56 protein-coding genes, 1 tRNA gene and 1 riboswitch (1 of these 58 cut by a window edge) are annotated in these 56,781 nt (G+C 55.4%); of the genes, 27 read left to right on the top strand and 30 right to left on the bottom strand.

The genetic code is table 11. The annotated features are described in order from the left end of the window. The 4 genes in view from AU511_RS04470 to yejF are tightly spaced (at most 9 nt apart) and all read left to right on the top strand, a layout consistent with a single transcriptional unit that may run on beyond the window. Positions 1 to 1,043, top strand: partial view of an extracellular solute-binding protein gene (locus AU511_RS04470; protein ID WP_094108902.1) — the 3' portion only. It extends 766 nt beyond the left edge of the window; only the last 1,043 of its 1,809 coding nucleotides appear in the window; its start codon lies off the left edge, out of view; its stop codon occupies positions 1,041 to 1,043. 9 nt (positions 1,044 to 1,052) lie between these two features. Further along, on the top strand, positions 1,053 to 2,132 hold the full coding sequence (locus AU511_RS04465; RefSeq protein ID WP_094108901.1) for a microcin C ABC transporter permease YejB: 1,080 nt from the start codon (positions 1,053 to 1,055) through the stop codon (positions 2,130 to 2,132). Then, entirely contained in the window at positions 2,129 to 3,154 is a 1,026-nt protein-coding gene (locus AU511_RS04460) for an ABC transporter permease (RefSeq protein WP_094101000.1), read from the top strand. Before AU511_RS04465 ends, AU511_RS04460 begins: the two co-directional genes overlap by 4 nt. Before the next feature lies 1 nt (position 3,155). Further along, the gene (gene yejF / locus AU511_RS04455) at positions 3,156 to 4,748 is read left to right on the top strand and encodes a microcin C ABC transporter ATP-binding protein YejF (RefSeq protein ID WP_094108900.1); all 1,593 of its coding nucleotides are present in this window, start codon (positions 3,156 to 3,158) and stop codon (positions 4,746 to 4,748) included. Positions 4,749 to 4,774: 26 nt separating this feature from the next. On the opposite strand, the gene AU511_RS04450 is transcribed toward yejF, so the two are convergent. The 3 genes from AU511_RS04450 to rsuA all read right to left on the bottom strand — a co-directional run bounded on the left by AU511_RS04450 (position 4,775) and on the right by rsuA (position 7,484). Then, positions 4,775 to 5,119 (bottom strand): YejG family protein, encoded by a 345-nt coding sequence (locus AU511_RS04450; RefSeq protein WP_094102149.1) that lies wholly within the window; start codon positions 5,117 to 5,119, stop codon positions 4,775 to 4,777. Between the two features lie 323 nt (positions 5,120 to 5,442). Further along, complete coding sequence (locus AU511_RS04445) at positions 5,443 to 6,633, bottom strand: Bcr/CflA family multidrug efflux MFS transporter (RefSeq protein WP_094108899.1); 1,191 nt, start codon at positions 6,631 to 6,633, stop codon at positions 5,443 to 5,445. Positions 6,634 to 6,785: 152 nt separating this feature from the next. Further along, the gene (gene rsuA, locus AU511_RS04440) at positions 6,786 to 7,484 is read right to left on the bottom strand and encodes a 16S rRNA pseudouridine(516) synthase RsuA (RefSeq protein ID WP_094108898.1); all 699 of its coding nucleotides are present in this window, start codon (positions 7,482 to 7,484) and stop codon (positions 6,786 to 6,788) included. Positions 7,485 to 7,725: 241 nt separating this feature from the next. Here rsuA and AU511_RS17395 point away from each other — a divergent pair, with 241 nt between their 5' ends. From AU511_RS17395 to rplY, 3 genes are all read left to right on the top strand, one after another. Next, positions 7,726 to 7,902, top strand: coding sequence for a hypothetical protein (locus AU511_RS17395; protein ID WP_167371998.1), 177 nt, complete (start codon positions 7,726 to 7,728; stop codon positions 7,900 to 7,902). 2 nt (positions 7,903 to 7,904) lie between these two features. Beyond that, the gene (radD, locus tag AU511_RS04435) at positions 7,905 to 9,665 is read left to right on the top strand and encodes a DNA repair helicase RadD (protein ID WP_094108915.1); all 1,761 of its coding nucleotides are present in this window, start codon (positions 7,905 to 7,907) and stop codon (positions 9,663 to 9,665) included. 138 nt (positions 9,666 to 9,803) lie between these two features. Then, positions 9,804 to 10,094, top strand: coding sequence for a 50S ribosomal protein L25 (rplY, locus tag AU511_RS04430; RefSeq protein WP_094102152.1), 291 nt, complete (start codon positions 9,804 to 9,806; stop codon positions 10,092 to 10,094). A gap of 272 nt (positions 10,095 to 10,366) precedes the next feature. Here the strand turns inward: rplY and AU511_RS04425 are convergent, their stop codons facing one another. From AU511_RS04425 to yejK, 4 genes are all read right to left on the bottom strand, one after another. Then, positions 10,367 to 11,587, bottom strand: a complete 1,221-nt coding sequence (locus AU511_RS04425) for an L-lactate MFS transporter (RefSeq protein ID WP_094108897.1) — start codon at positions 11,585 to 11,587, stop codon at positions 10,367 to 10,369. 136 nt (positions 11,588 to 11,723) lie between these two features. Then, positions 11,724 to 12,458 (bottom strand): LytR/AlgR family response regulator transcription factor, encoded by a 735-nt coding sequence (locus AU511_RS04420; RefSeq protein WP_094102153.1) that lies wholly within the window; start codon positions 12,456 to 12,458, stop codon positions 11,724 to 11,726. A 23-nt stretch (positions 12,459 to 12,481) separates the two neighbouring features. Further along, on the bottom strand, positions 12,482 to 14,221 hold the full coding sequence (locus AU511_RS04415) for a LytS/YhcK type 5TM receptor domain-containing protein (RefSeq protein WP_167371999.1): 1,740 nt from the start codon (positions 14,219 to 14,221) through the stop codon (positions 12,482 to 12,484). A gap of 75 nt (positions 14,222 to 14,296) precedes the next feature. Continuing rightward, on the bottom strand, positions 14,297 to 15,310 hold the full coding sequence (yejK, locus tag AU511_RS04410; protein WP_094102155.1) for a nucleoid-associated protein YejK: 1,014 nt from the start codon (positions 15,308 to 15,310) through the stop codon (positions 14,297 to 14,299). Between the two features lie 177 nt (positions 15,311 to 15,487). Between yejK and AU511_RS04405 the strand changes: the two genes are divergently transcribed. The 4 genes from AU511_RS04405 (at position 15,488) to AU511_RS04390 (ending at position 18,331) form a co-directional block, all read left to right on the top strand. Beyond that, positions 15,488 to 15,715: a YejL family protein gene (locus AU511_RS04405; protein WP_094102156.1), complete on the top strand. Its 228-nt coding sequence runs from the start codon at positions 15,488 to 15,490 to the stop codon at positions 15,713 to 15,715. 13 nt (positions 15,716 to 15,728) lie between these two features. Next, positions 15,729 to 17,483 carry an LPS biosynthesis-modulating metalloenzyme YejM gene (yejM, locus tag AU511_RS04400; protein ID WP_094108895.1) on the top strand — a complete coding sequence of 585 codons (1,755 nt, stop codon included), beginning with the start codon at positions 15,729 to 15,731 and terminating at the stop codon, positions 17,481 to 17,483. 76 nt (positions 17,484 to 17,559) lie between these two features. Next, positions 17,560 to 17,636: transfer RNA gene (locus AU511_RS04395), tRNA-Pro, on the top strand. Between the two features lie 371 nt (positions 17,637 to 18,007). After that, positions 18,008 to 18,331, top strand: a complete 324-nt coding sequence (locus tag AU511_RS04390; RefSeq protein ID WP_338037480.1) for an ankyrin repeat domain-containing protein — start codon at positions 18,008 to 18,010, stop codon at positions 18,329 to 18,331. A 240-nt stretch (positions 18,332 to 18,571) separates the two neighbouring features. Here the strand turns inward: AU511_RS04390 and AU511_RS04385 are convergent, their stop codons facing one another. Further along, entirely contained in the window at positions 18,572 to 18,922 is a 351-nt protein-coding gene (locus AU511_RS04385) for a hypothetical protein (RefSeq protein WP_094108893.1), read from the bottom strand. A gap of 555 nt (positions 18,923 to 19,477) precedes the next feature. Here AU511_RS04385 and AU511_RS04380 point away from each other — a divergent pair. After that, entirely contained in the window at positions 19,478 to 19,960 is a 483-nt protein-coding gene (locus AU511_RS04380; RefSeq protein WP_094108892.1) for a cold-shock protein, read from the top strand. A 381-nt stretch (positions 19,961 to 20,341) separates the two neighbouring features. Further along, the gene (locus tag AU511_RS04375) at positions 20,342 to 20,881 is read left to right on the top strand and encodes a DUF2058 domain-containing protein (RefSeq protein ID WP_094100197.1); all 540 of its coding nucleotides are present in this window, start codon (positions 20,342 to 20,344) and stop codon (positions 20,879 to 20,881) included. A gap of 260 nt (positions 20,882 to 21,141) precedes the next feature. Here the strand turns inward: AU511_RS04375 and AU511_RS17390 are convergent, their stop codons facing one another. After that, positions 21,142 to 21,315, bottom strand: coding sequence for a hypothetical protein (locus tag AU511_RS17390; protein ID WP_167371995.1), 174 nt, complete (start codon positions 21,313 to 21,315; stop codon positions 21,142 to 21,144). 225 nt (positions 21,316 to 21,540) lie between these two features. On the opposite strand from AU511_RS17390, the gene yniD reads away from it, so the two are divergent. Then, positions 21,541 to 21,645 carry a small membrane protein YniD gene (gene yniD / locus AU511_RS17635; RefSeq protein WP_240503764.1) on the top strand — a complete coding sequence of 35 codons (105 nt, stop codon included), beginning with the start codon at positions 21,541 to 21,543 and terminating at the stop codon, positions 21,643 to 21,645. Between the two features lie 228 nt (positions 21,646 to 21,873). On the opposite strand, the gene cspE is transcribed toward yniD, so the two are convergent. The 4 genes from cspE to ompX all read right to left on the bottom strand — a co-directional run bounded on the left by cspE (position 21,874) and on the right by ompX (position 24,492). Then, positions 21,874 to 22,086 carry a transcription antiterminator/RNA stability regulator CspE gene (gene cspE, locus AU511_RS04370; protein ID WP_026740534.1) on the bottom strand — a complete coding sequence of 71 codons (213 nt, stop codon included), beginning with the start codon at positions 22,084 to 22,086 and terminating at the stop codon, positions 21,874 to 21,876. 599 nt (positions 22,087 to 22,685) lie between these two features. Then, on the bottom strand, positions 22,686 to 23,027 hold the full coding sequence (locus AU511_RS04365; protein WP_094108891.1) for a GlpM family protein: 342 nt from the start codon (positions 23,025 to 23,027) through the stop codon (positions 22,686 to 22,688). Positions 23,028 to 23,151: 124 nt separating this feature from the next. After that, a complete protein-coding gene (locus tag AU511_RS04360) occupies positions 23,152 to 23,682 on the bottom strand; it encodes a rhodanese family protein (protein WP_094108890.1) in 531 nt (176 codons plus the stop codon). Between the two features lie 294 nt (positions 23,683 to 23,976). Further along, the gene (ompX, locus tag AU511_RS04355) at positions 23,977 to 24,492 is read right to left on the bottom strand and encodes an outer membrane protein OmpX (RefSeq protein ID WP_094100194.1); all 516 of its coding nucleotides are present in this window, start codon (positions 24,490 to 24,492) and stop codon (positions 23,977 to 23,979) included. Positions 24,493 to 25,584: 1,092 nt separating this feature from the next. On the opposite strand from ompX, the gene dps reads away from it, so the two are divergent. The 4 genes from dps (at position 25,585) to glnQ (ending at position 28,588) form a co-directional block, all read left to right on the top strand. Next, positions 25,585 to 26,088, top strand: coding sequence for a DNA starvation/stationary phase protection protein Dps (gene dps / locus AU511_RS04350; protein WP_094100193.1), 504 nt, complete (start codon positions 25,585 to 25,587; stop codon positions 26,086 to 26,088). Between the two features lie 351 nt (positions 26,089 to 26,439). Then, complete coding sequence (gene glnH / locus AU511_RS04345; protein ID WP_094108889.1) at positions 26,440 to 27,183, top strand: glutamine ABC transporter substrate-binding protein GlnH; 744 nt, start codon at positions 26,440 to 26,442, stop codon at positions 27,181 to 27,183. A 26-nt stretch (positions 27,184 to 27,209) separates the two neighbouring features. Further along, entirely contained in the window at positions 27,210 to 27,869 is a 660-nt protein-coding gene (glnP, locus tag AU511_RS04340) for a glutamine ABC transporter permease GlnP (protein ID WP_094100191.1), read from the top strand. Beyond that, a complete protein-coding gene (glnQ, locus tag AU511_RS04335; RefSeq protein ID WP_094108888.1) occupies positions 27,866 to 28,588 on the top strand; it encodes a glutamine ABC transporter ATP-binding protein GlnQ in 723 nt (240 codons plus the stop codon). The genes glnP and glnQ overlap by 4 nt, the downstream gene beginning before the upstream one ends. 87 nt (positions 28,589 to 28,675) lie before the next feature. Here the strand turns inward: glnQ and AU511_RS04330 are convergent, their stop codons facing one another. The 4 genes from AU511_RS04330 to dinG form a co-directional block, all read right to left on the bottom strand. Next, complete coding sequence (locus tag AU511_RS04330) at positions 28,676 to 29,950, bottom strand: acid phosphatase (RefSeq protein WP_094108887.1); 1,275 nt, start codon at positions 29,948 to 29,950, stop codon at positions 28,676 to 28,678. 279 nt (positions 29,951 to 30,229) lie between these two features. Further along, the gene (locus tag AU511_RS04325; RefSeq protein WP_094108886.1) at positions 30,230 to 32,095 is read right to left on the bottom strand and encodes a M3 family metallopeptidase; all 1,866 of its coding nucleotides are present in this window, start codon (positions 32,093 to 32,095) and stop codon (positions 30,230 to 30,232) included. A gap of 171 nt (positions 32,096 to 32,266) precedes the next feature. After that, the gene (gene ybiB, locus AU511_RS04320) at positions 32,267 to 33,238 is read right to left on the bottom strand and encodes a DNA-binding protein YbiB (RefSeq protein WP_094108885.1); all 972 of its coding nucleotides are present in this window, start codon (positions 33,236 to 33,238) and stop codon (positions 32,267 to 32,269) included. 127 nt (positions 33,239 to 33,365) lie between these two features. Continuing rightward, positions 33,366 to 35,471: an ATP-dependent DNA helicase DinG gene (dinG, locus tag AU511_RS04315; protein WP_094108884.1), complete on the bottom strand. Its 2,106-nt coding sequence runs from the start codon at positions 35,469 to 35,471 to the stop codon at positions 33,366 to 33,368. A gap of 201 nt (positions 35,472 to 35,672) precedes the next feature. Between dinG and AU511_RS04310 the strand changes: the two genes are divergently transcribed. From AU511_RS04310 to AU511_RS17630, 3 genes are all read left to right on the top strand, one after another. Then, positions 35,673 to 35,972: an AraC family ligand binding domain-containing protein gene (locus AU511_RS04310; RefSeq protein ID WP_094108883.1), complete on the top strand. Its 300-nt coding sequence runs from the start codon at positions 35,673 to 35,675 to the stop codon at positions 35,970 to 35,972. A gap of 122 nt (positions 35,973 to 36,094) precedes the next feature. Further along, the gene (locus AU511_RS17385) at positions 36,095 to 36,238 is read left to right on the top strand and encodes a hypothetical protein (protein WP_167371997.1); all 144 of its coding nucleotides are present in this window, start codon (positions 36,095 to 36,097) and stop codon (positions 36,236 to 36,238) included. Positions 36,239 to 36,358: 120 nt separating this feature from the next. Then, positions 36,359 to 36,466, top strand: a complete 108-nt coding sequence (locus AU511_RS17630) for a hypothetical protein (RefSeq protein WP_240503763.1) — start codon at positions 36,359 to 36,361, stop codon at positions 36,464 to 36,466. Between the two features lie 118 nt (positions 36,467 to 36,584). On the opposite strand, the gene bglX is transcribed toward AU511_RS17630, so the two are convergent. Continuing rightward, positions 36,585 to 38,897 carry a beta-glucosidase BglX gene (gene bglX / locus AU511_RS04305; RefSeq protein WP_094108882.1) on the bottom strand — a complete coding sequence of 771 codons (2,313 nt, stop codon included), beginning with the start codon at positions 38,895 to 38,897 and terminating at the stop codon, positions 36,585 to 36,587. Between the two features lie 323 nt (positions 38,898 to 39,220). Then, positions 39,221 to 40,561: an aspartate aminotransferase family protein gene (locus AU511_RS04300; protein ID WP_094108881.1), complete on the bottom strand. Its 1,341-nt coding sequence runs from the start codon at positions 40,559 to 40,561 to the stop codon at positions 39,221 to 39,223. 554 nt (positions 40,562 to 41,115) lie between these two features. On the opposite strand from AU511_RS04300, the gene AU511_RS04295 reads away from it, so the two are divergent. Further along, entirely contained in the window at positions 41,116 to 41,892 is a 777-nt protein-coding gene (locus AU511_RS04295) for a DeoR/GlpR family DNA-binding transcription regulator (protein WP_094108880.1), read from the top strand. Positions 41,893 to 42,000: 108 nt separating this feature from the next. After that, on the top strand, positions 42,001 to 42,687 hold the full coding sequence (locus AU511_RS04290; protein ID WP_094108879.1) for a glutathione S-transferase family protein: 687 nt from the start codon (positions 42,001 to 42,003) through the stop codon (positions 42,685 to 42,687). A gap of 23 nt (positions 42,688 to 42,710) precedes the next feature. Here the strand turns inward: AU511_RS04290 and pbpG are convergent, their stop codons facing one another. Then, entirely contained in the window at positions 42,711 to 43,670 is a 960-nt protein-coding gene (gene pbpG / locus AU511_RS04285; protein ID WP_094100182.1) for a D-alanyl-D-alanine endopeptidase, read from the bottom strand. Between the two features lie 332 nt (positions 43,671 to 44,002). Between pbpG and AU511_RS04280 the strand changes: the two genes are divergently transcribed. Continuing rightward, a complete protein-coding gene (locus AU511_RS04280) occupies positions 44,003 to 44,680 on the top strand; it encodes an epoxyqueuosine reductase QueH (RefSeq protein ID WP_026740554.1) in 678 nt (225 codons plus the stop codon). 99 nt (positions 44,681 to 44,779) lie between these two features. Here AU511_RS04280 and AU511_RS04275 read toward each other — a convergent pair whose 3' ends face one another. The 3 genes from AU511_RS04275 to AU511_RS04265 all read right to left on the bottom strand — a co-directional run bounded on the left by AU511_RS04275 (position 44,780) and on the right by AU511_RS04265 (position 47,606). Then, a complete protein-coding gene (locus AU511_RS04275) occupies positions 44,780 to 45,319 on the bottom strand; it encodes a class IV adenylate cyclase (RefSeq protein ID WP_094108878.1) in 540 nt (179 codons plus the stop codon). A gap of 385 nt (positions 45,320 to 45,704) precedes the next feature. Further along, on the bottom strand, positions 45,705 to 46,640 hold the full coding sequence (gene dusC, locus AU511_RS04270) for a tRNA dihydrouridine(16) synthase DusC (RefSeq protein WP_094108877.1): 936 nt from the start codon (positions 46,638 to 46,640) through the stop codon (positions 45,705 to 45,707). Between the two features lie 93 nt (positions 46,641 to 46,733). Then, positions 46,734 to 47,606 carry a helix-turn-helix domain-containing protein gene (locus AU511_RS04265; RefSeq protein WP_094100181.1) on the bottom strand — a complete coding sequence of 291 codons (873 nt, stop codon included), beginning with the start codon at positions 47,604 to 47,606 and terminating at the stop codon, positions 46,734 to 46,736. A 111-nt stretch (positions 47,607 to 47,717) separates the two neighbouring features. Between AU511_RS04265 and AU511_RS04260 the strand changes: the two genes are divergently transcribed. After that, a complete protein-coding gene (locus AU511_RS04260; protein ID WP_094108876.1) occupies positions 47,718 to 48,620 on the top strand; it encodes a DMT family transporter in 903 nt (300 codons plus the stop codon). Between the two features lie 48 nt (positions 48,621 to 48,668). Here AU511_RS04260 and rhlE read toward each other — a convergent pair whose 3' ends face one another. Next, positions 48,669 to 50,027 (bottom strand): ATP-dependent RNA helicase RhlE, encoded by a 1,359-nt coding sequence (gene rhlE, locus AU511_RS04255; RefSeq protein WP_094100179.1) that lies wholly within the window; start codon positions 50,025 to 50,027, stop codon positions 48,669 to 48,671. A 486-nt stretch (positions 50,028 to 50,513) separates the two neighbouring features. On the opposite strand from rhlE, the gene clsB reads away from it, so the two are divergent. Together clsB and AU511_RS04245 are read left to right on the top strand one after the other, a co-directional pair. Further along, a complete protein-coding gene (gene clsB / locus AU511_RS04250; protein WP_094108875.1) occupies positions 50,514 to 51,758 on the top strand; it encodes a cardiolipin synthase ClsB in 1,245 nt (414 codons plus the stop codon). Then, positions 51,755 to 52,738 (top strand): lysylphosphatidylglycerol synthase domain-containing protein, encoded by a 984-nt coding sequence (locus AU511_RS04245; protein ID WP_094108874.1) that lies wholly within the window; start codon positions 51,755 to 51,757, stop codon positions 52,736 to 52,738. Before clsB ends, AU511_RS04245 begins: the two co-directional genes overlap by 4 nt. Positions 52,739 to 52,820: 82 nt before the next feature. Here the strand turns inward: AU511_RS04245 and AU511_RS04240 are convergent, their stop codons facing one another. The 6 genes from AU511_RS04240 to moaA form a co-directional block, all read right to left on the bottom strand. Then, a complete protein-coding gene (locus AU511_RS04240; protein ID WP_094100176.1) occupies positions 52,821 to 53,531 on the bottom strand; it encodes a Bax inhibitor-1/YccA family protein in 711 nt (236 codons plus the stop codon). Positions 53,532 to 53,641: 110 nt separating this feature from the next. Beyond that, a complete protein-coding gene (gene moaE, locus AU511_RS04235) occupies positions 53,642 to 54,103 on the bottom strand; it encodes a molybdopterin synthase catalytic subunit MoaE (RefSeq protein WP_094108873.1) in 462 nt (153 codons plus the stop codon). Positions 54,104 to 54,105: 2 nt separating this feature from the next. Further along, positions 54,106 to 54,351: a molybdopterin synthase sulfur carrier subunit gene (gene moaD, locus AU511_RS04230; RefSeq protein ID WP_094108872.1), complete on the bottom strand. Its 246-nt coding sequence runs from the start codon at positions 54,349 to 54,351 to the stop codon at positions 54,106 to 54,108. Next, positions 54,348 to 54,830 carry a cyclic pyranopterin monophosphate synthase MoaC gene (gene moaC / locus AU511_RS04225; protein ID WP_094108871.1) on the bottom strand — a complete coding sequence of 161 codons (483 nt, stop codon included), beginning with the start codon at positions 54,828 to 54,830 and terminating at the stop codon, positions 54,348 to 54,350. Before moaC ends, moaD begins: the two co-directional genes overlap by 4 nt. Continuing rightward, positions 54,827 to 55,351 (bottom strand): molybdenum cofactor biosynthesis protein B, encoded by a 525-nt coding sequence (gene moaB / locus AU511_RS04220; protein WP_094108870.1) that lies wholly within the window; start codon positions 55,349 to 55,351, stop codon positions 54,827 to 54,829. The genes moaC and moaB overlap by 4 nt, the downstream gene beginning before the upstream one ends. Before the next feature lie 32 nt (positions 55,352 to 55,383). After that, on the bottom strand, positions 55,384 to 56,373 hold the full coding sequence (moaA, locus tag AU511_RS04215) for a GTP 3',8-cyclase MoaA (protein ID WP_094108869.1): 990 nt from the start codon (positions 56,371 to 56,373) through the stop codon (positions 55,384 to 55,386). Next, positions 56,361 to 56,506, bottom strand: a riboswitch (molybdenum cofactor riboswitch). (Overlaps the previous gene by 13 nt.) Positions 56,507 to 56,781: the final 275 nt, after the last annotated feature.

The following is a 56,781-nucleotide window of genomic DNA, read 5'->3' as shown; positions in this document are numbered from 1 at the left end:
TGGATGAAAACGTGGCTCTGGAAGCTTTCAAAGCTGGCGCTTTCGATATGCGCATCGAAACCTCGCCCAAACAGTGGACGACATTGTATCAAGGCGGCAACTTTTCCAGAGGTTATATCGTGAAGAAAGACGTGCTGAACACGGCGGCACAGTCGACGCGCTGGCTGGTATTCAATACCACAAGGCCGCTGTTTCAGGATCGGCGGGTGCGTCAGGCGCTCGCGCTGGCGTTTGATTTCAACTGGATGAACAAAGCGCTGTTCTATAACAGCTATCAGCGCGCCAATAGCCTGTTTCAAAACACAGAGTACGCGGCGACGGGAAGCCCGAGCGCCAGCGAGCTGCAGTGGCTGACGCCACTGAAAGACCGCCTTCCCGCGGAAGTCTTCGGCCCCGCTTACCGCCCGCCGGAATCTGACGGCAACGGTTATGACCGTACTCACCTGCTACAGGCGCTCGACTTGCTGAAACAGGCGGGCTGGGAGCTGAAAAACAACGAGCTGATTAACCCGCAGACCGGCCGGCCCTTCCGGTTCGAACTGCTGATTTCCAACGCAGGCAACGCCCAGTTCGTGCTGCCGTTTCAGCATAGCCTGAAGCGGCTTGGCATCGATATGACGGTGCGAATGGTGGATGCGCCGCAGTTCAATAACCGCCTGCGTAAACGGGACTTCGATATGCTGTCGCGCCCCTTTGCCACCGAACCATACCCCAGCGCCAATCTGGCGATTAGCTGGAGCAGCAAGTATCTCGACTCAAGCTACAACACCCCCGGCGTACAAGATCCCGCTATTGATCGCCTGATAGACGAAATTATTCGTCATCAGGGCGATAAGTCAGCATTACTGCCGCTAGGGCGCGCGCTAGACCGGGTGGTGACCTGGCATCAGTTCATGATCCCCATGTGGTTCAGCAATCACGACCGTTTTGCCTATTGGAACAAGTTCGGCATGCCCGCCGTGCGCCCCACGTACGCGCTGGGATTTGATAGCTGGTGGTACGACACCGACAAAGCCGCCACCCTACCGGCCGAACGGCAATAAGGACTGGATATGGGAACTTACCTGTTACGACGACTGCTCTTCGTGATCCCCACGCTGTGGGCGATCATCACCCTCAATTTTTTTATCGTACAAATCGCGCCCGGCGGACCGGTCGACCAGGCTATCGCCGCGATTGAGATGGGGCAACTAAGCGGCTATGGCAGCGGCGGCAACGCCAATGGCCCTAGCGGTAAACCCTCGGTAGAGAATACCTATCGCGGCGGTCGGGGGCTAGATCCGGAAGTGATACAGGAAATCACGCAGCGCTATGGCTTCGACAAGCCGCTGCACGAACGCTACTTCAAGATGCTGTGGGACTACGTGCGCTTCGACTTCGGCGACAGTCTGTTTCGCGGCGAGTCGGTGATTGGCCTCATCAAAGACCGCATGCCAGTGTCCATCTCGCTGGGACTCTGGAGCACGCTGATTATCTATCTGGTCTCGATACCTATGGGGATTAAAAAGGCGGTGCGGGACGGCTCTACCTTTGATACCTGGAGCAGCACGCTCATCGTTGTCGGCTACGCCATCCCGGCGTTTTTGTTCGCCATCCTGCTAATCGTGCTGTTCGCGGGCGGCAGCTATCTGAATTGGTTCCCGCTGCGCGGTTTAGTCTCCAGCCATTTCGACATTCTGCCTTGGTACGGCAAAATCACCGACTATCTGTGGCATATCACGCTACCGGTGTTGGCACTGGTCATCGGCGGCTTCGCCACGCTGACGATGCTGACCAAAAACGCCTTTTTGGATGAGATCCGCAAGCAGTACGTCGTCACGGCTCGCGCCAAGGGATTGAACGAGAGGAGTATTTTGTACCGTCATGTGTTCCGAAACGCCATGCTGCTGGTCATCGCTGGCTTTCCGGCCACCTTTATCAGCATGTTCTTTACCGGCTCGCTGCTCATCGAAGTGATGTTTTCGCTCAACGGGCTGGGACTGTTAGGTTATGACGCGACGTTGCAACGCGATTATCCCGTCATGTTCGGCACGTTGTATATTTTTACGATCGTCGGATTGTTGCTGAATATTATTAGCGATATGACCTATACGCTGGTTGATCCGCGTATTGATTTTGAGGAGCGCCAATGAGCCGACTGAGCCCGCCCAACCAGGCCCGCTGGGCGCGTTTTCGACACAATCGTCGGGGCTACTGGTCACTGTGGATTTTTTTGGTGTTCTTCATCGTGACGCTGTTTTCGGAGCTGATCGCCAACGATGCGCCGCTGCTGGTGCGTTATGACGGTCATTTTTATGTTCCTTTCATGGCGGACTACAGCGAAACCACCTTTGGCGGCCAGTTCGCCACCGCGGCCGACTATCGCGACCCCTATCTGGTCAAACGACTGGAAGATCACGGCTGGGCGATTTGGCCGCCGATCGGTTATCACTACGACACCATCAATTATGCCACGACTACGGCATTCCCTTCGCCGCCCTCCTGGGACAACCTGCTCGGCACCGACAGTCAGGGCAAGGACGTGTTGGCGCAGGTACTGTACGGCTTTCGTCTATCGCTTCTGTTCGGCCTGTCACTCACGCTGCTGTCCTCTATTATCGGCATTGTCGTCGGTGCGACGCAGGGCTACTACGGCGGGCGGCTTGATCTCTGGGGGCAACGCTTTATTGAAGTCTGGTCGGGAATGCCAACGCTGTTTTTGATTATTTTACTCTCCAGCGTGCTTCAGCCAACGTTCTGGTGGCTGCTGGCGATTACCGTACTGTTCGGGTGGATGACGCTGGTCGGCGTGGTGCGGGCGGAATTCCTGCGCACCCGCAACTTCGACTACATCCGCGCGGCTCAGGCCATGGGCGTCAGTGACATCATGATTATCTTCCGCTGTATGTTGCCCAACGCGATGGTGGCAACGCTCACCTATCTCCCGTTTATTCTGTGCGGTTCCATTATCACGCTGACATCGCTGGACTTTCTGGGCTTCGGCCTGCCGATGGGATCGCCGTCGCTGGGCGGACTGCTGCTTGAGGGCAAGAATAACCTGCAGGCGCCGTGGCTGGGGATCACCATTTTCATGGTGATGGCGCTCGTCCTTTCACTCCTTATCTTTATCGGCGAAGCGGTGCGCGACGCCTTTGACCCGAGCAAGGTGTATTGATATGACCCCGACTCCCCTGTTACAGATCAAGGATCTCAGCATCGCCTTTCAGCGCGGTGACACGGAGAGGCGCGTGGTGGACAGCGTCTCTTTCGATATCAACGCGGGCGAAACGCTCGCGCTGGTCGGCGAGTCCGGTTCGGGAAAAAGTGTGACGGCGCTGTCGATTTTGCGACTGCTGCCTTCCCCGCCGACGCGCTATCCTCAGGGCGACATCCTGTTCGAGGGCCAATCCCTGCTGCATGCGCAGGAAGAGACGCTAAGGCGGCTACGCGGCAATCGCATCGCCATGATTTTTCAGGAGCCGATGGTATCGCTCAATCCATTGCAAAGCGTGGAAAAGCAGTTGGCGGAAGTGCTATCCCTACATCGTGGAATGCGGCGGGAAGCCGCACGCGGCGAGATCATCGAGTGTCTGGAACGCGTCGGTATTCGGCAGGCTAAATCCCGCTTGGCGGACTACCCGCATCAGCTTTCGGGCGGAGAGCGTCAGCGCATCATGATCGCCATGGCGCTGCTCACTCAGCCTGACCTGTTGATTGCCGACGAACCGACCACGGCGCTGGATGTCACCGTACAGGCGCAAATCCTGACACTCTTGGCCGAATTGAAACAGGAGCTCGGGATGAGCCTGCTGTTCATCACGCATAACCTGAATATCGTCCGGCGACTGGCGGACAACATCGCCGTCATGCAAAGCGGCAAATGCGTTGAACTGAATCAGGCCAGCGCGCTGCTGACATCTCCCCAGCATCCCTACACGCGCCGCCTGTTGGACGCCGAGCCGACCGGTTCGCCACCTATGCTCACGACCGAAGACGCCCCGCTATTGGCGGTGAAGCATCTCAGCGTCAGCTTCCCGGTCAAACGCGGGTGGCTGGGACGTCAATCAGCGGAAAAAAAGGTGGTGAAGGACATCAGCTTTACGTTGCGACGGGGCGAAAGTCTGGGATTGGTCGGCGAATCCGGCTCCGGCAAAAGCACGACAGGGCTAGCGTTGCTGAGGCTATTGGCGTCTCAGGGTGAAATTTGGTTCGACGGCCAGCCGCTACATCAATTTGGTCGCCGTCAGATGCTGCCGATGCGTCGACGTATACAGGTCGTTTTTCAGGACCCGAACTCCTCGCTCAATCCGCGACTGAATGTGGAGCAGATTATTGCCGAAGGGCTCACCGTGCAGGCCAAAATGGCGCCTGCGGAGCGCGAAGCGCGGGTTATCGCCACGCTTCAAGAGGTAGGACTCGCCCCCGACAGTCGCCATCGCTATCCGTCCGAGTTCTCCGGCGGCCAGCGCCAGCGCATCGCCATCGCCCGCGCGCTGATCCTGAAACCCGAGCTTCTGATTCTCGACGAGCCGACTTCATCACTTGACCGAACCGTACAGGCGCAGATATTGACGCTGTTGCAGGCGCTGCAACGCAAACATGGGTTGGCTTACGTGTTTATAAGTCACGATTTGCAGGTGGTACGCACGTTATGCCACCAGGTCATGGTGTTGCAACAGGGGGATGTGGTGGAGCAGGGATCGTGCCGGGACGTCTTTACCCAACCGCAGCAACCCTACACGCGTGAGTTACTGCAATTATCGATGTGAGAGCAACCCGGCGGGTGGGTTGCCGTTCAGAAGGGATACCGCGCGCTGATAGGCTCGGCAATCGCCACGCCTAGATTTTTCAGACGGCATAAGGCGGTGCTTTCATCCTGACGGTGCAGAAACAGACAAGTCTCTCCTTCCCATTCCAGCACGCTGCACTCTACCTGGATTTCGTCGAGCGATCGTTTCAGCTGCGGCATAATACGGCGGGCATCTTCTTCATCATGACTTAACATCTTAAATCCGATGAGGTTATCGTCATCTTCGCTGCCGTTGAGGGGGATCGGTTCCACGCGGATACCCGTGCAACCGGTTAACCAACGGTAACTTTGCGGCAAACGATGAACCACCGAAAGTTGAAGACTATTCACAGCTGTTTTCCTCGGTTAAGCAAAAATGCAAATTTACAAAATAAAAACACAATAAAAACATCTTCGACGCGGGCTTCCTGCCTGACATCAGCCCTGCGCTATGGCGCTGGTCGCGGTAAAACCCGCTGGCGACCGGTTCGTGATAACCCATTCTGGCGGTTATAATTTGTTAAGGCGATCACGAATGAGGGGTAATTTTTGTTATATGTAACCTTTTACCCCCGATATCTCAACCGTTATTTTCATATTATTCACTTTTTAGAGCAAAACATTCACAATTAAGGAACATTTGTGTTTGTTCGTTGTGGCACGTTGCGATCGATTCAAGGTCGACGAGGCCGGTTGGCATAGAAATAAAGCGCCAATGCGCCTCCCGAACACACCACCATACTGATGACCATCGGCCAGGCCGTATGGAATGCCGCCACCGACAGCGCAACGCCGACCAGCGACCCCAATCCGAAACGCAACGTCCCTGCGACGGAGGAGGCTGTCCCCGCCATGTGCGGAAAATCGCCCAGCACCACGGCCAGCGCATTCGAGGCGACCGTCGCCACGCAGCCGACATAGATGGCCACCCCGACGACCAGCGGCAGAAATCCCAGATGCAAGGCACAGACCGCCACCAGAAAGATCCCCATGACAAACTGAATCAGAATGCCCAGTCGGAACATGAACAACGCGCCCATTTTCGACACGATGCGGCTGTTCAACAACGTCATCAGGAACAGGAAGATGATGTTAAGCGCAAAATAGTAACCGAAATTCTGTGGCGACACGCCGTTCAGATCGATGTACACGAACGGCCCAGCGCTGAGAAACGAGAACATACCGGCGAACGACAAGCCGCTGGCGAGCATATAACTCATCACTCGACGATGTCGGAACAGCAGCACAAAGTTGTTCAGCGTCGTTTGCAGGTTGAACCGCTGTCGACGTTCGGGCGGCAGCGACTCACGCACATATTTCCAGACCAGCACAGAGGTCAAAAGCGATGCGGCGGCAATCGTCCAGAAGATGGCGTGCCAGTTCAACCAAAACAGCAGCGCCCCGCCCAAAATAGGTGCCAGCAGTGGAGCGACGGTCATGACCAAGATGACAAACGACATCATCCGCGAGAACTCTTCTTTGGAGAACAGATCCCGCATCAGCGCATTGATGACCACGCTGGCAGACGCGGCGGACAGGCCGTGAAGAAAACGCATCGCCACCAACTGCTCCACCGTTTGCGCCAGCGCGCAGGCGACGGCTGCGATCGTAAACATGATCACGCCCCCGAGGATCACCGGGCGTCGTCCGACGCTGTCCGACATCGGGCCGTAGAAAATCTGGCCGATGGCGAAGCCGAAGATATAGGCGCTGAGCGTCATCTGCACGCGCCCGGCTTCAACGTTAAACTCTTTGGCGATGACCGGGAGCGCCGGCAGATACATGTCGATCGCCAGCGGCATCAGCATGGAGATCAGGCCCAGAATAACAATCAGGCCAACGCGGGAAGGGAGTTGAGCTTGCACTGAAAATCATTCTCCTGATAGACAACACGATCCCACGACGATGAATCGCCAGGCCCCGCACTCTTTCACCCACCGCTGTGACGGACGCGGGCGAGTGACGAAACGCGGGTCTAAGGGACCCCCATACCGACGACGCCCCAGCCCAGAGACGACTAAAGCCCGACGCTGGCCACTTCTTCCGGCGTGAGAGGACGATACTCCCCCTCATCCAGCGCGTCATCCAGGACGATGCCGCCAATACGCTCCCGGTGAAGCGCCACCACGTGGTTACCCACCGCGGCGAACATTCTTTTCACCTGATGGTAGCGACCTTCGCTGATGGTCAACCGTACCTGTTGGTCGTCGACCTGCTCCAGCCTTGCGGGCAACGTCAGACTTTTTTCATTATTCAACTGGATCCCAGCGGCGAACTGCGCGGCCGTTTCTGGCTGTAGCGGCTGTTCCAGCGTCACAAGATAGGTTTTCTCGCAGTGATGTTTGGGCGAAGTGATGCGATGAGACCACTGCCCGTCATCCGTCAACAACACCAGTCCGCTGGTATCGATATCCAGACGGCCTGCGGCATGTAACTTGTGCGCCATCGGCTCATCCATGAAGTATAGGATAGTCGGGTGGTCCGGATCGTCGGTAGAACAGACATAGCCCTGCGGCTTATGCAGCATGAAATAGCGCGGCCCGTGCTGTTGTTCGAGGGGACGACCGTCAAACTCGACGATCTGGTCCGGCAACAGCTTGAAAGCGCCGGTTTTAATGACTTCGCCATCGACTGTGACTCGCTGCGCGCGCAGTTCGCGCGCGACCAGAGAACGGCTGAGTCCTAACTGCTGAGATAAAAATTTGTCCAATCGCATTAACGGTTTACTGCCTATATTGCATATGTGGCTGGTCAGGGCTTGGCCCTGCGTGCAGGAGCTATCCATCGTGTCGCTGTGTTCGCCGCGTCGACCGCAAATGCTTACGGGTTGACCGGCTCAGCGCCTACCGTTGCTCGCTCCTCTCCTGAGTAATAGGCATAATAGAATCAATTTCGCCCCTGTCCAAGCGGCGGAACCCCTCTACGCGGCCGAGAGCATATTCAAAAGGAGCCTTATTATGTCATCAATTCAGCGTCATGAAGTACTACAAATGATGATTGCGGCCAGGCGCTTCATCGCGGCACCCCTTGGGTTCTCCACCCTTGCCGCCGTTTTCACTCAGCGCTTTGGTCTTGATACCCACGTAGGAGAACGCAAGTCCATCCTTTATCCGACTCGCCTTCGCAATCGCTAATGATGTCGTTCACGCTACGTCCTTACCAGCGCGAGGCCGTCGACGCCACGCTGGACTACTTTCGTCATCACGCCTCACCCGCCGTGATCGTCCTTCCTACCGGCGCGGGCAAAAGTCTGGTGATTGCCGAGCTGGCGCGACTCGCTCGCGGTCGCGTGTTGGTATTGGCGCACGTCAAAGAGCTGGTGGAGCAAAACCATGCCAAGTATCGGGCGCTGGGGCTGGAAGCCGATATTTTTTCCGCTGGACTGCGCCAACGTCAAAGCCAGGGCAAAGTTGTCTTCGGCAGCGTTCAGTCCGTCGCACGTCACCTCGCGCATTTCGATCAGGCGTTTTCACTGCTGATCGTCGACGAGTGTCACCGCATCGGGGACGCCGACGACAGTCAATACCGCCAGATATTGCGCCATTTGCAAACTGTCAATTCACGGCTGCGTCTGCTGGGTCTCACCGCAACGCCCTATCGGCTCGGCAAGGGGTGGATCTATCAATACCACTATCATGGAATGGTGCGGGGAGACGAGAACTGCCTGTTTCGCGACTGCATCTACGAGCTGCCGCTGCGATACATGATCAAACACGGCTTTCTGGTGCCGCCTGAACGACTGGATATGCCGGTGATTCAGTACGACTTCAGCAAACTGAACGTTCAGAGCCACGGTTTGTTCAGCGAGGCCGATCTCAACCGAGAACTGAAACGTCAAAAACGCGTCACACCACAAATTATCCGTCAAATTCAGGATTACGGCGCCGACCGCAAAGGCGTGATGATCTTCGCCGCGACGGTGGAACACGCGACCGAAATCACCGGCCTGCTGCCGGAGGGCGAAGCCGCGCTCATCAGCGGCGAAACGCCGCCTGGGGAGCGCGATGCCTTGATTACGGCGTTCAAACAGCAGCAGTTACGCTACCTGGTTAACGTGTCCGTGCTGACCACGGGTTTTGACGCGCCTCATGTCGATCTTATCGCCATTCTGCGCCCCACCGAGTCCGTCAGCCTGTATCAGCAAATCGTCGGGCGCGGCCTGCGTCTCTCTCCCGGCAAAACCGACTGCCTGATTTTGGACTACGCGGGTAACCCCTTCGACCTCTACACACCGGAAGTGGGCGCCAGCAAGTCGCACGCGGACAGCCAGCCGGTGCAAGTCTTCTGCCCACAGTGCGGCTTTGCCAATCTGTTCTGGGGAAAATGTACGGAAGACGGCACGGTGATCGAGCATTTCGGTCGCCGCTGTCAGGGATTTACCGAAGAGGACGACGGCCGACGCGAGCAGTGTGATTATCGCTTCCGCTTTAAGAGCTGCCCGCACTGTGGCGCCGAAAACGACATCGCCGCCCGCCATTGCCATCAGTGCGACGCCGTGCTGGTCGATCCGGACGATATGCTCAAAGCCGCGCTAAAACTCCGCGACGCCCTCGTGCTGCGCTGCAGCGGCATGAGCCTGACGCCGGGTCAAGATAGCAAAGGCGACTGGCTGCGCATCACCTACCACGATGAGGACGGCGCGGAGGTCAACGAACGTTTCCGGCTGCATACGCCTGCGCAACGAAGCGCCTTTGAGTTTCTATTTCTGCGCGTTCATCAACGCGCCCCTGGCGTCCCCTTTGCGTGGAAAACCAGCGCCGACATCCTGCAACAACAGGAACGACTGCGCGCGCCCGACTTCGTTGTTGCCCGACAGCAGGGAAAGTTTTGGCAAATTCGTGAAAAACTGTTCGATTATCAGGGCCGCTACCGACGCGCCAATGAGCTACGCGGCTGAGTACACGGCGGTTTTATTTGCCCGAAGCGCCATATTCCGCTAGAATTCCGCCCGCTTTTGCTTCGGCATGAGCAGAATCATCCCACCTGTTGCTGGGTCGCCTGTAGCAGGATCACTTTTATATAAGTAGAGAAAGCAATGATTACTATCAACGCAGAAGTTCGTAAAGAGCAGGGCAAGGGTGCGAGCCGCCGCCTGCGCATCGCCGGTAAATTCCCCGCTATCGTTTACGGTGGTACGGAAGCGCCGATCGCTATCGAACTGGATCACGATCCGGTTAAAAACCTGGAAGAGCGTACGGGTGAGCCGTTCTACACCGAAGCTCTGACTCTGGTTATTGATGGCAAAGAAACTAAAGTGAAGATTCAGGCTGTGCAGCGTCACGTGTACAAACCTAAACTGACTCACATCGACTTCGTTCGCGTTTAATTACGTCTCGAGTCATCCCGCTGTTTCAGCGGATAAAAAACGCCGCCTTGCGGCGTTTTTTTTTTATGCTTCAATCCCCCCCCCCTTCCCCTCTATCGACCATCAGGTCAGTGTTGCCTTGCAGAAGCCCTGCATGAATTGGCATAGCGTCTGTCAAACGCGTCAATGACCCGCCACTGACATCACGCGGGCAGCAACACGTCGCTAGCGATGGCTGACACAGCACAAAAAAGCCTCCAAATGGAGGCTTTTAGGCATAGGAGATGGAAGGCTTAGGCGTTGCTGCTCTGCGTCACCAGCTTCGCTGACTGTGAAGGCGTCGACTTAGGCGGTCTGATCACCAGCGTAATCAGCAGAGAGATGACCGACAGCACGGTGATGACGATAAAGGTGCTCTGGAAACCGCCCAGCTGCGCAGCGATGAAGGAACCAGACAACGCCCCCAGACCAAACCCCTGATAAATCAACCCGTAGTTTTTGCTGTGGTGACGCAGACCGAAGAAGTCACCCACGATAGCCGGGAAGACCGTGATGTTTCCCCCGAAGCAGAAGGCAACCGCGCCGGTGCACAGGAAGAAGGTCAGATGATTCATCGGCAGGAAGGCCATGACAGAGACAGAGACCGCCGTGACCAGCAAGGTAAAGTTAATCACCCGCAAACGGCCGACTTTGTCGGACAGCGATCCCAGAATCAAACGCCCTGCCGTGTTGCAGATCGCGATGGCGGAAACGGCGTTAGCGGCGGTGACCGCATCCAGGCCCACCATGCGTACGCCGATATCCTTGGCGATACCAATCAGGTACAGACCGCTCATGCAGGCCGTGAAGAACACAACAAACAGCATCCAGGACTCTTTCACTGCCAGCATCTCGCTGACGGTAAAGTTGATGTTGCCTGCGCCAGTTGCATTGGGCGCGGAAGGCTGTACTTGCGCTTCTTTCAGCAGCAGAGAACCCGTCACGATTAACGCCATCGCCATCATTCCCCACCAGAAGAACGTCTGGGAAATGCCGACTTGGCCCAACAAGGCGCTGTTGATGTATTTGAACAGCAGACTACCCGTACCGTAAGCGCCCACGGAAACGCCGGCAATCACGCCCTTACGATTGGGGAACCATTTGATCAGGTTGGACAACGTGGTGATGTAGGCCGTACCGTCGGCGAAGCCGACCACGACCCCGACCAGCAGCCAGATCGCCGTCAGTGAGGTGACGTAGGCGCTGCACATCAGGGCCAGCCCCAGCACCAGGCCGGAAATCAACGTCAGTTTGCGAATGCCGATGCGTTCCTGAATGCGGCCGGCAAACAGGGTGGCGAAAGCCAGGAAGAAGCTGGTAATGGAGAACGTCGTGGCGACAGAGCCCAGCGACCAGTTAAATTTGTCGACCAAAGGCTGGTTGTAGAGGCTCCAGGTATAAATAGTTCCCAGACCCATTTGCGCCAGGATAGTTCCTACCACAATCACTGCACGATTTACCGGTTTGGCGTTCATTCCGGATCCCTCATTAATTTTCTGGTGTTGAAATGAGCAGGTAAAGGCACCTGCTGAATGACACCATTATAAAGAGGGGAATCGTCCATGCGTTTAGTCAGGGCATGAACTGCTGCCTGGAGGGAATGAACTGCCGTTAAAGGCGCATTAACTGCCGGAACTCTTTGACCTTGCCCCGGCTGACGGGCACCTGGAAATCCAAATCGCTGAGCTTAAGGATGTAGGTATTGTTGAACCACGGTTCGATTTCGCGGATTTTACTCAAGTTGACGCAGTAGGAACGATGGCAGCGAAAGAAGTAAGCTTCGGGCAGTCGGCTACAGAACTCGGTGATGTTCATCGACATCACATATTCGTCCCGCTTGGTGTAGACGAATGTCAGCTTTTCATGCGATTCCGCGTAGTAGATGTCGTGAATATTGGTCACGATAATGCGCTTATCTTTCACCAGATTGATGGTCATCGGCGCCGATCGCCCTACGCCGCCGACGGCGGTCGTGGTTTGTTGCTGGTGCCACGCCGTCTCGAGCTTCTGAAGCATACTGACGATGCGCGTTTCGTGATACGGCTTCAGGATGTAGTCGAATGCTTCCAGCTCAAACGCTTCAACCGCATGGTTTTTATAGGCGGTAATAAAGACGATGAGCGGTTTGTGGGCGAACTGACTAATATTTTTCGCCAACAACACCCCGTCCAGCGAGGGAATATTAATATCCAGAAAGATGGCATCCACCTTGTGGTGCTGAAGGTATTTCAGCACGTCGAGGCCGTCATCAAAGACCCCTTCTACTTCAATCTGACTGTGTTCTTTGATGAGCCAGCTTAGCTCTTGCTGAGCAAGAAACTCGTCTTCAACAATAATCGCTTTCACTAAAATATCCTGATTAACTCAGCTCAGGGAGGGAAGGCTACCGCGCTTTCCGGCAGCGACGCCCCGTTTTTACTGATGTAGAACTCGATTTCCGTCCCCGGATGCAACTGCCGGATGTGCAAACCTTCGCCATACAACAGCTTGATACGGTGATGCACATTCAACAGCCCGATTTTATTCCCCGGCATTTCATTTTTGGCGACCCGCTCAATCACTTCGTCACTGATGCCGCTGCCGGTGTCGCGCACCGCAACGCGAATACGGTCGTCCACGTCCTGGATACTCAGTACCACTACGCCGTTGCCCTTACAGGGGCGGACACCATGCACGATGGCATTTTCGATCAGCGGCTGGATCAACAGGCTGGGAATATGGCAGCTGACGTCCTCGTCGATGTCATACAGCACCGTCAGCTTATCCCCGAAGCGCGCCTGCTCGATGGCAATGTAATCTTTGACCTGATAAAGCTCGCTTTTGATATCGATTAGCTCGTCATCGTTGCGCTCCAGGTTGTAACGCAGATAGCGCGACAAATTGATAATCAGCTGCCGCGCCGTATCGGGATTTAGCCGAATGGATGTAGAGATGGCATTCAGCGCGTTAAACAGAAAATGCGGGTTAATTTTACTCTGTAAAGCCCGCAGCTCCGCCCTGTCCGCCATTTCTCTCAGTTGCTCGGCGCGAGACACTTCCAACTGCGTGGAGATAATCTGCGACAAACCGATCGCCATCTCTTTCAATGACCAGGTGATACGGTAGGCATGGCGATAGTAAATCTTCAACGTACCCGTCACCTTGCCCTTTTCCCGCAGCGGAATCACGATCATCGAGTGGATTTCCGGCGTACGATGCGCCTCATCATTATTTTTGATGATGATTTTGCCGCTTTTCAGCGCATGGAGCGTGGTCGGGCTGAGGTCACGATCGCCGCTATGATACTTTTCCTCGCCGAAGCCGACATAGGTCAGCACCTGCTGAGTGTTGGTCATCGCCACCGCGTCCGCGTTGATGTCGGTGCGGATGATGTCGCACACCTTGCGCAGCGACTCGATATTCACGTGCCGGAATAACGGCAGCGTTTTATTGGCGATATCCAGCGCCAGCTTGGCCTGTCGGGCGGCTATAGCTTCTTTCTCGCCTTCAACGCTGCGCACCAGCAGCACGATCAGTCCAATGCTGACGGTGCCGAGAATCATCGGGATCGCGATATGAGCCACGATGTCTAATCCTAGCGCAATCGGCCGCGTCCACAGCACCACCAGCAGCATGGTCAACGTTTCACACAGCATGCCGCCGACGATACCGATGCTCCAATGCTTGTTGCGGGGAATTCGCTGGTGGATCCAGGCGGACATAAAACCGGCCACGATGCTCGTCACCAGACAGGGCACCGACGTAATGCCGTGGATATCGATGAGGTAGCGGTGTAGCCCGGCAATAATCCCCGTGGTGATGCCGACCCAGGGGCCGAACAGAATCCCGCCAGACATCACGGCCACCACGCGCACGTTCACCAGAGAGCCATCGACATTTATGCCCGACCAGGTGCTGAACAGCGCGAACATGGAAAAAATCGCCGTGACCACGAACAGGTCGAACGGCGAGTGTTCATCCTGCTGCAACAGCTGCCGGAAATGGCGCGTTCGGGTCAGGAAAAAGAGGCAAATCAGCATCAAGGCGGCACGATCGTACACCGCCAGCAGCATATTGAGGTTAGATTGCACGGGAATCTCACGCCATGAAAACGGATGCAGAAGCGCCATCATAAGGCAGTCTGCATCCGAGTGACAAATACCATTAAAATACCAGGCGCGACGGCCCCGCGCCGTTCGGCTCCGTTAGCGATCGCCGCCGCCGCTGAGTCGTCGCTGTAGCTGGTCACGCAGGTTGGGTGGCGTGCCCTTGATGGTCAGCGTATCGGTCGCCGCATCCCAGAAGATACGTTCGCCCAAGAGCAACGCGTCGAAATTGAGGCTCAGACCGCCGCCGCTACCGGCGAACTTGGTCAGCTGACGCAGTGTACTGCGATCGGCCGGAAAGCTCTCCGCCAGCTCGTAACCCTGCTCTGTCGTGAAGGCTTCCAGCGTTTTGTCGCCCAGGGGCGGCAGTTCCTGAGACAGGGAGGACAGCGCGATCTCTTCCCCCGACTGCAACTGTTCGTTGCAGTAGCTGTAAACCTGCTGGCGGTATTCCTGACGCTCATTCTTATCCAGCGCCGCTTCAGCACAGTACTCATCGACCGCCTTCAGCAAACCACGGTTCTGCGCTTTGGTGTCCAGCCCTTCCGTCGCGCCGAGAAAATCCATGAAGAAGTCGGAGACTTTACGTCCCACGCGACCTTTCAGGAATGTCAGATAGCGCGTGGACTCAGGATTGGTGTCCCATTCGGTCAAATCGATGCGGGCCACAATATCGGCGTGGTTGATGTCCAGATAGTGGGTGTTGCTGATATCCAACTGCTCGTTGACGCGCAGGCTGCTACAGCTGTTCAGGACAGTTACCAGCAGATACTCCACCGCCAGATAGCGATACTGGCAGAACAGCACGATACCGCCGTCGGCGAACGGGTACTTCGCCAGTTCGTCGCGCAAACGGCCGGTAGCCGCACGAGTAAATGCCAGGAAGTCCTCATCGCCTTTGCGGCACGCCCGCAGCGCATCCGCCAGCTCGCTTTGCTCGTTAAACAGACCGTAGGCTTTGTTTTTGGCGCTGTAGACCCGGTGCAATTCAGCCATCATGTCGTTCACGGCGTCGTTGGGGGTCAGCAGCGAGTCGCGAAGCACTAAATCCAACGTTTGCTCGTCGCGCTTGATTAACTGATGCAGGGCAATCTGGTCGATATCCAGACTCATGTTAGACTCTCCTTTTAGCAAGGTGCGTATTCAAGCACCTCAGCGTAGTTGCTGCAACCTTATCCGCCGTGGTCGCCTCGTCCCGTCACTGACATTGTTTAAAGCAATAAAAGTGCGGAAAACGGTGCCTCTATACGGTAATATGTTCGACTTTAACCGTCTGAGAATTACCATTTTATGCCACAATCATCCCGTTATAGTGACGAACAAGTTGAACAACTGCTGTCGGATTTGGTCAATATTCTGGAAAAACATCGCGCGCCAACCGATCTTGCTTTGATGGTGCTGGGAAATATGGTCACAAACCTGCTGAATACCAGCGTCGCTCCGGCCCAACGTCAGATGTTGGCGCGTTCCTTTGCCGAAGCGTTGCAGTCTTCGGTGAAAGCTGACAACACACACTGATGCCGATCTCTTTATGGTAACCAACCGCCCGCGCTACCGCGAAAAAGTCTCCCAGATGATTAGTTGGGGACACTGGTTTGCTCTTTTCAATATTCTCCTCAGTCTGGGACTGGGTAGCCGCTACCTGTTGGTTGCCGACTGGCCTGCCTCACTGACCGGGCGTATTTACGCGCTGGTCAGTTGGCTCGGCCACTTCAGTTTTATCGGGTTCGCGATATACCTGCTGATCCTCTTTCCCCTCACGTTCTTCGTGATGTCGCAGCGACTACTGCGGGTGATCTCCGCCACGGTGGCGACAGCGGGACTGACTTTGCTGATCGTCGACTCCGCCGTCTTTACGCGCTTCCACCTGCACCTTAACCTGACGGTATGGGAGCTGGTGACCAATCCAGACCAGAGCGAAACCGCCCGAGACTGGCAGCTGTTATTCATCAGCGTCCCCATCATTTTTATGGTGGAAATGCTGTTCGGGACCTGGTGCTGGCAGAAGCTGCGCAGTCTCAACCGGCGCAGCTTCGGCAAACCGCTGGCCGGGGTATTCATTGCTGCTTTTTGCGCATCCCACATGATGTACATTTGGGCGGATGCCAATTTCTATCGTCCAATCACCATGCAGCGCTCTAATCTGCCGCTCTCCTATCCCATGACGGCTCGCCGTTTTCTGGAGAAACATGGTCTGCTGGATGCGCAGGAGTATCAGCGTCGGCTGACGCAGCAGGGTAATCCGGAAGCATTGTCCGTCGAGTATCCGCTTAACGACATTACGTTCCAGGACGCGGGCAGCGGTTACAACCTGCTGTTGGTGGTGGTGGATAGCTTGCCGGAAAACACGCCGCAGGCGATGCCGAATCTGGCGCGTTTTGCAGAAGAGAATGTACGCTTCAGCCATCACCTCAGTGCGGGCAGCGAACCGAATGCCGGGCTGCTCAACCTGTTCTACGGCATTTCCAGCACGTACATGGACGGCATTCTCGCCAGCAGTAAGCCGTCCGCGCTCATTAGCGCGCTCGGACAGCAGGGCTATCAGTTCAGCCTGTTCTCGTCTACCGGATTCAACAGCCCGCTTTACCGACAGGCCTTGCTCTCGGATTTCTCGTTGCCGGTAGCTTCGGCGCAAAGTGCCGACGCCATCGCGACCCAATGGCTGAAGTGGCTGGACGGACACCCGTCAGGCGCCCATTGGTTCTCGTATGTCGAACTGAACCATAACGTCAGCGCAAATCAGTCTGCATCTGAGCAGCAGCGCCGCTACCGTCAGGATAACACGACGCTGGATCGCCAGATTGCGCGGATGCTCGAAGGCTTACGCGACAAAAACCAGCTGGATAACACCGTCGTTGTCGTGACCGCCGCTCAGAGCACGCCCGCCAACCTGATGGACAACATGCCGAAACCGATGGCGCGTTCGCTTTATCAGGTGCCGCTGGTCGTTCACTGGCCGGGGACGCCAGCGCAGACCATCAGTAAGATGACGGACCATAAGGACGTGATGACGACACTGATGCAGCGTTTGCTACACGTACAGACGCCGGCGAGAGATTTCTCTCAGGGCGAAGACCTGTTCACGGCAGAAAGACGAAACGCTTGGCTGACCAACGGCAGTGAGGATTTGTTGTCGATTACGACGCCGGAGCAGATCATTTTGTTGGGTACGCACGGCAGTTATCGGACGTTCGATCAGGAAGGTCGAGAACTTATGTCGGAAAAACCGCAGTTGGGTCTGCTGCTCCAGGTGCTGACGGACGAAAGGCGATTCATAGCCAACTAACTGCCTAAATCTAAAGCAGTCGTGACGTTCAGCTATTGCAATCAGATCTGGAAACGGTAATATGCCTCCACAGCATCGGCACGTAGCGCAGCTTGGTAGCGCACCGTCATGGGGTGTCGGGGGTCGGAGGTTCGAATCCTCTCGTGCCGACCAAAAATCCCTTGAAAAAACCAACCTCTTACGGTTGGTTTTTTTTCGCCTGTAATCTACCGGTGCAAAAACTCACTGACGGTTTAGCCTTCAATGCTCAGCATTTGTCTTTGTCAGCACGCCCTCGCTCTCCCCCCAATATCCATTAAAACGGCCTTGTCGTTAACGAAGCGGTATCCTCCTCTGGTTTTACACAAGTTAGTCCGTGTGAATCACGAGTTATGAATGTGCAATACCTACTCAGGGGTATCAACGGTGAGTGATTGCAGATAGACAGTCGCATACAAATGAAGTGACGATGGTTTCAACGATTGTGGTTCCGGGTTTTCCGGTAGTGGCATAGCGAAGAAAATGATCAACCGTGGGAATGTGAAATTTATTTATGTCGTTCTTTTGTCATTAACGACTTTTTCACCCATGCCAACCAAGCTGTATCGGAAGAGCTGCACGATAATACCAACTGCAAGATGATTCTTAAGTTCGAAACAGCATTCCCTGATAGCGTTGGTTATACAACGCTGCATTTAGCCAGTATAATTGGAAACAAAGAAATCGTGGTCTTTCTTTTAAAGAAAGGCGCTGATGTCAATGCCACTGACCGCGAGGGATATAGCCCTTTAGTCATAGCGGAAGCGAATAACCATCGAGATATAGTCGCGCTCTTGGTTAAACATGGGGGTAAGGCGTTAGAGCCTTAGGCCTATAATTGACTTAAACCTTGTTACCTCAGATTAAGGCTCGCTTTGGCGGCCTTTTTTATTCCACGCACTGGGGATCGATATATCTGACAGGAAGAAGAAGTCTTCCAAACTATGACTAGCGTTTAGCTGTTGAAAATGCACCTAGGGTAGATTATTCATGCATTAAAGCCCACCTTAGTGGGCTTTACTTCATTTTACCTTACTAACATTGCTTATCAGGCGCGTTGAATGTGAGACTTATTTATCCGATTCACTGGCAAGAATTTCGCATTCCTTTTCTCTCAGACGATGCAAGGTTGCTAAATCTTGGTCGTCACAATAAGTCACAAGATCTCTTAATGCCAAGTCAGCATAGTTATAACCTTCTTCACGAATCAGCTGGCTTTGTTTTTTAGCTAATGAGGTTAATGGCGTGTCCTCACCCATTGCGTCTAAAGCTGCCAGACCATCAGCCTGCTCTTTAATGGCCTGCCTCGTATAAATGTTTTCGTAAAGCGCTGGATGTTCAGAAAAGAAGTCTTTCAGAGATTTCGCCGAAACGGATGACGAAAAGATAACAATCGCGGCGAATACCACTTTCTTAATCATTACTTATTCCTTTTAAAATAATTATTTGTTTTCCCAGAAGTGCCGATACGGCGAATGAAGTAGTTTAACCACAGCAATGCGCTGCCGCCAGCTGGACTTAACGGTATGATACAAGGAGCATTACTATATTTTATGGTCAGCTCGGACGATTGCTTGGGCACCAAAACGCGTTGTGTTGCAGGTTTATGGCGGTAATAGCTGCCCAGTACTTCCTCTACCCGAACAGGATTGACTGTGGGATCACGGGCTCTCTAAAGCAAAACTGACGCCGCTTAAGGCGTTGATGGCGACTTTTCTTGTTATGCATCCGTGCATCCTCCCCTCCCCCTCTTTTACTTGAGTCGCTCCACACTAGCCTGTTTAGCCTCGCCTGGGCCTCGTTCCAACCGTCAATGTGCAAACTCAGTGGACCCGACATTTGTCTCCCGTGGCTGATGCCTTTGCCTATTAGAAATATATCACTGAGACTTGAGCCAAAGGCATAGTCTGCGTAGTCATTGTGCTTTACACTGCGCGCTGCAAAAATAGCGTAGATTAACGAGCAAATAGGCGGTAATGGCGATGAATGGAACGATCACAACCTGGTTCAAAGATAAAGGCTTTGGATTTATCCAAGATGAGAACGGGGACAACCGTTATTTTCATGTCATCAAAGTCGCCAACCCTGATCTCATCAAAAAAGACATGGCAGTGACTTTCGAACCTACCACCAACAACAAAGGTTTATCTGCCTACGCGGTAAAAGTCATACCGGAAAGCAAATATATCTATATCGCCGGCGAGCGGGTGAAGCTTACGTCCATCAAGTCGTTCCTGGTTTACCGTGAAGAAGTCCCGGCCGATACCCGCATCGATAAAGAAAATACGGTGTTGTCTGTCGGTGCGCTGATGGGATGTATCAGGCCCAAATCAGAAGCTAAACCGGGTGAAATGCGTTCGCTGAGAAAACTCGCGATCACCACCTTCCAGGGTTCAACGTTAATCTTCACGGAAGATGAGATAGATATAGACGCCACGGTGAAATTGCTTAAGGTCTAAAGTCATTTGGACTGCACCATGCTGAAATCCCGCGTAATCCCTAAGCTGAGTTTCGGCATGGCGAGTCCCCTTATCGACAGACGAGTCCGCTCACTTATCCGCTTTATCAGTCACTTGTCACATCGTATCGCAGCCTCACGAATGGTTCACACCTGCCAGTATTATCCCTCTAGCCTGACTTTCGAAACCAGGGCAGGCGCGCCTTTTCAGCGCTATGTATTGCTCCTACGCCCCCCTTCTACGACGGATAACTCATGACGCCCGCCCTTTAATAATTTCTTCGAAACCCACGCCACAGAGCAATGTAAGGTCTTCAACCTGATACAGCCCCAAAATTTACAGGTATAATCTCAACATTATTCAACGAATTCAGAAAAGAAGATGACCAAACTCACCTTACAAGAACAGATGCTGAAAGCGGGATTAGTGACCAGCAAAAAAATGGCCAAAGTCCAAAGAACGGCTAAAAAATCACGAGTTCAAGCTCGTGAGGCCAGAGCAGCGGTGGAAGAAAATAAAAAAGCGCAACTTGAGCGGGATAAGCAGTTAAGCGAACAGCAGAAACAGGCCGCATTATCCAAAGAGTATAAAGCTCAAGTAAAACAGCTGATTGAAATGAACAGAATCACTATTTCAAAAGGCGATATCGGCTTCAACTTCACAGATGGCAATCTCATCAAAAAGATCGTGGTGGATAAGCTGACGCAAACTCAGTTGATCAGCGGTCGTCTTGCCATCGCCCGTTTAGTGAAAGATAACAATGGCGAGAGCGACTATGCCATTATCCCCGCAAGCGTCGCAGATAAGATCGCGCAGCGCGATGCGAACAGCATTGTATTAAACAGCGCACTCAGTCAGGAAGAGCAGGACGAAGAAGATCCGTACGCCGATTTCAAAGTGCCCGATGATTTGATGTGGTAACCAGTGCCAATGAATGAAAAGCATCTATGCGCTTTTCATTCATTGTTAGCGTCCCCTCTCAGCAAAAACGCAGTGTTCTTAGGGGCAGGAGTCCTTATTCTTGACTCTATCCCGTATGCCATACCCGCATTTTGACCAAATAGGCTGTGTATTGAATCCCTCGCCTCTGCCATCAATCTTACCGGCACGTATTGAAGTTAACCGGCGGACTTAACGACAACGAAGGCCAATGCCACACTTGACGCCTGTGCGCCAATTCATCAGGAATTAATGACCGCAATTCGTGTGGTAATACCGGTGACATCGTCCGCAGGATGCCGCAACGGCGTAGCGATTTCCGGAATGGAACCCTGGTCGGCATTGATCATAAGGGAGGAAGTAAGATTATCCTGATTGCATAGCGCCAGTTTGGTGATCAAATCACTATAGTGCATGACACAAAGCCAGCCTCCATATAAAAAGCGGCGAGATAACAACCTTCAATCTTCAGCTTTTTTGCATCAACCCTGACACATTCGCCGCCAGAGCCTGTGAACACGCGCGGGTGATTTCCCCTTTTGGCCTCTCGATGTATGAAATGATGACTAACATGAGGTGGAGGTCTATCAAAAGCGCATGAATTAAGACCCTTCTTCGGCATCGAAAACTTAGGAGGATACGTGTCCCGATTATTCGCCAAGAAACACTGGAAGATGGTTCTTACACTGATACTGATTATTATTGTTTTGCTATTGTTCCGCTGGGCGGCAATCGCGTGGGGATAAATTGACGCTATTTGATTCGAGAATTGATAAACCGTTTTTGCCGAATTAAGTATAAAAAAACGCCCCACATCGATTAAGATCTGGGGCGTTTTTTATGAAATTAATGAATAACGCTGGGAATATTTTTATTAATATTTATACGCTACTCATTATTTCGGATGATGCTGATTAACTGCTCCAGGTATTCCCTTCTTCGCTATCGTAACCAACATCAACTTTCAAAAAAGATTATTCAGCGACAACGTTGACAGCTGAAGGACCTTTTGCGCCGTTTTCAACGGAGAATTCAACTTTCTGGCCTTCATTCAAGGTTTTGAAGCTGTCACCCTGGATGGCAGAGAAGTGAACGAACACATCTTTGCTACCATTGCTAGGAGTGATGAAACCAAAGCCTTTATCAGCGTTGAACCATTTTACTAAACCAGTCATTTTATCAGACATAGATATTTCCTTTATTTTCGAGGTCGCGTTAAAGCGACAAACATGGTCTGTTAGCAGAATTTATTTATAGGCGCTTAGGAGGAGACTCACGGAAAAGAGGTATCTAGATCGGATAACGCTTGAACTGAGAACTGCTTTACTAAAATGCTTTACATAAGGTCTGTATGCCAAACCGATGAGTGCATTAACGCACGTACCAAAAAGTTAAGCAAGGGTTATTTTCAATAGATTGTCAGCAGCACGTATTTCGTTCGCGAAATAATCTTTTTTGGAATTACTGTAATTTACACAATCCCCCCTTTTATTTCTCAAAACAAAAAACGACAAGCCAACCAAAAGGCGAAGTAGCGTACAACCTCCCCTTCAGAAAAGAACATCCTCTGATACGCTATACATAACTTGGGGCGGTTTTTACGTGCATCATGATGAGAACGAGAGGAGGACAATCGTGTCATTAAGCGACTGGCTGTGGAGAAAAAAATTGATTCTTTTACTGACTATCGTCGTCTTAGCGGAGGCTATCATGTATTTGATGACCTCTGAATGGTTTCCCTGGGAGTGGTAGGCACCTCCTATCCCCTTGAACCCCCTGTTGACGGCTACAATCCGTGATACCAGCTCCAGATCTTGATTAACACCGCAGCGGAAAGACACCAGCAGATTACGGCGGCCGCTAGCGCCTGCGCCAATTTCATCGTATCCGTGAAATAGTAAAGCGAAATAAGGTAAATCAGGTAAGGAATAACAGACCAAATGCCAAACAGGATGGTCGAGCGCAGCGCCTCCAACCCTCGTTCGGTGCCGACAATATAGTGAGCAATCAGGGCGAAGGTCGGGAAAAGCGGCACAAGTCCGGCGATATAATAATTACGTGTTTTTGCTAACAGTCCAATCAGCACAACAACCAGTGCGCCAAGTACCGCTTTTAGAAGAAGCGCCATTTTTTTTCTCTTTTTTTGTGCATTCCAACACGTTACCTCGAATACAACTCCTCGTGAAATACACAAAAACGATGGCATGACGGCTGAATTTATCCCTTTATCAAGCCGCATGCCCAGACCCGGTCTAACGTCTACGATTCCACGGCATGCGCATGAGAACACGCGCCAAACCGCAAAAGCCGCTAATCCCCGCAAACAGTAGTCCAGCCCCAACGAGCCCCGCCAACCAGTAAAATGCCGGATGCATCGCCTGGCCCAAAACCACCCCCGCCAACACCGTACCTCCCGCGACGATCTGAACCTGTCGCATGATATCGATTGAAGGTCTCTTACCTTTCACCACGGGTAAACCTGCCCGTTTCCACGCCTGTAATCCGCCGGACAGCAGATAGGTCTGAGCCGTTCCAGCCGCCTCAGCCAGTTGTGCGCAATGTTGTGAAGAACGTATCCCTGAAAGACACAAAAAAATCACGCTATTCGCGCCGGAGAGGACTTCTCGCAGCCTGTCGACATTCAGTGATGCCATTGGACAGGACACCGAGTGGGGAACATGTTCACGCGCATACTCGTCGACCAGCCGGATGTCCACCAGCACCGCACCCATCTTAAGTAGTTGTTGCGCAATTTGCGGAGTCACTGATTGAGGTGTAGACATGAAACTCTCCCGAAAGAAACAGGTCACAGTACAAGGTGTAGTACCGATATAGGCATCAGTCAGACGGCACAATACGTGTCCGGCACGTGAGATGTCTCTCCTCACAAGCTAGGAAATGGAATCGGGGAAAACAAGCCAAGATAAATGGAACGAAGCAGTGATGATGGGGTCTATACCTTTAACGAGCGGAAAACAGCGAACAGTACCAAGAGACTGAAGCGCAAAAAAACCCGCTCCGAAGAGCGGGCTTTACAGACAAAGTTAACCTCCGAGAGAGGTTAATGTTTGATGCGATTAGAAACGGTAGCCTACACCAACGTTCCAGCTGCCAACATCAACACTGCGGATACGGCTCTGTTCGTAACCTAAATCCAGTGCAACGTTCTGCATTGGGTTGAACTGAAGACCGGCACCGTATACAACGCCAACATCATCGTTCTTAGCGTTAGCAGTACCGTTATCAGCATTGTGGGTGTACTTGGCGCTGCTCATACCGACAACACCATAGATGCTTGCCCAGTCATTGAAGCGGAAAGCAGGACCTACGCTGAAGCCGTAATAAGTCCCTTTCTGGTAAACATTATTAACGGTGTTGCTGTCCTGCAAGTAGGTGAATGAACCGATTACGCCCACGGGGGAGTTGTCGAATTCATAACGATACTTCAGGTTGAAACCCGGCAGCTTGTTCATAACGCCTTGAGCATCACCCTGGGCATAACCTGCAGATACAGTACTCTCGCCAGCCATCGCAGAACCGGCACTTACGGCTAAAACACAAGCCAAAGCTGAAAGACACGCAATTTTTTTCATATACAGCCTCGAATCACTCTTATGAAAGAATATTAAAGCGCTATAAATATAACAACAAATCCGCGTTGTTGCTGAGCCTCAAATACTTTTCAATTGGGTTAAACATGTAACAAGGATTTTCTTAAACAAGCCAACCCCTTAAATTTCATTGGGTTAACAAAGGAAACCCTGCCATAAAAATGTAAAGAGTACAGAATTAAAAATACAGAAAATTCCGATTCATACCTACCACACAAAGCAAGATTTTCATACACAAATGATACGTAAATAAAAGTCAGCAATGGTAAATGATTAGCAAATAATTTAACCATCAATGATTTTATTCCTTTTTTTTAATTATTTGCGCTCATCCTTTATACAGTTTCTTACCGAAAGTGACTTTCTCGATCGAAAAGAATAGCCAGCGAAAATAATTATCAGAAAAATAAGGTCTAAAACTGGCGAGTTTTTAAATTTATGCTACCGGGCGTAAATAATGTTGATTTAATTTGCCAGATGCCAAATATGTTTCATGCAGTATCAAGTCATGCTGTCAAAAACATCGGCAGGCGCATTTTATTATCATTAACATGGCCCTTTTCCTTCGTCATTCAGTCAAAACCTGCTGTGACATTGCGTACGATATCTAAACAAAGTTAATCCGCCAGGACGAATTGATTCAAGTTATCGACCTAAACTGCTGTCGGATTGAAGGCGCGATTTTTCACCTGTTAAGATGCTATCTCTATTTTTGACTCATACATCTGCTGCGCTAAGCATACTGTCGCGACCTAAGTGGTTTTTTTGAAGGGGACTTTCGGCTGACAAACAGCACTTTGGGAATGATATTCCCTAGATTCACCCCGAGTCGTTACATAAACGCGGGTGGTGGGACAACAAAGAAAATTGCTGATAAAAAACAGGCTATTTAGCTAGACGCGCTGCTGATGATAATGCGAGTAATTTTCGATAACATTTTGATGTCATTAAACTTTAACGTTAGTGTCTATCTGTTCGATAGGCAAATTTATACAACCACTTTCGATGGAGCTGCTATAATTACCCTCGTTGAACATCAAATCTAATGATTAATGAATTAAGAGGACGACACTTATGCGTACAGCTAAACTGGTAAAACCCACCTCTTCAGAACTACGTTACACGCTCAACGACCAGGATGACGAAATTAAAGTTTCCACCATCAAACTGCTTAACCAGCTGGTTGTTGATTTTACCGACCTGTCCCTGATCACAAAACAGGCTCACTGGAACATGCGTGGCGCGAACTTCATCGGTGTTCACGAAATGCTGGATACTTTCCGTACCACTATTGTCGACCATCTGGATACCATCGCAGAACGTGTCGTACAGCTGGGCGGCGTCGCACTGGGCACCACGCAGGCGATTAACGCAAATACGTCGCTGAAGAGCTACCCGACCGATATTCATAACGTCCAGGACCATCTGAAAGCGCTGGCGGAACGTTACGGTATCGTCGCTAATGAAACCCGTAAAGGTATTGTTCAGACCGAAGACGAAGATACAGCCGACATTCTGACCGGCGCTTCGCGTGACCTGGACAAATTCCTGTGGTTCATCGAATCCAACATCGAATAATCCCTAAGGATTAATGATGCTGTTGCAGACCGCCCCGTGGGCGGTCTATTTATTTCTACCGCACTCTTTTTCCCTTCCCGCAGACCTTTCGCTTCCTGAAGGATTTCTCGTCAGGATGCACAAAAAAGAACCTCAAACCCCGAATATTTAGCCTGCAGGCAAATCAACAGTTGTCACTCCAAGTCAATTAAGTTAATCATATCGGTGCAGTGTGCACACAAAACGTCTGTGACCAAAACACAGGCGGTACCGCGCCAAACCCCGCTGTAGACGCTGTGTGAATCCCGCTCGCAGCGACAGCATCACTCCTCAAAAACAGTGAAATACAACTGTATTTATAGGAAACAACCAATGAAGTCATTTCTCAAAGCTTCGGTAGCCGCACTTGTGCTGGCCTGTAGCTTCAGTGGTCATTCGGCTGATAAGCCACTGATCGTAGCAACTGATACCGCGTTTGTGCCTTTCGAATTCAAGCAAGGCGACAAATACGTTGGATTCGATATTGACCTGTGGGACGCCATCGCCAAACAGTTGAATGTGAACTATACCCTGAAGCCAATGGATTTTAGCGGTGTTATTCCGGCGCTGCAGACCCGCAATATCGACGTCGCGCTTGCTGGGATCACCATCACCGACGCACGCAAACGGGCGATCGATTTCTCTGACGGCTACTACAACAGCGGCTTGCTGGTGATGGTGAAAGCGGATAATCAAGAAATCAAAGGCGAGCAGGATTTGACAGATAAAGTTGTCGCTGTGAAGAGCGGCACCGGCTCCGTGGACTACGCGAAAGCCAATCTCAAAACCCAAAGCCTGCGTCAATTCCCGAACATCGACAATGCCTATATGGAGTTGGCCACGAATCGCGCCGACGCGGTGCTGCACGACACGCCCAACATTCTCTACTTCATCAAAACCGCCGGCCACGGTCAGTTCAAAGCTGTGGGCGACTCCATCAAAGCCCAGCAGTACGGCATTGCTTTCCCGAAAAACAGCGAGTTACGCGAACGAGTAAACGGTGCGCTGAAAACCCTGCGAGAAAACGGCACCTATGCCGCCATCTATCAGAAGTGGTTCGGTACTGAACCTAAATAATCGCCGTTAGTTTGTGGAGAAATTGCATGCAGTTTGATTGGAGTGCCATATGGCCTTCCCTGCCCCTTCTGATGGAAGGGGCCAAAATGACCCTGTTGATTTCAGTACTAGGTCTGCTGGGTGGCGTCATTATTGGCGTATTCGCGGGTTTCGTACGCGTTTACGGCAACTGGATATCCAGCCGCATCGCGCTGGTGTTTATCGAAATCATTCGCGGCACGCCAATTGTCGTACAGGTGATGTTCATCTACTTCGCATTGCCGATGCTCCTGACTTCGGTGCGCATCGACCCCTTCGCCGCCGCCGTCGTCACCATCATGATCAACTCTGGCGCGTATATCGCGGAGATTACCCGCGGTTCAGTCTTGTCGATCAATAAAGGCTTTTCGGAAGCCGGTATGGCGCTGGGTCTGTCTCGTCGCGACACCTTGCGCTATGTCGTTGCGCCGCTGGCGTTGCGCCGGATGCTGCCGCCGCTGGGTAACCAATGGATTATCAGCATCAAGGATACGTCGCTGTTTATCGTCATCGGCGTTGCTGAACTGACCCGTCAGGGGCAGGAGATCATCGCCGGGAACTTCCGCGCACTGGAAATCTGGAGTGCGGTCGCCGTGATTTATCTGGTTATTACGCTGGTGCTGAGCTTCCTTCTGCGCCGTCTGGAAAGAAGACTTAAAATTATATGATTGAATTCAAAAACGTTTCTAAACACTTCGGAAAAACACAGGTCCTTCACGACATCGATCTGAAAATCAATCAGGGCGAAGTCGTGGTGATTATCGGCCCGTCTGGCTCAGGAAAGTCCACCCTACTGCGCTGTATCAACAAACTCGAAGAGATTACCAGCGGCGAGCTGGTGGTCGACGGGCTGAAAGTGAACGACCCCAAAGTGGACGAACGCCTCATCCGTCAGGAAGCTGGCATGGTCTTTCAGCAGTTCTACCTGTTCCCACAGATGACCGCGCTGGAAAACGTGGCTTTCGGTCCTATTCGCGTCCGGGGTGCGAGTAAGGAAGAGGCGGAAAAACAGGCGATGGCGCTACTGAAGAAAGTGGGGCTGTCCGAACGGGCGCATCATTACCCTTCCGAACTCTCCGGCGGTCAGCAGCAGCGCGTGGCGATTGCACGTGCGCTGGCGGTGAAACCGAAGATGATGCTGTTCGATGAGCCCACCTCGGCGCTTGACCCGGAACTGCGTCACGAAGTGTTAACCGTAATGAAAGATCTGGCTGAAGAAGGTATGACAATGGTCATTGTCACCCACGAAGTCGGTTTCGCTCAGAAAGTCGCATCGCGCCTGATCTTCATCGATAAAGGCCGCATCGCGGAAGACGGCGATCCGGACACGTTGATCAGTCATCCTCCCAGCGAACGCCTGCGCGAGTTCCTGCAACACGTGGCGTAATGGTCAAAAACAGAACGTATCCTTGCGGATACGTTCTGCCTTTTTCTCACTGATCCCCTACGTCTGTGCACCGCAGGCACCCATATTTTATCGCTGTTTGCTGGCTAGCACGGCATCGTGCAGGTTCACGCGCTGCCAGAAGTTACCCTCGCTGCTGCCCGACAGCGGATAGCCATCCGCCTCCGCCGTTTTAACCATCAGCGCGCGGCGCTGCGCCGCGCTCAGCTCCGGCAACGGTCCTTCCAATAGCACTTCAGCGCCTTTTGGCACGTCGACCGGACGTGCGGCCACTTTGGTGGCAGGCAACCCATAGCTCATCGTAAAGCGATAAAACTGACGCATACCGGGTTGTGTATAAGGATCGTCTTTACCCTGCGGCTCCGCGCACTTCGCCAGGCTCATGCCACAGGCTTGCTCCAGCGCGGTACGCATTTGAGCTTTGGCCTCAGTGAACAACATCTTGTACTTCGGATCGTTCATCAGCGTAGCAATCTGATGTTCGGCCGTCATACGGCCTCCTATCACATCCAGCGGATAATGCACGCCCAGCACAACGCGGGAGTAGCCGTAGGTTGCCGCACGATCAATCAGCGGGACGAACCGTTCAGGCACCATTTCCGCCAGCAGCAACGCATCGTTGTAGCCACTGTTGGTGTGGCCGCTCGGGAACGCATCGCCCGAGGCGGTGTAAGGTACGGAATCATTGACGACCGCCGTATCCGGTACCAGATGGAGCGCGTTTCCCGGCTGTTTGAAAGGTCGTGGATAGTGGTAGAACTGTTTCGCCGGGGACGTGCTGACGGCGCTTGCCTTGATCAACGCCGCGGCCTTGCCCATCTCACCACGCTGGTAAACGTCGATGAAGGCGTTGCCTAACCTTGGTCCCAGCGCTTCCGCCAGAGCGTAAAAATAGCGGATGTTTTCCGCATCGATCAGCGCCTTTTGCCGCAGGGCGTCTGATGCATCCTGATTGATTCGCTCTACCGTAGCGCGATTTTGACGCAGCAACGTCGGCGTCAGCTGGTTGAACGCCGACAGCACTGTGATGCTGTCCTGCTCCCGGGCATTCTTTTGGAAGTCATAGTCTGCGGCTTTCAGCCACGCCATATCAGCCTGCGGTGACTGCTGTTGCGCACTATCCAGCTGCATGCGGGTCAGCGCCTGCGCGTTGCCGCGCAACATGTGCTGCAAATGCGTCTGAACCCGCTTTTCAAGCGCGACGTATACCGGGCTGGCGCTGGCCGCGGTGGTGGATTGAACCTGAGCCTTGGTCACGTGCAACGCAGGTTCAGGTAAGGCGGCGGTAGCCTGGGAGAGCGTTAACGCACAGCCAACGGCGAAGAAGAGACAAGAATAGCGCATGGTATTTCCTTGTATTTCAGATAGAAGCTCGGCCCGTCTTTCCCTACATAGGGGAAAACGACGCAGAAATTTCACATGGCAAACAGCCTAGATCGACATTGTGAACGTCCCGTGACAATGCCGACGTTTTGGCATCTCCAGCGTGATGTCATCATTCGTCATCGCGTGGCGCGGATTAGATAAAGTCACAGAAAAAGGCCAGTCTGAGAGGATGGAAGACTGGCCGACACGGCGGAGATAACGCCGGGGAGGAAAGCAATAGCAACGCGGGTATGAGCGTTATTTCACGACCGGGTACTCGCGTTCAATTTCAGCGGCAAATGCCTGACACATCGCCGCATCGCCCTGGCGATTATCGGCCAACACCCGCTCGCCGTCGACGACGCGGATCTGCGCCTGCAAATCGAAATCCGCCGCTGGCTGCGGACGGGCCGCTGCTGATGTCATCATGTCCTGCGCCTCCTGCCATGCCTGGTCCACCGTCATGTTGCACGCCTGAGCCAGATAGTCAGGATTGAATCCCTCACCTGTCAGGCTGCGCAGTGTCTCATCGTGGCTGACGCTGTTGCCCGGCTGCCAGTAATGGCGAGCCAGATCCGGACCGATAGCCGGGTTATCCGTAAGGTAGCCGTCGCGACGCAGGAAAAAGGCTCGAGTCTGCTCGACGGCCATCAGCGCCAGCAAATAGCCCTGATATGAGCACGCCGACTCCATCGACAGCAGATGTGGAATGGCCATCGTCGGACGCGGACTGCCCTCAATGCCGATAATGCGTTGTTCCGTTTCCCTCGCCAGTCGGGTAATGGCTTCCGGCGTCAGCTGCGCATCTTCCCACTGATACAGCTGCCATTCGAAGTAAGGCACCAGCAGAATGTGGCGCTCATTGAAGGCGCGCATTGGTTGGCGCGTACGGATGTCTTCCTGAATCAGCGCGTCGGGGATCGTCTCGCCGCTGCGGCTGTGGGCATAACGTTTCAGCCAATCCGCATCTTGCAGCAAGCTGTCACAGAACATGGACTGAGTTTCCGCATACGCCATGGACGTCGGCGGATACTCCTGCGCAAAACAGGGCGCATTCTGGCGAATATTGGCGAAGTGCGCGGCGTGCCCGCCCTCATGAAACAGCGTGTTGATACCGTGCGCCCCGCTGCCGACCTGATCCGGTTTCGCCAGGCTGGTGAAGTTGATGCGCGCCGGGATCCACTGCCCCTGATTCACAAACGGCGGCACCGGCTGGTGCATAAAACCGTTCTCATACTTGCCTTTTCGCACCAGCAGATCGAGGTTCAACTCCGCACCGTTGAAACCGATATGCAGTCGTTTGAAGCTGTCGATCCAGCGCGCCAGCGAGGCGGCGAAGGGAAAATAGGGATCCAACTGACGTGTCACGTCGCCTGCGCTGGCGTAGCGAATGTTCCACGGCGACAGCGCTGCCACGCCCTTTTCCGCCGCCAGTTGTTCCAGACTGTGCTGATTGGCTTCACGCGTCTCGGCTTCGAATCGGTCGAGAATAGCGAACAGCTGCTCCGGCGTCATACGCTCGGTTTTGTTCACCTTGTAGTCGAAATAGTTGCGATAGCCCATTTGCCGGGCAAAGCGGTTGCGCAGCTGGACCAGCTCAGGGAACCCATTGTTCAGCAGCCACTGTTCCAGATCGCGCAGCGCCTCCTGCGAGCTGCGACGATAACTTTCGTTATCGTTCGTCGCCTGATTGGTCAGCAACTCGCCCAGCGAGGCGGAGACACGTTCGCCGTCGGCGTTCAAGTGAGTCGGTTGATAGGTCTGACGACGCGCATACAGATCGCTTTCCGCCGCAATCAACGCCTCCATCAGCGTCTGGGCTTCCGGATCCTCAATCACGTTGCAGTCAAAAAAGTGATACCACCCTTGCAGTCCGTGAAGCAGCGCCTGCTGCTGCGCTGATTTTGGTAGCGCCTCCAGCGCCGAGATCTGTTCACGCAGTTCCGCCAGTTTCTGCGGTTGGGCGATAAATCGCTTATAGGCGCTCTCTGCGGCGGAAAATCGCGCTGCCACCTCATCGTCGCCAATGCCCATATACAGCTGCCAAAACAGGTCTTCTTTCGCCTGATGGACGGCGAGGTAGTCGCTATTCAGCGCGTTGAAATACTCCACTATTTTCTGCATGGCTGCTCCTTAACGTCTTTACTGGTTCAGGCGCGGCAGCCGCTTCCCGCTACCGCGCCGCCCTGATCCCACCTCTGTGATTAAACGGCCGTTCTCTTTGGAATGATTCTTTCCAGCATAGGGCGCCGCGGCGTCACGGGCGCAAAGCACGGAGCCCTTCACGACCGACGGTCACGCCGCCAGCCGCCGTACGACTTCGTCAACGCCCTGCGCCAGTGAATCGGCTTCGCCGCAGCCGATCAGGCAACAGGCCAGCTGCATGATGATCGCCTGCGGCACCGATTGCTCGCCCGTCAGACAGGCGGATGTCCACTGCGCCGTCGCGACGGCATCGGAGGATGCGGGCAGTGCCGACCGTTCGATAATCATATCCTGACGGGCTTGCAGCAGCTGTTGCTGCTGGCGATGAATGAAATAGGTTTCAGGGAAGCGCCGGGGATTGGCATAGACTTCGCCCTCCGTCCCCGGCATCAGCAGCGCACGTCCGTCGATATCTTCGAAAAACGTGCCGAGCCGCGCGATATATTCTGGATGCGACACGCTGGCCAGCCGCAGTGCGGCCGAGGGCCCGAACGGCGTGGCGACTTTCGCCAGCGTATGCGCGCTGTTGCGTACGCCCATCCGCCAGCGCATATTCAGTTGTCGCGCCATCGGCGGGCAGAGCACGTCGATAGGCAGGAACACCAATTCGCCACGATCCAACTGCCGCTGAGCGGCATCCCGAGACTCCGCCGGCGCCACGCCCAGTTCTTGCAGGATGGCGCAAGTGGTCACGCGCGTCGGATCGGCTCTTACCCCCTGAACCACGACCGGCAGCCCCAGCTTATGCAGCAACAGCGCCAGCAGCGGAGTCAAATTGGCCTGTCTACGCGCGCCGTTATAGGTGGGGATCACCATTGGCAGCGGACGTTCGGCCGGCGGCGTCAGCGATAAAGTCTGAGCCGCCATCGCCTGATAGAAACCGCGCATTTCCGCTTCCGCCTCGCCTTTGATACGAAAGGCGATCAGCAATCCGCCCAGTTCCAGCTCCGGGACGGCATTGTTCAGCATCGCCTCATAGAGCGTGCGCGCCGTCTCTTGATCCAAATCGCGGGCATGATTTTTCCCTCGCCCGACCTCTTTAATGATTTTGGTGTAATCCATGACGTTTCCAAGCGTTAACACGAATCGTTTGCAGTGAAAATAGCATGTTTTACCCCATTGAGCAGCGTTTGCCGCTCGCAGCAGAGCGAATGCGCGGCGGCTGTCCGAGCGGCGCTGGCAGGGAAAATCAGGAGGCGGGCATATCCCGCTGTTCGATGGGGAAGACTGGCAGCGCGGCCAGCAGCTGAGCGCCATAGCCTTTGGTCAATAGGCGGCGGTCGTAGATGATGATTTCGCCGAAACAGGTATGGCTACGAATCAGTCGCCCCACCTGCTGGATCAGGCTAAATGACGCGCTCGGCAGGCTCTGTACCACAAACGGATGCCGCTTCAGACTTTTCAGCCATTCGCCCTCGGTCAGGATCACCGGGCTGTCGATCGGCGGGAACGCAATTTTGTGAATATGCACCTGCGAGAGCAGTTCGCCTTTCAGGTCCAGCCCTTCAGAGAAAGACTGCAGCCCGATCAGTACGCTGGTTTGCCCTTCTTCGACCCGTTGGCGGTGAAGCTCCACCAGCCGATAACGCGGCTTGTCGCCTTGCACCAACAGCATCAGCCGCAGGTCGGCGACCTGGGTCAGAAACTGCTGCATCGCGCGCTGACTGGCGAACAGCATCAGCATCCCTTTGTGCGCGTCTCGCTTCAGCTCGGCGCGGAAGAAGCGCGCCATTTCGGCAATGTGGTTTTCTTCCTGCGCCATCAACGGTTCATAGCGCATTTTAGGGATCACCAGCTTGCCCTGATCGCGATGATTAAAGGGCGAGTCCAGCGAGATAAAGGTATCGCCGTCCTCCTCGCCCAGCCCCGTTAACTCCTTTAGCCGCGAAAAACTGTTCAGCGAACGTAGCGTGGCGGAGGTAATCACCACATGGGACAAGTTGCGCCACAGCAGACGGTCAAGCTGATCTGAAACACGGATCCCCGCGCAATGCAGGTAAAGATGCAGCTGGCCGTCGCGCACTTCCCGCACCAACCACTTGGAAACCGGCGCCTGCGAGGCCTGCTCCAGCGCGGCGAGCCGCCATAGCTTGCTCTGTGACTCGAAGTAGCCCAGCAGCCGACTCATGCGCAGCATCGTCTGATGAAGCCGCACCACATCATGCTTACCGGTTTTTTCCGCCAAATCGTTGAGCATATATTCCGTCAGTCCTCGCAGACTGTCGGTCAGCTTGAACAGCCGGGAACACAGCTCGCGCATCTCATCGGGCAATTTGCCCATCGGAAAGCGGTAGTCCGCCGCAGGCGACGCGGCCGGTAAAAACAGCGTGCTCATACGCTCAAACGACTGAATCAGCTCCCGAACTTCGGCGCAATGCTCAGCCAACCGGTCCGGCTGGCTGAGTCGAGGCGGCGATTTAGGGGAGAACTGCGCCAGACATACGCCCATCTGCTGGATGAACTGATCCAGCTGATGCTGCACCGCGCCTATCGTTACCTCGCCCGACATCTCCAGCGCATCGCGGGCGACGTCCGGAATATGGTGGCCCTCATCCAGCACCAGCAGCAGGTTTTTGGCGCTCGGCAGGACCGAATCGCTCTCCATGGCCGCCATCACCAGCGCATGATTGGTGACCACGACATCCGCGTCTTCAATCTCGCGCCGGGCCAGAAAGAAAGGACAATCGCGATAATAGTGGCAGTTGCGTCCCAGGCAGTTGGCCTTGTCGGTGCTGAGCCGACGCCACAGCCCATCGCTGAGCGTTTTCTGGTGGTGGTCGCGCAGGCCGTCCCACTTCCCGGTGTGCAGATCTTTTTCCAGCTGCGCGCAGGTCTCCTGCTCTTCACGGCTTGACGGCGCCTGTTTTTCGTCCAGAAACAGCAGCAAATCGCCCTGCGCTTCAGCATCGGTCGCCAGCACAGACAGGTTGCGCGGGCAGACGTAGCGGCCCCGGCCGAAAGCGGCGGTAAAGGTCAGATCGGGGATAAATTTGCGCAGCAACGGCAGGTCTTTGCTGAAAATCTGGTCCTGCAACGCCACATTGGCGGTGCTGACCACCAGCGTCTTCGTCTCCGCTCTCCCCACCGCAATACCTGGGATCAGATACGACAACGTTTTACCTACGCCGGTCGGCGCCTCTATCGCCAAATGACGTGGGTAATCACCTGCCAGCGTACGCGCGACCTCCGCGATCATCTGCCGCTGCGGCGGGCGCGAAACGAAGTCGGGGATCTGTTCCTGCAAGGCCTTGTACCACTGGCCTATCTGCTGTTTGATTGCGGGGGAAAGGGTCATGCCTGCTCAACATCTGATTTCATTCGACCCGTATTGTCCCACAGACCTCCCCCCTGCGTCAGCCTGTAATGCCGCGACGCGGCGCGACAAAAACGCCGACACGGATGAGGTGATAGGCCGATTTATTCTTCCAGCCGACCGCCAAGTCCCTGATCCGAAACCTGCAACAACGCTATTGGTTTTCTCCCCAATTCCCGTTTCATGTCGTTCCACCTGGCGGAGCCGGCCGTAAAAAGGCATAGCCATGCACGGCTGTCCGTAGGCTGTCTGGCACCCGGCAGCGCACAATGCCACGTAAGAGAACAGGATTATTGGCTTAACGCGGGCGACATTGTCGTCATTCCGCCGTGCCTGCCGCATAGCTGTAATCCGCCGCCGGAGCAGTCGCGCAGCTATCACATGCTGTACCTCGATGCCGCATGGTATGAATGCGAGCGCAACGCCAGCCCACAAAACCCACCCAATAGTGACATTGTCACTTACCGCTATTTCAACACGTGATGAAGATTACCCACGACCTTCACGCATCGATGCTGGAGCACCTGAAACGCGATCTGCAATGCCTGTTTGCCACCCTGACGACCGGGCTACAGCAGGGGATCTGCGGAACATAGAGGGTGCTGGTGGTACTGGTATGGGATGTATCTATCGTTACGCCGATTGCGCGCCCGTCGTTGCAACGCCGTCTCATAGGGTCGATACATTGGCTGGAGCGCGCCGCGGGCGTTGACCTGTTCGGAGCGGGCGCTTCCCTGCTGCTTAGGTAAACCAACACACTCGCCAAACTCGTCGCGGTATGGATGTCGAGTGATGACCCCACACGCCTTCAGCTTGTATCCCCAGGGTTAAAATCTATAATCGCAGAGGACCCATAAAAGGATAAGCGGATGAAGTTAAGCAAGCTGTGCGCAATCGGCGTATTTGGGCTGTTCGCGCTGGGGGGAATTGGCGGGGTAATGCTGGTCGGTTATATCGTCCTGACTTCCGGCGCCTGACGGTCAGCCGAAGGGCATTTCTCACCCCCCTCCTTCCATCACGACGTTGCCCTGAATCCAGAGAGGCATTCAGGGCAACGGTTTTGATGGCCGCGATTCCCGGCGGCCGCGCTCAAGGTTACAGCAGCGTAAAGCGTTGGCTTTTCACCCGCTGCGAATCCAGACCTATCATCACATCGAAATCGCCTGGCTCGACGACCTGTCGCAGTTGCATGTTGTAAAACATCAGATCCTGCGGCGTCACCGTAAAGCTGACGGTCTGTGTCTCTCCCGGCTGCAACATCACCTTGCGATAGCCCCGCAACTCTTTCACCGGACGGCTTATCGAAGCGACGACATCATGCAGATAGAGCTGTACGACCGTCTCCCCCGCGCGCTTACCGGTATTTTTCACGCTGACGGAAGCCGTCAAGGTGCCGTTGCGCGGCATCACCGGACGAGATAGCCGCACGTCGGACACATCGAACGTGGTATAGCTCAGCCCATAGCCGAAGGGATAGAGCGGCCCGTTGGCCTCATCATAATAGTGCGACGTGTACTTGCCGGGATTTTCCGGAGTATAAGGACGCCCCGTCGGGAGGTGATTGTAGTAAATCGGGATCTGCCCCACCGACCGCGGAAACGACATCGGCAGCTTGCCCGACGGGTTGTAGTCGCCGAACAGCACATCGGCGATGGCGTTGCCTCCCTCGGTGCCGCTGAACCAGGTTTCCAGCAGCGCATCCGCCTGCTGGTCCTCGCGCACCAGCGACAATGGCCGCCCGTTCATCAGCACCAGCACCAGCGGTTTGCCGGTCTTTTTCAACGCGTCGATCAGCGTCTTTTGACTGTCCGGCAGCGTGATATTGGCGCGGCTGGAGGCTTCATGCGCCATCCCTTGCGCTTCCCCCACCACGGCGACGACGACATCGGCCTGTTCCGCCGTCCGCACCGCCTCATCCAGCATGACCTGCGGAGTGCGCGGATCCGTTTTCACCGCCGCTTCATACTGGTTAAGATACTGAACAATCCCTGCATGGTCCGTCACATTCGCGCCTTTGGCATACAGCAAGCGCGCCTTGTCGCCCACGACGTTGCGCATCCCCTGATACACCGTGACCGACTGTGCGGCGACGCCTGCGGCGGACCAACTGCCCATGATGTCGCGTTTGCTGTCGGCCAGCGGCCCGATGACCGCAATGGTGCCCCCCTTCGCCAGCGGTAGCGTATTGAGCCGGTTTTTCAGCAACACCAGACTTTTCCGTGCGACGTCACGCGCTTCCTGCCGATGCAGACGGCTTTCCGCATTGGTGTCCGGCGGGTCAGACTCCGCCGCGCCCAGATGACGGTACGGATCCTGGAACAACCCCATATCGTATTTGACGTTCAGAACCTGCCGGCAGGCGTCATCGATATCCCGTTGGCTGACCGCCCCCGATTTCACCAGCTCGGGCAGATAGCGGATGAAATACTCATCGCTCATGCTCATGCCAATACCGGACTGCAACGCAATGCGCGAAGCGTCGCGCGGGTCAGCCGCCACCCCATGTTTGATCAGCTCCTTAATCGCGCCATGATCGCTGACGGCGATGCCCGTAAAGTGCCACTGGTCGCGCAGTAAATCTTTCAGCAGCCAGCGGTTGGCCGTCGCCGGTACGCCGTTAATGCTGTTCAGCGAGACCATCACGCCGCCGCTGCCGGCATCAATCGCCGCTTTGTAGGGCGGCATGTAGTCCTGAAACATGCGCTGCGGACTCATGTCGACGGTGTTGTAATCCCGTCCGCCCTCCACCGCGCCGTACAGCGCGAAATGTTTGACGCTGGTCATCAGCGAATGGCGCGACGTGAGATCATCGCCCTGAAACCCGTTGACCATGATCCGCGCGATGTCGGCCGTGAGCCAGGTATCTTCGCCGAATCCTTCGGAGACGCGTCCCCAGCGCGGATCGCGGGTGATATCCACCATCGGCGCCCAGGTCATATTCAGGCCGTCCTCGGTTGCCTCATAGGCGGCAACGCGCGCCGACGCGGCAATAGCAGCCTCGTCCCATGTCGAGGCCAGCCCCAATGCGATCGGGAAGATCGTGCGCTGGCCATGCACAACGTCATAGGCGAAAAAGAGCGGGATCTTGAGGCGACTGAGCTGCATCACCTGATCCTGCATCGCACGGATATCCTGGCGAGTCACGGTATTAAATATCCCGCCGACCTGTCCATTGCGGATCATCTCGCGTATGGCGGCCTTGGGATTATCCTTGCCGACGCTGATTAAGCGGAGCTGACCGATCTTCTCTTCCAGCGTCATTTTCTTCAGCAGATCGTTGACGTAGGCATCACGCTGCTGCGAAGAGGCGGTTAACGCGGTCGTGGGGGGCGTGAGCGCCGTCGTCTGTGCGGCGGCAGGATGGCAAGCAATGCCTATTGCGATCGTCAGTGAAGTCAGCCATTTCATTATGTTTACGGACCTAATCAATCCCGTTTCAGTCACGCGTGCCAGAACTCAGGATACAGTTGGGGACAGAGGAGTCATCGGCATTTCCTCCCGGACAATCAGAGGCGATGTTCCAACCTAGCTACCATGTGGACAATGCGGTTTTTCCGCGCTTAATCATAGTTGTTTTCGATACGAAACTTTATCGGATTGTAGGATAAATAGGAGGATTTACCTGAAAAAACAACGTGTAATAACCGGGAAATGGGGCATGGGGAGAACGTAAGAAAGTGTGTCGCCCGACCAAAGCCGGGCGACAGGCTGAGCATAAAAACCGCGGGCGGTCAACGACGGGCGCGCGTCAGCGCTTTGTCCAGCCCCCCCACCAGCCAGTCAATGTCTTGCGTCTGGAATGCCAGCGGCGGACGCAGCTTGAGGACATTGCCGTAGGGCCCGGCGACGGAGGTCAGTACCCGCTCTTCCCGCAGGTGTTCAATCACCGCCAGCGCCAGTGGCTTATCCGCCGTTTTCTTCTCCCGGTCGCTGACCAGTTCAAAACCGATAAACAGCCCCGCACCGCGCACGTCGCCGACGCACCCGTGACGCTGAGCCAATGCCGCCAGTTCCCGCTTGAGAAGCGCGCCGACGGTTTTACTGTGTTCTTGCAACCCTTCATCGCGAATCACTTTCAACACCGCCTGCGCGGCGGCCATTGACACCGGGTTGCCGCCGAACGTGTTGAAATAGGGGATCTCATCGCTAAAAGCAGCCAGCACGTCGGCCTTCGCAAACAGCCCGGAGACCGGAATGCCGTTCCCCATCGGTTTCCCCATGGTCACAATATCCGGCACGACGCCGTGACGCGCGAAACCCCAGAACGTGTCGCCGGTGCGAGCGAATCCCGGTTGAACCTCGTCCGCGATGAAAATACCGCCGTTGGCGTGCACCACGTCGATGGCCGGTTGCAGGAAACCGATCGGGGCTGGCAATACGCCGTCCGATGAAAATATGGAGTCGGCCAGAAAGCCGGCGAACTTGATGCCGTGCGAGGCCATATCATCGATCTGTTTTTGAATTTCGTTGGCGAACCAGACGCCGAGATCGGGCGCGTTCACCCGGTAGCGATCCGGCGCTGGCACCAGGCGCGTAGTAGCCGCCAGCGGCTGTCCGCTGCCGAGCGCGGGAGACGCGCCAGAAGTCAGATCGCTGGTGCCGTGGTACGCCTCCTGACTGACGATGATGCCGGTGCCGCCGCTATAAGCGCGCGCCACGCGGATCGCCAAATCGTTGGCTTCGGAGCCGGTACACATGTACATGGCTTTGGTGATCTCAGGCGGCAAGGTCGTCAGCAGATCTTCGGTGTAATCCAGAATGCGTTCGTGCAAGTAGCGGGTGTGGGTATTCAGCTGGCTCATCTGCTGTTGCACCGCGTCGATCACGGCGGGATGACAATGACCGATGCTGGCGACGTTGTTGTAGACATCCAAATACTGTTTGCCGCTCGCATCCCACAAATACTGACCTTCGCCGCGTACCAGATGCACCGGATTGCGGTAGAACAGGCGGTAGGAATCACCGAGCACTTTGCTGCGTTTGTCGGTGAGTTGGCGGATATCCTGACTCAGCGCGTCGGCGTGTTCCGCTCGAAAGCTGTTGGTATCCATGATGGTTGAACGTGTCGACATAAAGACTCCCCCTGAGAAATGAGCTATGGATCTGGTCTACGCCGCCCGCTGGAGAGCCGCACTGAACGATCCGGTAGGGGCCACTGTATACCAAAAGCAATAAATTACACAAACGCAAAAATATGCACTATTCTGGTGCCCTTAAATGAACAACCAGCAACCACCGCGTTCGATTTTTTGTGTTTTTAGCACGGGAAAACTACGCTCAATTTGTGCGTTTTCCCTTAGCCAGGTTCAACAGGTGGCATTCGCTGTGGCTATATGATTGATACTCGGAGGCGTTACTTCGCATCTTCGTCATTAAGAAGCACACAAATATGCACAAAAACACACAACCCTATTCGACCATCTCCCTATTACGCCTCCTACTGCCCGCGAAAAAGGCCATCGGCGCCCGGCAATAAGGGAGTGCAAAATGCGCGCTAAATGGTATTGTGCGGCCGCCGGATCGGCGCATCATAAACGTTCCAACGGGCTTATCCGGCGCAATGGCGGAAGCGCCCCGCCGATTGTGAATACCATTAGTGGGTGTATTACCCTCAGGAAAGAATCTCATGTTAGAAGAAACGCGGTTGCACCGTATCCGTGCATTACTGTCGACATTAAACCGTGTCAGTACAGAGCAGATTATTCAACATCTCGGCGTTTCGCGCGAAACGGTACGGCGGGACATTCTGAAACTCGAAGCCAGAGGAATGCTGCGACGCGTACACGGAGGGATCGTCGCCACAGGGCCCGAGCCGGAGCCGCCGTTGTCGATACGCCGTACGGTGCGAGAAAAAGAGAAGCAGGCGATAGCCCGCGCCGCAGTGCAACAACTTCAGCCGGGACAAACCATCTTTGTCGATGCGGGAAGCACCACCACGCTGCTCGCGGACGAACTGCTGTCCATGCCGGGGATGACCATCATCACCAACAGTCTGAACGTCGCGCTCAAGCTGACCGCACAGGAAGCCGAGGATCGTCTGCTGCACGAAGTGATTCTACTGGGCGGCCACGTAGGCCCCGCCATCCAAGCCACCAACGGGGCGCAAACGGCCAACGAGCTGCGTCGCTACCGGGCCGACGTCGCCCTGATGTCGCCCGTCGGCATCTCCAGCGCCGCGGGCGCCAGCAGCTTCTCCCACTCCGAGGCGGCCATCGCCAGCGCGATGATCGAATATGCCACGACCTCTATTATTCTGGCCGATCACACCAAAATCGGGGTCACCAGTCGTGTGGTTTATGCCCCGATGTCGCAAATCGATAAAGTGGTGACTGATGCCGCGGCTGAGTTCAACCGGGACTTTTCCGCCCTGCAGGAGAGCTGCCAACAGGTGATACTCGCCTGATACCGCACACTTGAAGATGGGCGCGTTGTGTTGTCTGCGGTCGTGAGGCATAGTGATTTTCCCCGTGACACCCTATACCCGAATGCTATCTGCTAGTGAGGTTCCGTCATGTATCAGCTGTATATCGCCAATAAAAACTACTCGTCCTGGTCGCTACGGCCGTGGGTGCTATTGCAAGAGCTGGATATTCCGTTTGAGGAAACGCTGGTGCCTTTTTCCCCCGGCATCAGTCAGCCCGCCTTTAAGACCTTTTCCCCTTCAGGCAAAGTGCCCTGCCTCGTCGATGGCGAGCTTACCGTTTGGGATTCTCTGGCGATCGTGGAATATCTGGCGGAACGGCATGAGGGCGTGTGGCCAGAAAACGCCGCCGCTCGGGCATGGGCGCGGTGCGCCTCGGCAGAGATGCATTCAGGATTTTCCACTCTGCGCGAAGTGTGCGGGATGAACTGCGGCATCCGCGTCAAGCTGCATGAGTTGACGCCAGCGCTGCAACGCGACATTGAGCGACTGAATCAGCTCTGGGAAGAGGGGCTGACACGGTTCAAAGGGCCTTTCCTGGCCGGTGCGCAATTCAGCGCCGTCGATGCGTTTTACGCCCCAGTGGTCTTTCGCATCCAGACCTATGGCCTGCCGTTGACGCCGCTGGCAGCGGCGTACTACGCCACCCTGCTGGCGCTGCCTGCCATGCAAGAGTGGCAGGAACAGGCGCGATTGGAACCCTGGCGGGAGCCGCAGCACGAGGCCACCTGGGCAGAGCACGGCAAGCTGGAGCGGGACGAACGCACGACCGACTGAGTCAGCCGCACGGTCGGCCGAGACTACTGTGCCGACGTCAGCGCGATAGGCGTTGAGGGACGCGGCGACGAGTTTTGTGCAATCGCCTTTTGTTTCTTATAACTCAACGCGGCGGGCGGCACTGGACTGATCTTGCCGCTCTCCAACCAGTTGCGCAGCCGGTTGGCATCCGCGAAGTGGGTATATTTGCCGTACGCATCCAACACCACTAGCGCGACCGGCCGTTGATTAATGACCGTCCTCATCACCAGACAGTGACCCGCCTCATTCGTGAAACCGGTCTTGGTCAATTGGATATTCCAGTCGGGACGGTAGACCAGATGGTTGGTATTACGGAACGGCAGCGTATAGGCCGGATGGGCAAAGGTCACCATTTTCTCGTGCGTGGTGCTCAGCTGACTAAGCATCGGATATTGTCGGCTGGCCACCAACAGCTTGGTCAGATCACGCGCCGTAGACACGTTTTCCGTCGACAGCCCGGTCGGTTCTACATAATAGGTATGCATCATGCCCAGCGAGCGGGCTTTGGCGTTCATTGCGGTGATGAACGCCTGATAACCGCCGCGGTAATGATGGGCCAGCGTGGCGGCCGCCCGGTTTTCGGAGGACATCAAGGCCAGCAGCAGCAGGTCATGGCGGCTTGCTTCGCTGCCGAGACGTACGCGGGAATAGACCCCCTGCATCTCTTTCGTGTGGCTGATATCCACCGTCAGCATTTCGTCGAGCGGCTGATTAGCATCCAGCACCACCAGCGCCGTCATCAGTTTGCTGACGGACGCGATCGGCACGACGACGTCTGGGTGGCTCGAATACAACACCTTATTGTTCAGTAAATCGACCACCATCGCGCTGCCGGAGGCGATCTCCTGATGCGAAGCGGCCGATGAAGCCACGGCCGTTTTGGCCGCCACAGGCGAGGCGACCCAGACCGATGCGGACATCAGCACCAGACTTAACAGTGAAAGCTGTATTTTTTTATTCATTATTCAGTAGCTTATAAATTGATTTGGCGGAATAGGTTTGGGACGACCCGGGCATTATAGTGTTGGCCCTCACCCTGCGCATCCGGACAGCGGTAAAAGCTTTGTGACAAAGTTTGACAGGCCGTTGCGCGGTGGTTCGCCGTTTTGATAGGCAGATTGCGCTGGCATGCCTGGGCGCATCCCGATAACATCATGCCCGGCTAAACGTCGCCTCGGCGGCATCTTCATTTTCGCCCGAGATCGTCGCTGACGATCGATTGTAATTGTTATTGCGATAGTTAATAATTTATCTCAATAAGGTTAATTTCTTCTCATTATTAGTGGATTGCTTTATGTCCAATGCGCACCCCGTCAAAACCTTTCAACGCCCGAAACTGGAGCTGCCTAATGAGGCGGATAAGCTGCTGCTTCACTCCTGCTGCGCCCCTTGCTCCGGCGAAGTGATGGAGGCATTGAGCGCTTCCGGCATTGATTACACGATCTTTTTCTACAACCCGAACATTCATCCTCAGCGGGAGTACCTGATCCGCAAAGAGGAAAACATCCGCTTCGCCGAAAAGCACGGCGTTCCGTTTGTCGACGCCGACTACGATGCGGATAACTGGTTTGACCGTGCGAAAGGCATGGAGTGGGAACCGGAGCGCGGCGAACGCTGCACCATGTGTTTCGATATGCGTTTCGAACGCGCGGCGCTATACGCGCATGAAAACGGCTTCCGCGCCATCAGCAGCTCGCTCGGTATTTCCCGCTGGAAAAACATGCAGCAGGTCAATCAGTGCGGCATTAATGCCGCGCAGAAATACCCTGACGTGGTGTACTGGGACTATAACTGGCGCAAACAGGGCGGCTCCGCGCGCATGGTCGAAATCAGCAAGCAGGAGCGCTTCTATCAACAGGAGTACTGCGGCTGCATTTATTCTTTGCGGGATGCCAATAAACACCGTAAATCACAGGGACGGGATATCATCCGCATCGGGAAACTGTTTTACGGCGACGAACCCACTTCCTGATGCGTCCGGCATTTCTCATTGTGCTGGGTTGTGTGTGAAGCGGTAGTCCAAAGATCTCGCGCTGCTCGAACGAGAGCAGCGCGCTTTCAGTCCAACAAACTAATGTCCCAATAATTGGCGGTAGGAGCGATATTCGATATTATCCAGCAGTAATCCCAACCCCAGCGCACAATCCTGACATTTCTCACCCAGACGGTCTAATTCCGCTTCGTGCTCCGTCATACAGGATATTCCGACGTAATGACCCAGCGATTCGATATAATCCAGCGTGATTTGAAAAGTATCTAGAAAATAAATACTTCGCGTTTTATTCACTTCAAATACCTGCTGAAATCCCAGCGTTTTCAACATACTGTCCGTACGTTCAAACGACTCGACGTTAACCATCTCGCTGCAGCCAGGGCGCGGGCCTCTGACAATCCACAGTTTGATGCCGGACGGCACCATACATCGTAATAACATGCTGATATTTTTATGACTTAGCGATTGTTCCGCCGTGTCGTAATAGGTATCGCTTTCTTTATTTTCAAAAACGAAAGACTCAGGATGGTGACTGAATAAGCGCTCGCGAAACGCGGCAATATCCTGAATATTGAACTTTAATGCGACCTCATATTTTCCTCTGAAATGTTCAATCACTGGCTTCCTCCGTTACAGGCAATCCTGGCTAGAAAATTATTCCCAGAAAGAAACGTGTTTTAATTAATCGGTTCATTGCGGCATTGCCATGAATAACAGCGGTATATAACCGTAAACGCCTTATTTCGGGCTAAATATTGACGAACAAAAGCGGCGCTGACCTCAACGCCGAATAAGGCATTGAGACAGGCGGCTGTGATGGCGCATTTGTACGCGCTATGAATGTCGCGGCTATTATCAACAAAAGTCTGAGTTTGCGCTAATGACGTCTAGATATAACGATCTGGGTGAAAAGTCCTATCGCGAGAACAGGCAAAGCACAGTCTACTCCAGAGTAAAACATCGTACGGCAGGGTTGAAAAACTCGCTGACAAGCAAGGAAAGATTAATGCGCCGCGTCGATAACGCGGGCGATGGCGCCGGAGGACGTCAGTGCGCGGACTTCGGCGAACAGTCCGGCGGCTTCGTCATACTCTTTGCGCAGGTAGCCGAGCCACTGTTTGATGCGCGCGACATGGTACAGACCGGTATCGCCCTGCTTTTCTAGCCTCACGTACTTTTGCAGCAGCCGAATCACGTCCGGCCATGGCATCCGGGGTGCGTTATATTTGATGACCCGACTCAGGTTCGGCACGTTCAACGCTCCACGGCCCAACATCACCGCATCGCATCCCGTGGCCTGCATACAGGCCTGTGCGCTGGCATAATCCCAGATTTCGCCGTTGGCGATCACCGGGATGGACAGCCGTCGGCGGATCTCGCCAATCGCCTTCCAGTTGATGCGCTCCGCCCGATACCCGTCCTCTTTGGTGCGCCCGTGCACCGCCAGTTCCGTGGCCCCCGCCTGCTGCACGGCGTCGGCGATTTCGAAACGATGGCTGTCGGACGCCCAGCCCAGCCTGACTTTCGCGGTCACCGGCATCGTCTCCGGCACCGCCGCCCGCATCGCCTTGACGCCCTGATAAATCAGTTCCGGATCCTTGAGCAACGTGGCCCCGCCGCCGCTGCCGTTCACCAGCTTTGAGGGACAGCCGCAGTTCAGATCGACGCCGAAGGAGCCCAATTCCACCGCGCGGGCCGCATTTTCGGCCAGCCACTGCGGGTGCTGTCCCAGCAGTTGAACACGCACTCGCGTGCCCGACGGCGTGCGGCTGGCATGACGCAGTTCGGGGCACAGGCGATAAAAGGATTTGACCGGCAGCCGTTGATCGACCACGCGCAGGAATTCCGTAATACACAGGTCGTAGTCATTGACTTCAGTCAGCAGTTCACGGACCAGAGAGTCCAACACCCCTTCCATCGGGGCCAGCAGCACGCGCATAGATATCATTCAGCTCAGATCAATTTCGGCCCGCAATGGTACTGTCAGCGGACAAGCCAACGCAACGGAAAACACCGACCCATGCGGCTCCCCCTATCCACTTTTTTGCCGCATCACCGAAGGCGTGATGCCGTACGCGGCACGAAATCGCTGACTGAAGTGGCTGGAGGAGCTGAATCCGCACGCCAACGCGATATCCGTCATTGGCAGCGCGGTATCGCGAACAAGGTGATACGCACGTTCGAGGCGGGCCTGCATCACAAACTGATGCGGCGCCATTCCCTCGCTGTGACGAAACATGCGCGCAAAGTGAAATTCACTCAGCCCGGCCTCGGCGGCCAGGTCCGCCAGCGTTAGAGGCTCCGCCAGCCGCGCGTCGATCAGCGCCCGTAGGCGTTGACGAACCCTCGGCGCCAGTCCGCCGCGTACCGTCGGCAGTGCCCACTGCAACTGGGTGTAGCGGCGCAGCACATGAGTCATCAGCAGCGTCGAGGCCGTGGTCAGCGTGAGTCTGTCGGCGGCGTCTTGCCAGCTATGCCGCAGCAGAAAATGTCTGTACAGGCTGGCAATCTGCGGATCGTCGCCGAATACCCGCTCTTCCAGCTGCAAGCTCGCCGGGCTGCGATCCCAAATCTGTTCGGCCAGATCGCGCAGGTGCACGTCGGTGTAATACAGGTGCACAAACTGAAGATCGCTACGGATATCCCAAGTGGAAATGCTGTGTTTCGGCATCAGACAAAAGCGATCCGGTCCGCCGCCGTTAAACCAGCCGTCCGCCCGTTTATGGTAGGACTCATAGCCTCCGGCGACATACAGGCTTAAGGTGTGATGATGGGTATTTTCAAGCGTGACGCGGTCGTGGCAGTTTTGCCATGACGCCAGACAGACGCCGTTGTTGAGATCCACCGAATCCCGCAAACGCGTTTTATAGTGCTGCAAAACGTCCAATGCCTCATAGCTCGCCATAATGTCCTCTAAAAAACCGCAATGTGATGGTAAACGGCGCAAAACCGTGACAGCGCGTCCATCGCGCCCTGCTGGATACTGAAGGGTATCAGCCTCTACAGAGAATCAACCATGAATATCCTGCTCTATTTGCTCGTCGTCCTAATCTGGGGAACCACCTGGCTGGCGATCAGCCTGCAACACGGAAGCGTCGCCCCGGAAGTGTCGGTGTTTTGGCGTTTCGCCATCGCGTCCGCGCTGCTGCTGTCATTCCTCAAGCTGACCGGCCGTTTACGGCCCCTGCCGTGGCGCGGACACCTGCTCTGCCTGGTGCAGGGCGTGACGGTTTTCGGCATCAACATGATCTGTTTTTATCACGCCATTGTCTGGATTTCGAGTGGTCTCGAATCGGTGATTTTCTCGATGGCGGTGTTGTTCAACGCGTTTAACGCCCGACTGATGCTGGGGCAGCGACTGACGCGCAATGTGTGGTTGGCTGCGCCGCTGGGGTTGGCAGGCATCGTCCTGCTGTTCTGGCACGATCTGATGCAGATCAACGCCGGTTCACACTTACTACAGGGGGCCGGATTATGCCTGCTGGCGACCTACTGCTTTTCACTGGGTAACATCATCAGCCTTCAGCACCAGCGGCAGGGGCGCGACATTATGACGACCAATGGCTGGGGCATGGGCTACGGCGCGCTAACCGTGGGGATCACTGCCGTGATGATGGGCTATGTCTTTACGCCCGAGTTGACGGCGCGCTATCTGGGATCGCTGAGCTATCTGGCCGTCGTCGGCTCGGTCATCGGCTTCGGAGCTTATTTCCTACTGGTGGGGCGAATCGGCGCGAGTCAGGCGGCGTATGCCACGCTGTTGTTCCCGCTGGTCGCGCTATCGCTTTCAACGATATTCGAAGGGTATGAGTGGCGAGTGAATGCGGTGATCGGTCTGGTATTGATTCTGGCGGGTAATGCAGTGATGTTTTATCGTCCACGCCGTAAAAAGACGCTGACGTTCCGCCCGGCGCATTGAACAGACGCACGAACGAACAGGCGGCCCGAAGGCCGCCTGTCACACAAACTAGGCTTTGGACGCCGGTTTGTGGCTTGGCCGAGCGCGACGAGCCTGGCCGTCACGCGCGCCGCCGGAGCGAGGAGCGCCCTGACGAGCCGGACGACCGCCCTCACCTGCGCCGCCGCGGTGATTACCTTGACGCGCACCGCCGCCGGCACGCGGGGCAGACGACGGACGACCGCCGCGGCCGCCCTGACGACCATTCTGAATCGGATCGGCCTTGATCGTCGGGTCTGGCTCATAGCCCGGCACCGCCATCCGCGGGATCTCACGCTTCAGCAGACGTTCGATATCGCGCAGCAGTTTGTGTTCGTCCACGCAGACCAGCGACAGCGCTTCGCCGGTGGAGGCGGCTCGACCGGTACGGCCGATACGGTGAACGTAATCTTCCGGTACGTTCGGCAGCTCGTAGTTCACAACGTGCGGAAGGTGGTCGATGTCCAGACCACGCGCCGCGATATCGGTCGCCACCAGCACACGAATAGAACCATCTTTGAAGTTAGCCAGCGCCCGGGTGCGTGCGCCCTGGCTCTTATTACCGTGGATCGCCGCGGCAGTGATGCCGTCTTTTTCCAGCTGTTCAGCCAGATGGTTGGCGCCGTGTTTGGTACGGGTGAAGACCAGCACCTGACGCCATTCGTTTTGACCAATCAGCTGAGACAACAGTTCGCGTTTGCGTTTTTTGTCGACCATATGCACATGCTGCGTCACCAGTTCTGACGGGGTGTTGCGACGCACCACTTCCACAGAGGCCGGGTTGTTCAGCAGAGAGTTGGCCAACCCTTTGATGTCATCGGAGAACGTGGCGGAGAACATCAGGTTTTGACGGCGAGTCGGCAATTTCGACAGCACGCGACGGATGTCGTGGATGAAGCCCATATCCAGCATACGGTCCGCTTCATCCAGCACCAGCACCTCGACCTGAGACAGGTCTACCGCGTTCTGGTGTTCCAGATCCAGCAGTCGACCCGGTGTCGCCACCAGAATATCCACGCCGCCGCGCAGTTTCATCATTTGCGGATTGATGCTGACGCCGCCGAACACGACCAGCGAACGCAGGCTCAGGTATTTGCTATAAGACTGAACGTTTTCGCCAATCTGCGCCGCCAGTTCACGGGTCGGCGTCAGGATCAGCGCACGAACCGGGCGACGACCTTTCGACAGGGGCTTCGAGCTGAGCATCTGCAGCAGCGGCAACGTAAAGCCCGCCGTTTTGCCCGTACCGGTCTGAGCGCTGGCCATCAGGTCGCGGCCGGCCAATACCAGCGGGATCGCCTGACTCTGTACCGGCGTCGGCTCACGATAACCCTGCTCTTCCACGGCACGTAAAATATCGGCGCTCAGGCCGAGAGATTCAAAAGACATATTGAGAACAACTCCAGATCGACCCTGACCGGACAAACGTCGGCGTAGTTTCCAGGGCGATAACAAGATGGGTTTCGGCGCGACGTCCGGTGTGCGTACGCGATGCGCTAACCCAGATGAATGGGCACAAACTACGGTGCATAACTGCCAATGATTGTATCAGGAAATGATGACTATCAGGGATTTTTCTACCTGCATCACACTTTAAGGAGGAAAACCCGCCGCCCACTGTGCCTTTTTGTCGATTAACGCTATCTCTGCCCCAGTCTTAGCGCCATTTTCCCTGTTTGCCGCCACGGCGCTCACCGCATTGGACCGCGGGTTCATTGCCGCCTGCCTGACACCTGACGACACGCCGGAGACCGTCCGATCCTGCTGAATTTAGGATGGATCTGGGTACGTCGTCTATGCCAAAGTCTATACTTTGTCACGGGCAAGCCCCCGCTATCGGCGGTTCGCCTTCCAGCGCTATCGGGAGAAAAATGGATGAAAGCGACATGGCGTGATGACAATCAGTTCGAGCTGCTGATCAACGGCGACGCTTTCTACCCCAGCGTTTTTTCCGCCATTCGCCAGGCCCGGCGCCAGGTGATATTGGAAACCTTCATCTGGTTCGAGGATGAGATCGGCACCGCGCTGCGCGACGTGCTGACCGAAGCCGCGCAGCGCGGCGTCAGCGTGGATGTTTTGGCGGACGGATTTGGCTCGCACGATCTGTCCGCTGGCTTTCTGGCGCCGATGACGGCGGCAGGCGTCCGCGTCCGCTTCTACGATCCTCGCCCGCGACTGCTCGGCATGCGCACCAATCTATTTCGTCGTCTGCATCGTAAGATCGTCGTGGTCGACGGCGCGGCCGCGTGGGTCGGCGGCATCAATTACGCCAGAGATCACATGACCGATGCCGGTCCGGAAGCCAAGCAGGACTATGCCGTCAAAGTCCGTGGACCGGTGGTGCAAGACGTTTATCGCTATGTCACGGACGTTTTGGCCCATGAAGCGCCGCCGAAACGCTGGTGGCAAAGCCGCTTCCGGCGCCCCGTCCGTAACCGCCATCCGGGAGACGCGCAGGCGCTGTTCGTCATTCGCGACAACGCCTCCCACCGCGACGATATCGAAAAACACTATCTCTCGATGCTGCGTCAGGCCAAACGTGAGGTGGTGATCGCCAATGCCTACTTTTTCCCCGGCTACCGTTTGCTGCGGTCGATGCGTAAAGCCGCACTTCGCGGCGTGCGCGTGCGTCTTATCGTGCAGGGACAGCCCGACATGCCGATCGTCCTGGTCGGCGCTCGCATGCTGTATCACTACCTGTTGCGCGCCGGCGTGGAAATCTACGAATATCGCCGCCGCCCGCTTCACGGCAAAATCGCGTTACAGGACGATAAATGGGCCACCGTTGGCTCCAGCAATCTGGATCCGCTAAGTCTGGCGCTGAATCTGGAGGCCAATCTGGTGATTCATGATCGGGCTTTTAATCGACAGCTACGCGAACATCTGCAAGCGCTGATGACGCAAGACTCCCTGCGCGTCGAGGCAGACCAGTTGCCTAAACGGTCCTACTGGAGGCTGATGCAGAACGTGATGGTATTTCACTTTTTGCGTCACTTTCCAGCATGGATAGGCTGGTTGCCCGCACACACGCCGCGACTCAAGTTGCTCGGCCCGGAAGCGACGTCGCCGACCAACGCGACGACAGAGGAATTACCCCAACAGGAGATCACGCGATCATGAAGGTCAGTCGCCGCAAGAAGAAAACGCTACTCAAGAAGAGTGTCGCCGCGCTATTTCTCATTGCGGTGGTCGTGCTGCTGGTCATCTTTGCGCAGAACGTGGATTGGACAGAGGTGCTGCATGCGATCCTGGCCTACAACCGTCAGGTGGTCTATCTCATTGCCGGTCTGGTGGCGATCAGCTATCTGTTGTATGGCGTCTACGACCTGCTTGGACGCGCCTACTGCCGCCACCCGCTTCCCCGCCTGCAGGTGCTGCTGGTCTCCATGATTTGCTATGCGTTCAATTTCACGCTTGGCGCGTGGGTGGGCGGCGTCGGCATGCGGTTTCGGCTCTACTCACGGCTGGGACTGAAGAGCAGCACCATCACAAAAATGTTTTCCCTCAGCATCGCCACTAACTGGCTGGGTTATATCCTGCTCGCGGGCGGCGTATTCGCCTTCGGACCGTTGCATATGCCGGGGAACTGGGTGATTGGCGATGTCGCCCTCCGCCTGATCGGCTACACGCTGCTGCTGGTGATCACAGGCTATCTGTGGTCATGCGCCTTTTCTCACCGTCGTCGTCTGTCGTTTCGCGGCATGAAGTTTTCGCTGCCGTCGCTGAAAATGGCCTGCTTGCAGCTGCTGGTTTCATCGCTGAACTGGCTGATTATGGGTGGGATTATCTGGCTGCTGCTGGGGCAAAAGGCCGATTTTATAATGGTTTTCGGCGTCCTGCTGATCGCCAGCATCGCCTGTCTTGTCGCCAATGTCCCTGCGGGCATCGGGGTGCTAGAGGCGATATTTCTGGCGCTGTTGGCAGGCAGGCCGTTCACTCATGGGGAGATTATCGCCGCGCTGTTGGCCTATCGGGCGCTCTACTACATTGCCCCGCTGATCGTCGCGCTCGGCCCTTACCTGTGGTTGGAAGGCCGCGCCAAAAAACTACGGGCGCAGAACCGGCAAGTGCTGGCGGAGCTGCCGGAAGAAACGCGCTGAACGGTATCACCGCCTGGCGCTTAAGCACAAAAAAACAGGGAGCCTAAGCTCCCTGTTTTTTTTCATTCGCCCTAACGTACGGTTAGCGGCGGTTGCCCAGCAGGCGCAGCATCATCAGGAACAGGTTAATGAAGTCCAGATACAGCGTCAGCGCGCCAACGATGGAGTATTTGCGGAAGCCATCTTTGTCATCAGGAGACAGCTGCTCGCCGATATTTTTCAGCTTCTGCGTATCGTAGGCGGTCAGCCCGACGAACACCACCACGCCGATGTAAGTGACGGCGCGCGTCAGCGCATCGCTTTTCAGCCAGAAGTTGACCAGCGTCGCCAGCAGGATGCCGATCAGCCCCATGAACAGGATGCTGCCGAGACCGCTGAGGTCACGTTTGGTCACATAGCCGTAGAGGCTCATCGCACCGAACATCCCCGCGCTGATGACGAAGGTGCTAGCGATAGAGCCGCCGCTGTAGACGATGAAAATGCTGGACAGCGTTAATCCGGTCAGCGCCGAATAGAGCATGAACAGACCGGTCGCCACCGTTCCGCTAAGACGGTTCACCATGCCGGAAATCACGAAGACCAGGCCCAGCTGCGCGATAATCAGTCCGTAAAAAGTGATCTGACTGGAGAAAACCAGATTCAGTACCGCGGGCGTATTCGCCGCATACCAGGCGACAAACGCCGTCAGCAGCAGGCCACAGGTCATCCAACCATAAACCTGCGCCATATAGGTCTGCATACCGGTGCCGGCACGCTGAACAATCGAGTCATTGGAACGTGGATATCGATCCATGATGCTTCCTTTGTGTTGAGTAAACGATCCCAGGCAAATAATTGCCCTCCGAGCTAAAGTTTACCACAAAATCGGCGGGCAACCGCCCCGAGCCCTAATGCCGATGAAGACTAGTCGGTCGTCCATCGTTTGGCGGCCAGACGATCGCTGTCCCGCGAGGCCACCCACCGCTCGCCCTCATCCGTTGACTCACGCTTCCAGAACGGCGCACGGGTTTTCAGCAGGTCCATGATGAACTCAGCGGCGTCGAATGCCGCCCCTCGGTGCGCGCCCGTTACGCCCACGAATACGATTTCATCGCCGGGATAGAGCGCGCCGATGCGATGCACGACGCTGATGCGTTGCAGCGGCCAGCGTTCACGCGCTTCCTCGACGATTGCCGCCAGCGCTTTTTCAGTCATGCCGGGGTAATGTTCCAGCGTCAGGGCGCTCACGTTATCGCCCAGATTATGGTTGCGCACTTTGCCGGTGAAAGTGACGACCGCGCCATCTTCCTCACAGGCAGCCAGCCAGGCATACTCGTCGCCCACGCTGAATGCCGCTTCTCCGACCCGAATACGGGTGGCTTTCATTTTCATCCTCCCGTCACCGGCGGGAAAAAGGCGACCTCGTCGCCGTCACGCAACGGAGAGTCCATCGGCACCAGCGTCTGATTCACCGCCGCCAGCAGCTTGCCGTCTTCCAGCGCCAACGCCCAGCGGTCACCGCGTTCGCACAACGCCTGCCGCAGCGCGGAAACCGTTGGGAAGGTCGCAGGCAGCGTCTCGCGATCTGTTCCCACCAGCTCCCGAACCTGAGCGAAAAACAGGACCGTGATCATGCATCCTCCGCCCGAAAATCGCCGGACTTGCCGCCGCTTTTCGCGATCAGCCGCACCGGGCCGATGACCATGTCTTTCTGCACCGCCTTGCACATATCGTAGATAGTGAGCGCCGCCACGGAGGCGGCCGTCAGCGCTTCCATCTCTACGCCGGTCTTGCCGGTGAGGCGGCACAGCGATTCAATCCGCACGCGATGGTGCGCCGGCTGCGCTTCCAGCTCTACAGCCACGTTGGTCAGCAACAGAGGATGACACAGCGGGATCAGCTCCCAGGTCCGTTTCGCCGCCTGAATACCGGCGATGCGCGCCGTGGCGAACACATCGCCCTTGTGATGGCGGCCCTCGATAATCATGGCTAGCGTTTCAGGGGCCATGTCTACAAAAGCTTCAGCGCGCGCTTCGCGCACCGTGTCGGCCTTGGCGGAAACATCCACCATCGCCGCTTCCCCGGCGGCATTGATGTGCGTTAGTTGCGTCATGGTTTTGATTGTCTTTTCAGATGTGGGTGGACATTGCAGGGCTTCTGGCGCGCGTCCAACTGTTCTTGCAGAACGCGCTCCCAGGCGGTGCGGCAGGCACGGGTGGAACCGGGCATCGCAAAGATCACGGTGCCGTTCGCCAGCCCGGCCAGCGCGCGCGACTGCACCGTCGCGGTGCCGATATCTTCATATGACACCATACGGAACAGCTCGCCGAACCCGGCCATTTCACGGTCAAACAGTACGCTAATGGCCTCCGGCACTTTATCGCCCTCGGTGAAGCCGGTGCCGCCGTTGATCAGCACCACCTGCACGTTCTCGCTGGCGATCCAGTCAGAAACCCGAGCGCGGATCTGATACAGATTTTCCGGCACGATGGCGCTGGCGACGATGTGGTGTCCCGCTTCCTGTGCGGCTTGACGCAAATAGTCGCCGGAGGTGTCGTCAGCTTCGGTCCGGCGCGAAGACACGGTCATCACCGCAATTTGCAGCGGGATAAATTCTTGACTGGGCTTACTCATACTCTCTCCTTACAACTTGGTTCTCTACGGTTTCACCCGCCAATAAAAGATAAATTGGGCGTGATGCCGCTGTCGCCCTCGTGCAGAAAATGCGTCTCTTTTTTCTGCCTCAGGCCGCCCGCGATGCGGTCTTGCAGCGCCGTCAGCTGGCCGTCGTCCGCCAGCAAATCCCGCAGCGGGATCCCCTGCTCGCCGAACAGGCACAGATGAAGGTTGCCTATCGCCGATACGCGCAGCCGGTTGCAGCTCTGACAGAAGTTTTTCTCATACGGCATGATCAGTCCCACTTCCCCTTGATAGTCAGGGTGAGCGAACGTCTGGGCGGGCCCATCGCTGCGCTGACGCGCCTGCGGTTGCCAGCCTTGTCGCAAGAGGCGATCGCGGATCGTCTGGCCGGAGACGTGGTGACGGCGAAATAGATCGCGCCCTTCACCGGTTTCCATCAGCTCAATGAAACGTAGTTGTATCGGTCGCGGCTTAATCCAATCCAGAAAAGTGTTCAGGCTGCCGTCGTTGACGTCCCGCATCAGCACGGTGTTGATTTTGACCTTGGGGAAGCCTGCGGCAAACGCGGCGTCGATGCCCGCCATGACCTCACGGAACTTGTCCTGTCCGGTGATGGCGTGAAATTGTCGTGCGTCGAGGCTGTCTACGCTGACGTTGATGTGAGTCAGACCGGCTTCGCGCCAACGCGCGGCTTCACGCGCGAGCCGATAGCCGTTGGTGGTCACGGCGAGGGTTCGGATCGACGGATTTTCCCGCACCGCCGCGATGATGTCGATAAAGTCACGGCGCAGCGAAGGTTCGCCCCCCGTCAGCCGCACCTTTTCCGTCCCCATTGCGGCGAACGCCCGACTAACGCGCCGGATTTCATCCAGCGACAGAAAGCGACGTGGCGTCGCGCCTTGGGGACGGTAGCCATCGGGCAGGCAGTAGGTGCAACGAAAATTGCAGACGTCCGTAATCGACAGGCGCAGGTAGTAGAACTTGCGCGCAAATGCGTCGGTCAGTTGATTCACCATAAACACCTTTCCAAATACGGGAGATGCGGGCATTTCTACCGCGCACCCTGGTGGCCGAACGGGCCACGGCCTGAGCGCCCTATCACGCGACCGGGCATAACGTAGGCATTCAGGCTAGGAGTTTTGATCTCGCTGCCGCCGTGTGTGAGGGCGTCAGAAAAACCGTGATTTCAGCATAGAGTCTATCGCCAATATTGGCGAATAGTCACTGAAAATGCGGTATATATATTTGTATATAGCGGATTTTTCGCTATTTCGACGACGTGGCCTGACCGGTTAGAATTACCTTCATTAGTTGCCTGGTTTTCTGGCGAGGTCGGGACGGCGACTCACGTGCACAGCGCTCCCCCCCTTTTTTCAGCACGATTTGCCTTGCGCGTGATGCGCGACCGGCGGGCAGTGTGATAT

This window comes from Lonsdalea iberica, from assembly GCF_002111585.1.
GTDB classification, from domain to species: Bacteria; Pseudomonadota; Gammaproteobacteria; order Enterobacterales; family Enterobacteriaceae; genus Lonsdalea; species Lonsdalea iberica.
The sequence above is the reverse complement of the archived record's forward strand: the minus strand, read 5'-3'. Positions and strand labels throughout refer to the sequence as shown.

Coding starts and splice junctions, on each gene's coding strand:
- AU511_RS04465 (WP_094108901.1), top strand. CDS start 1,053: ATGGGAACTTACCTGTTACGACGACTGCTCTTCGTGATCCCCACGCTG.
- AU511_RS04460 (WP_094101000.1), top strand. CDS start 2,129: ATGAGCCGACTGAGCCCGCCCAACCAGGCCCGCTGGGCGCGTTTTCGA.
- yejF (WP_094108900.1), top strand. CDS start 3,156: ATGACCCCGACTCCCCTGTTACAGATCAAGGATCTCAGCATCGCCTTT.
- rsuA (WP_094108898.1), bottom strand. CDS start 7,484: ATGCGATTGGACAAATTTTTATCTCAGCAGTTAGGACTCAGCCGTTCT.
- AU511_RS17395 (WP_167371998.1), top strand. CDS start 7,726: ATGTCATCAATTCAGCGTCATGAAGTACTACAAATGATGATTGCGGCC.
- radD (WP_094108915.1), top strand. CDS start 7,905: ATGTCGTTCACGCTACGTCCTTACCAGCGCGAGGCCGTCGACGCCACG.
- rplY (WP_094102152.1), top strand. CDS start 9,804: ATGATTACTATCAACGCAGAAGTTCGTAAAGAGCAGGGCAAGGGTGCG.
- AU511_RS04425 (WP_094108897.1), bottom strand. CDS start 11,587: ATGAACGCCAAACCGGTAAATCGTGCAGTGATTGTGGTAGGAACTATC.
- AU511_RS04415 (WP_167371999.1), bottom strand. CDS start 14,221: ATGGCGCTTCTGCATCCGTTTTCATGGCGTGAGATTCCCGTGCAATCT.
- yejK (WP_094102155.1), bottom strand. CDS start 15,310: ATGAGTCTGGATATCGACCAGATTGCCCTGCATCAGTTAATCAAGCGC.
- AU511_RS04405 (WP_094102156.1), top strand. CDS start 15,488: ATGCCACAATCATCCCGTTATAGTGACGAACAAGTTGAACAACTGCTG.
- yejM (WP_094108895.1), top strand. CDS start 15,729: ATGGTAACCAACCGCCCGCGCTACCGCGAAAAAGTCTCCCAGATGATT.
- AU511_RS04385 (WP_094108893.1), bottom strand. CDS start 18,922: ATGATTAAGAAAGTGGTATTCGCCGCGATTGTTATCTTTTCGTCATCC.
- AU511_RS04380 (WP_094108892.1), top strand. CDS start 19,478: ATGGCGATGAATGGAACGATCACAACCTGGTTCAAAGATAAAGGCTTT.
- AU511_RS04375 (WP_094100197.1), top strand. CDS start 20,342: ATGACCAAACTCACCTTACAAGAACAGATGCTGAAAGCGGGATTAGTG.
- AU511_RS17390 (WP_167371995.1), bottom strand. CDS start 21,315: ATGCACTATAGTGATTTGATCACCAAACTGGCGCTATGCAATCAGGAT.
- cspE (WP_026740534.1), bottom strand. CDS start 22,086: ATGTCTGATAAAATGACTGGTTTAGTAAAATGGTTCAACGCTGATAAA.
- AU511_RS04365 (WP_094108891.1), bottom strand. CDS start 23,027: ATGGCGCTTCTTCTAAAAGCGGTACTTGGCGCACTGGTTGTTGTGCTG.
- AU511_RS04360 (WP_094108890.1), bottom strand. CDS start 23,682: ATGTCTACACCTCAATCAGTGACTCCGCAAATTGCGCAACAACTACTT.
- ompX (WP_094100194.1), bottom strand. CDS start 24,492: ATGAAAAAAATTGCGTGTCTTTCAGCTTTGGCTTGTGTTTTAGCCGTA.
- dps (WP_094100193.1), top strand. CDS start 25,585: ATGCGTACAGCTAAACTGGTAAAACCCACCTCTTCAGAACTACGTTAC.
- glnH (WP_094108889.1), top strand. CDS start 26,440: ATGAAGTCATTTCTCAAAGCTTCGGTAGCCGCACTTGTGCTGGCCTGT.
- glnP (WP_094100191.1), top strand. CDS start 27,210: ATGCAGTTTGATTGGAGTGCCATATGGCCTTCCCTGCCCCTTCTGATG.
- glnQ (WP_094108888.1), top strand. CDS start 27,866: ATGATTGAATTCAAAAACGTTTCTAAACACTTCGGAAAAACACAGGTC.
- AU511_RS04330 (WP_094108887.1), bottom strand. CDS start 29,950: ATGCGCTATTCTTGTCTCTTCTTCGCCGTTGGCTGTGCGTTAACGCTC.
- AU511_RS04325 (WP_094108886.1), bottom strand. CDS start 32,095: ATGCAGAAAATAGTGGAGTATTTCAACGCGCTGAATAGCGACTACCTC.
- ybiB (WP_094108885.1), bottom strand. CDS start 33,238: ATGGATTACACCAAAATCATTAAAGAGGTCGGGCGAGGGAAAAATCAT.
- dinG (WP_094108884.1), bottom strand. CDS start 35,471: ATGACCCTTTCCCCCGCAATCAAACAGCAGATAGGCCAGTGGTACAAG.
- AU511_RS04310 (WP_094108883.1), top strand. CDS start 35,673: ATGTCGTTCCACCTGGCGGAGCCGGCCGTAAAAAGGCATAGCCATGCA.
- AU511_RS17630 (WP_240503763.1), top strand. CDS start 36,359: ATGAAGTTAAGCAAGCTGTGCGCAATCGGCGTATTTGGGCTGTTCGCG.
- bglX (WP_094108882.1), bottom strand. CDS start 38,897: ATGAAATGGCTGACTTCACTGACGATCGCAATAGGCATTGCTTGCCAT.
- AU511_RS04300 (WP_094108881.1), bottom strand. CDS start 40,561: ATGTCGACACGTTCAACCATCATGGATACCAACAGCTTTCGAGCGGAA.
- AU511_RS04295 (WP_094108880.1), top strand. CDS start 41,116: ATGTTAGAAGAAACGCGGTTGCACCGTATCCGTGCATTACTGTCGACA.
- AU511_RS04290 (WP_094108879.1), top strand. CDS start 42,001: ATGTATCAGCTGTATATCGCCAATAAAAACTACTCGTCCTGGTCGCTA.
- pbpG (WP_094100182.1), bottom strand. CDS start 43,670: ATGAATAAAAAAATACAGCTTTCACTGTTAAGTCTGGTGCTGATGTCC.
- AU511_RS04280 (WP_026740554.1), top strand. CDS start 44,003: ATGTCCAATGCGCACCCCGTCAAAACCTTTCAACGCCCGAAACTGGAG.
- dusC (WP_094108877.1), bottom strand. CDS start 46,640: ATGCGCGTGCTGCTGGCCCCGATGGAAGGGGTGTTGGACTCTCTGGTC.
- AU511_RS04265 (WP_094100181.1), bottom strand. CDS start 47,606: ATGGCGAGCTATGAGGCATTGGACGTTTTGCAGCACTATAAAACGCGT.
- AU511_RS04260 (WP_094108876.1), top strand. CDS start 47,718: ATGAATATCCTGCTCTATTTGCTCGTCGTCCTAATCTGGGGAACCACC.
- rhlE (WP_094100179.1), bottom strand. CDS start 50,027: ATGTCTTTTGAATCTCTCGGCCTGAGCGCCGATATTTTACGTGCCGTG.
- clsB (WP_094108875.1), top strand. CDS start 50,514: ATGAAAGCGACATGGCGTGATGACAATCAGTTCGAGCTGCTGATCAAC.
- AU511_RS04245 (WP_094108874.1), top strand. CDS start 51,755: ATGAAGGTCAGTCGCCGCAAGAAGAAAACGCTACTCAAGAAGAGTGTC.
- AU511_RS04240 (WP_094100176.1), bottom strand. CDS start 53,531: ATGGATCGATATCCACGTTCCAATGACTCGATTGTTCAGCGTGCCGGC.
- moaE (WP_094108873.1), bottom strand. CDS start 54,103: ATGAAAGCCACCCGTATTCGGGTCGGAGAAGCGGCATTCAGCGTGGGC.
- moaD (WP_094108872.1), bottom strand. CDS start 54,351: ATGATCACGGTCCTGTTTTTCGCTCAGGTTCGGGAGCTGGTGGGAACA.
- moaC (WP_094108871.1), bottom strand. CDS start 54,830: ATGACGCAACTAACGCACATCAATGCCGCCGGGGAAGCGGCGATGGTG.
- moaB (WP_094108870.1), bottom strand. CDS start 55,351: ATGAGTAAGCCCAGTCAAGAATTTATCCCGCTGCAAATTGCGGTGATG.
- moaA (WP_094108869.1), bottom strand. CDS start 56,373: ATGGTGAATCAACTGACCGACGCATTTGCGCGCAAGTTCTACTACCTG.